Source organism: Rubricoccus marinus, from assembly GCF_002257665.1.
Classification (GTDB): Bacteria; Bacteroidota; Rhodothermia; order Rhodothermales; family Rubricoccaceae; genus Rubricoccus; species Rubricoccus marinus.
Genome location: NZ_MQWB01000001.1, coordinates 2044511 through 2101511, shown reverse-complemented (window position 1 = coordinate 2101511; position 57001 = coordinate 2044511). Strand labels below are relative to the sequence as shown.

The 57001-nt window shown below is 68.1% G+C and carries 50 protein-coding genes and 1 pseudogene (1 of these 51 only partly in view); 37 read left to right on the top strand and 14 right to left on the bottom strand.

Annotated features, from left to right (window positions below; genetic code table 11):
• Together BSZ36_RS08835 and BSZ36_RS08830 are read right to left on the bottom strand one after the other, a co-directional pair.
• Positions 1 to 525 carry the 5' portion of a histone deacetylase family protein gene (locus BSZ36_RS08835; protein WP_094548013.1) on the bottom strand. It extends 501 nt beyond the left edge of the window, so 525 of the gene's 1026 nt are visible here — the first part of the coding sequence; the start codon lies at positions 523 to 525; its stop codon lies off the left edge, out of view.
• Complete coding sequence (locus tag BSZ36_RS08830; protein WP_094548010.1) at positions 522 to 1841, bottom strand: HD domain-containing protein; 1320 nt, start codon at positions 1839 to 1841, stop codon at positions 522 to 524. The genes BSZ36_RS08835 and BSZ36_RS08830 overlap by 4 nt, the downstream gene beginning before the upstream one ends.
• 54 nt (positions 1842 to 1895) lie before the next feature.
• Between BSZ36_RS08830 and BSZ36_RS08825 the strand changes: the two genes are divergently transcribed.
• The 4 genes from BSZ36_RS08825 (at position 1896) to BSZ36_RS08810 (ending at position 7087) form a co-directional block, all read left to right on the top strand.
• Positions 1896 to 2426, top strand: a complete 531-nt coding sequence (locus BSZ36_RS08825) for an RDD family protein (protein WP_094548007.1) — start codon at positions 1896 to 1898, stop codon at positions 2424 to 2426.
• Entirely contained in the window at positions 2427 to 3812 is a 1386-nt protein-coding gene (locus BSZ36_RS08820; RefSeq protein ID WP_094548004.1) for a polysaccharide deacetylase family protein, read from the top strand.
• Positions 3813 to 3887: 75 nt separating this feature from the next.
• Positions 3888 to 6404, top strand: coding sequence for a PAS domain S-box protein (locus tag BSZ36_RS08815; protein WP_094548001.1), 2517 nt, complete (start codon positions 3888 to 3890; stop codon positions 6402 to 6404).
• Complete coding sequence (locus BSZ36_RS08810) at positions 6401 to 7087, top strand: TIGR04282 family arsenosugar biosynthesis glycosyltransferase (RefSeq protein WP_094547999.1); 687 nt, start codon at positions 6401 to 6403, stop codon at positions 7085 to 7087. Before BSZ36_RS08815 ends, BSZ36_RS08810 begins: the two co-directional genes overlap by 4 nt.
• Before the next feature lie 26 nt (positions 7088 to 7113).
• On the opposite strand, the gene BSZ36_RS08805 is transcribed toward BSZ36_RS08810, so the two are convergent.
• Complete coding sequence (locus BSZ36_RS08805) at positions 7114 to 8496, bottom strand: T9SS type A sorting domain-containing protein (RefSeq protein ID WP_179271102.1); 1383 nt, start codon at positions 8494 to 8496, stop codon at positions 7114 to 7116.
• A 379-nt stretch (positions 8497 to 8875) separates the two neighbouring features.
• Here BSZ36_RS08805 and fbp point away from each other — a divergent pair, with 379 nt between their 5' ends.
• Together fbp and BSZ36_RS08795 are read left to right on the top strand one after the other, a co-directional pair.
• The gene (gene fbp, locus BSZ36_RS08800) at positions 8876 to 9934 is read left to right on the top strand and encodes a class 1 fructose-bisphosphatase (protein WP_094547994.1); all 1059 of its coding nucleotides are present in this window, start codon (positions 8876 to 8878) and stop codon (positions 9932 to 9934) included.
• A 130-nt stretch (positions 9935 to 10064) separates the two neighbouring features.
• The gene (locus BSZ36_RS08795; protein WP_094547991.1) at positions 10065 to 10385 is read left to right on the top strand and encodes a DUF3467 domain-containing protein; all 321 of its coding nucleotides are present in this window, start codon (positions 10065 to 10067) and stop codon (positions 10383 to 10385) included.
• Positions 10386 to 10388: 3 nt separating this feature from the next.
• Here the strand turns inward: BSZ36_RS08795 and BSZ36_RS08790 are convergent, their stop codons facing one another.
• Together BSZ36_RS08790 and BSZ36_RS08785 are read right to left on the bottom strand one after the other, a co-directional pair.
• Positions 10389 to 11222 carry a lysophospholipid acyltransferase family protein gene (locus BSZ36_RS08790; RefSeq protein ID WP_094547988.1) on the bottom strand — a complete coding sequence of 278 codons (834 nt, stop codon included), beginning with the start codon at positions 11220 to 11222 and terminating at the stop codon, positions 10389 to 10391.
• Between the two features lie 112 nt (positions 11223 to 11334).
• On the bottom strand, positions 11335 to 12093 hold the full coding sequence (locus BSZ36_RS08785) for a polyprenol monophosphomannose synthase (protein ID WP_218827619.1): 759 nt from the start codon (positions 12091 to 12093) through the stop codon (positions 11335 to 11337).
• A gap of 114 nt (positions 12094 to 12207) precedes the next feature.
• Here BSZ36_RS08785 and pdhA point away from each other — a divergent pair, with 114 nt between their 5' ends.
• The 5 genes from pdhA to BSZ36_RS08760 all read left to right on the top strand — a co-directional run bounded on the left by pdhA (position 12208) and on the right by BSZ36_RS08760 (position 18253).
• Positions 12208 to 13332 carry a pyruvate dehydrogenase (acetyl-transferring) E1 component subunit alpha gene (gene pdhA / locus BSZ36_RS08780; RefSeq protein WP_094547983.1) on the top strand — a complete coding sequence of 375 codons (1125 nt, stop codon included), beginning with the start codon at positions 12208 to 12210 and terminating at the stop codon, positions 13330 to 13332.
• Positions 13333 to 13412: 80 nt separating this feature from the next.
• Positions 13413 to 14396 (top strand): pyruvate dehydrogenase complex E1 component subunit beta, encoded by a 984-nt coding sequence (locus BSZ36_RS08775; RefSeq protein WP_094547980.1) that lies wholly within the window; start codon positions 13413 to 13415, stop codon positions 14394 to 14396.
• An 86-nt stretch (positions 14397 to 14482) separates the two neighbouring features.
• A complete protein-coding gene (locus BSZ36_RS08770; protein ID WP_094547978.1) occupies positions 14483 to 15847 on the top strand; it encodes a pyruvate dehydrogenase complex dihydrolipoamide acetyltransferase in 1365 nt (454 codons plus the stop codon).
• Between the two features lies 1 nt (position 15848).
• Positions 15849 to 16730: a metallophosphoesterase family protein gene (locus BSZ36_RS08765; RefSeq protein ID WP_218827618.1), complete on the top strand. Its 882-nt coding sequence runs from the start codon at positions 15849 to 15851 to the stop codon at positions 16728 to 16730.
• Between the two features lie 44 nt (positions 16731 to 16774).
• Entirely contained in the window at positions 16775 to 18253 is a 1479-nt protein-coding gene (locus tag BSZ36_RS08760; protein WP_094547976.1) for a DUF3667 domain-containing protein, read from the top strand.
• 85 nt (positions 18254 to 18338) lie between these two features.
• Here BSZ36_RS08760 and pckA read toward each other — a convergent pair whose 3' ends face one another.
• A complete protein-coding gene (gene pckA, locus BSZ36_RS08755) occupies positions 18339 to 19952 on the bottom strand; it encodes a phosphoenolpyruvate carboxykinase (ATP) (RefSeq protein WP_094547974.1) in 1614 nt (537 codons plus the stop codon).
• 178 nt (positions 19953 to 20130) lie between these two features.
• On the opposite strand from pckA, the gene BSZ36_RS08750 reads away from it, so the two are divergent.
• The 6 genes from BSZ36_RS08750 to BSZ36_RS08725 all read left to right on the top strand — a co-directional run bounded on the left by BSZ36_RS08750 (position 20131) and on the right by BSZ36_RS08725 (position 25660).
• Positions 20131 to 21585, top strand: coding sequence for a GWxTD domain-containing protein (locus BSZ36_RS08750; protein ID WP_094547971.1), 1455 nt, complete (start codon positions 20131 to 20133; stop codon positions 21583 to 21585).
• 5 nt (positions 21586 to 21590) lie between these two features.
• Entirely contained in the window at positions 21591 to 22196 is a 606-nt protein-coding gene (locus BSZ36_RS08745) for an L-threonylcarbamoyladenylate synthase (protein WP_094547969.1), read from the top strand.
• Positions 22197 to 22244: 48 nt separating this feature from the next.
• A complete protein-coding gene (locus BSZ36_RS08740) occupies positions 22245 to 23747 on the top strand; it encodes an asparagine--tRNA ligase (RefSeq protein WP_094547966.1) in 1503 nt (500 codons plus the stop codon).
• A 126-nt stretch (positions 23748 to 23873) separates the two neighbouring features.
• On the top strand, positions 23874 to 24608 hold the full coding sequence (locus BSZ36_RS08735) for an SIMPL domain-containing protein (RefSeq protein ID WP_094547964.1): 735 nt from the start codon (positions 23874 to 23876) through the stop codon (positions 24606 to 24608).
• Positions 24605 to 25279: a nitroreductase family protein gene (locus BSZ36_RS08730; RefSeq protein ID WP_094547961.1), complete on the top strand. Its 675-nt coding sequence runs from the start codon at positions 24605 to 24607 to the stop codon at positions 25277 to 25279. Before BSZ36_RS08735 ends, BSZ36_RS08730 begins: the two co-directional genes overlap by 4 nt.
• 54 nt (positions 25280 to 25333) lie before the next feature.
• On the top strand, positions 25334 to 25660 hold the full coding sequence (locus BSZ36_RS08725) for a hypothetical protein (protein WP_094547958.1): 327 nt from the start codon (positions 25334 to 25336) through the stop codon (positions 25658 to 25660).
• Positions 25661 to 25776: 116 nt separating this feature from the next.
• On the opposite strand, the gene BSZ36_RS19350 is transcribed toward BSZ36_RS08725, so the two are convergent.
• Positions 25777 to 26616 carry an alpha/beta hydrolase gene (locus BSZ36_RS19350; RefSeq protein ID WP_179271101.1) on the bottom strand — a complete coding sequence of 280 codons (840 nt, stop codon included), beginning with the start codon at positions 26614 to 26616 and terminating at the stop codon, positions 25777 to 25779.
• Between the two features lie 50 nt (positions 26617 to 26666).
• On the opposite strand from BSZ36_RS19350, the gene BSZ36_RS19345 reads away from it, so the two are divergent.
• From BSZ36_RS19345 to BSZ36_RS08670, 11 genes are all read left to right on the top strand, one after another.
• On the top strand, positions 26667 to 26954 hold the full coding sequence (locus tag BSZ36_RS19345) for a family 4C encapsulin nanocompartment shell protein (RefSeq protein WP_179271100.1): 288 nt from the start codon (positions 26667 to 26669) through the stop codon (positions 26952 to 26954).
• A 167-nt stretch (positions 26955 to 27121) separates the two neighbouring features.
• Positions 27122 to 27403, top strand: a complete 282-nt coding sequence (locus BSZ36_RS08715; RefSeq protein ID WP_094547954.1) for a DUF427 domain-containing protein — start codon at positions 27122 to 27124, stop codon at positions 27401 to 27403.
• A 108-nt stretch (positions 27404 to 27511) separates the two neighbouring features.
• On the top strand, positions 27512 to 28885 hold the full coding sequence (locus tag BSZ36_RS08710) for a DUF4910 domain-containing protein (RefSeq protein WP_094547952.1): 1374 nt from the start codon (positions 27512 to 27514) through the stop codon (positions 28883 to 28885).
• Entirely contained in the window at positions 28872 to 30344 is a 1473-nt protein-coding gene (locus BSZ36_RS08705) for a glutamate-1-semialdehyde 2,1-aminomutase (RefSeq protein ID WP_094547950.1), read from the top strand. Before BSZ36_RS08710 ends, BSZ36_RS08705 begins: the two co-directional genes overlap by 14 nt.
• Complete coding sequence (locus tag BSZ36_RS08700; protein ID WP_179271099.1) at positions 30341 to 31201, top strand: sugar phosphate nucleotidyltransferase; 861 nt, start codon at positions 30341 to 30343, stop codon at positions 31199 to 31201. The genes BSZ36_RS08705 and BSZ36_RS08700 overlap by 4 nt, the downstream gene beginning before the upstream one ends.
• A complete protein-coding gene (locus BSZ36_RS08695; RefSeq protein ID WP_094547948.1) occupies positions 31202 to 31849 on the top strand; it encodes a PIG-L deacetylase family protein in 648 nt (215 codons plus the stop codon).
• Between the two features lie 44 nt (positions 31850 to 31893).
• Positions 31894 to 33594 (top strand): right-handed parallel beta-helix repeat-containing protein, encoded by a 1701-nt coding sequence (locus BSZ36_RS08690; protein ID WP_094547946.1) that lies wholly within the window; start codon positions 31894 to 31896, stop codon positions 33592 to 33594.
• 62 nt (positions 33595 to 33656) lie between these two features.
• Entirely contained in the window at positions 33657 to 34361 is a 705-nt protein-coding gene (locus tag BSZ36_RS08685) for a YggS family pyridoxal phosphate-dependent enzyme (RefSeq protein ID WP_094547944.1), read from the top strand.
• A 113-nt stretch (positions 34362 to 34474) separates the two neighbouring features.
• On the top strand, positions 34475 to 35617 hold the full coding sequence (locus BSZ36_RS08680) for a DivIVA domain-containing protein (RefSeq protein ID WP_094547942.1): 1143 nt from the start codon (positions 34475 to 34477) through the stop codon (positions 35615 to 35617).
• A 69-nt stretch (positions 35618 to 35686) separates the two neighbouring features.
• Positions 35687 to 36535: a purine-nucleoside phosphorylase gene (locus BSZ36_RS08675; protein ID WP_094547940.1), complete on the top strand. Its 849-nt coding sequence runs from the start codon at positions 35687 to 35689 to the stop codon at positions 36533 to 36535.
• Between the two features lie 96 nt (positions 36536 to 36631).
• The gene (locus BSZ36_RS08670; RefSeq protein WP_094547938.1) at positions 36632 to 37246 is read left to right on the top strand and encodes a superoxide dismutase; all 615 of its coding nucleotides are present in this window, start codon (positions 36632 to 36634) and stop codon (positions 37244 to 37246) included.
• Positions 37247 to 37324: 78 nt separating this feature from the next.
• On the opposite strand, the gene BSZ36_RS08665 is transcribed toward BSZ36_RS08670, so the two are convergent.
• The 3 genes from BSZ36_RS08665 to BSZ36_RS08655 are packed head-to-tail and all read right to left on the bottom strand — an operon-like array spanning position 37325 to position 41867.
• On the bottom strand, positions 37325 to 38236 hold the full coding sequence (locus BSZ36_RS08665; RefSeq protein ID WP_094547936.1) for a BadF/BadG/BcrA/BcrD ATPase family protein: 912 nt from the start codon (positions 38234 to 38236) through the stop codon (positions 37325 to 37327).
• Positions 38233 to 40170 carry a penicillin acylase family protein gene (locus tag BSZ36_RS08660; RefSeq protein ID WP_094547934.1) on the bottom strand — a complete coding sequence of 646 codons (1938 nt, stop codon included), beginning with the start codon at positions 40168 to 40170 and terminating at the stop codon, positions 38233 to 38235. Before BSZ36_RS08660 ends, BSZ36_RS08665 begins: the two co-directional genes overlap by 4 nt.
• Before the next feature lie 50 nt (positions 40171 to 40220).
• On the bottom strand, positions 40221 to 41867 hold the full coding sequence (locus BSZ36_RS08655) for a DNA polymerase/3'-5' exonuclease PolX (RefSeq protein WP_094547932.1): 1647 nt from the start codon (positions 41865 to 41867) through the stop codon (positions 40221 to 40223).
• Positions 41868 to 41974: 107 nt separating this feature from the next.
• Between BSZ36_RS08655 and BSZ36_RS08650 the strand changes: the two genes are divergently transcribed.
• The 9 genes from BSZ36_RS08650 to BSZ36_RS08610 all read left to right on the top strand — a co-directional run bounded on the left by BSZ36_RS08650 (position 41975) and on the right by BSZ36_RS08610 (position 50570).
• Positions 41975 to 42775 (top strand): glycosyltransferase, encoded by an 801-nt coding sequence (locus tag BSZ36_RS08650; protein WP_094547930.1) that lies wholly within the window; start codon positions 41975 to 41977, stop codon positions 42773 to 42775.
• Between the two features lie 193 nt (positions 42776 to 42968).
• On the top strand, positions 42969 to 44654 hold the full coding sequence (locus BSZ36_RS08645; protein WP_094547928.1) for a S41 family peptidase: 1686 nt from the start codon (positions 42969 to 42971) through the stop codon (positions 44652 to 44654).
• Between the two features lie 421 nt (positions 44655 to 45075).
• Complete coding sequence (locus BSZ36_RS08640) at positions 45076 to 45837, top strand: MotA/TolQ/ExbB proton channel family protein (RefSeq protein ID WP_094547925.1); 762 nt, start codon at positions 45076 to 45078, stop codon at positions 45835 to 45837.
• Between the two features lie 72 nt (positions 45838 to 45909).
• Complete coding sequence (locus tag BSZ36_RS08635; RefSeq protein WP_143536820.1) at positions 45910 to 46191, top strand: hypothetical protein; 282 nt, start codon at positions 45910 to 45912, stop codon at positions 46189 to 46191.
• Between the two features lie 7 nt (positions 46192 to 46198).
• On the top strand, positions 46199 to 46780 hold the full coding sequence (locus BSZ36_RS08630; protein WP_094547921.1) for an ExbD/TolR family protein: 582 nt from the start codon (positions 46199 to 46201) through the stop codon (positions 46778 to 46780).
• Positions 46781 to 46853: 73 nt separating this feature from the next.
• Positions 46854 to 47288, top strand: coding sequence for an ExbD/TolR family protein (locus BSZ36_RS08625; RefSeq protein ID WP_094547919.1), 435 nt, complete (start codon positions 46854 to 46856; stop codon positions 47286 to 47288).
• A gap of 70 nt (positions 47289 to 47358) precedes the next feature.
• On the top strand, positions 47359 to 48501 hold the full coding sequence (locus tag BSZ36_RS08620) for an aminotransferase class V-fold PLP-dependent enzyme (RefSeq protein ID WP_094547917.1): 1143 nt from the start codon (positions 47359 to 47361) through the stop codon (positions 48499 to 48501).
• An 81-nt stretch (positions 48502 to 48582) separates the two neighbouring features.
• A complete protein-coding gene (locus BSZ36_RS08615) occupies positions 48583 to 49722 on the top strand; it encodes an RluA family pseudouridine synthase (RefSeq protein WP_094547914.1) in 1140 nt (379 codons plus the stop codon).
• Between the two features lie 158 nt (positions 49723 to 49880).
• Entirely contained in the window at positions 49881 to 50570 is a 690-nt protein-coding gene (locus BSZ36_RS08610) for an esterase/lipase family protein (protein WP_094551253.1), read from the top strand.
• Positions 50571 to 50713: 143 nt separating this feature from the next.
• Here the strand turns inward: BSZ36_RS08610 and BSZ36_RS08605 are convergent, their stop codons facing one another.
• The 4 genes and pseudogenes from BSZ36_RS08605 to dnaE form a co-directional block, all read right to left on the bottom strand.
• On the bottom strand, positions 50714 to 51748 hold the full coding sequence (locus BSZ36_RS08605; RefSeq protein ID WP_094547912.1) for an SAM-dependent methyltransferase: 1035 nt from the start codon (positions 51746 to 51748) through the stop codon (positions 50714 to 50716).
• 25 nt (positions 51749 to 51773) lie between these two features.
• A pseudogene (locus BSZ36_RS19840) lies at positions 51774 to 52166 on the bottom strand (endonuclease domain-containing protein).
• Positions 52167 to 52452: 286 nt separating this feature from the next.
• Positions 52453 to 52974: a GreA/GreB family elongation factor gene (locus tag BSZ36_RS08595; protein WP_094547910.1), complete on the bottom strand. Its 522-nt coding sequence runs from the start codon at positions 52972 to 52974 to the stop codon at positions 52453 to 52455.
• A gap of 220 nt (positions 52975 to 53194) precedes the next feature.
• Positions 53195 to 56674 carry a DNA polymerase III subunit alpha gene (dnaE, locus tag BSZ36_RS08590; RefSeq protein WP_094547908.1) on the bottom strand — a complete coding sequence of 1160 codons (3480 nt, stop codon included), beginning with the start codon at positions 56672 to 56674 and terminating at the stop codon, positions 53195 to 53197.
• Between the last annotated feature and the right edge of the window lie 327 nt (positions 56675 to 57001).

Below are 57001 nucleotides of genomic sequence, written 5' to 3'. Positions count from 1 at the left end.
GGGATCGTCGTAGAAGGCCTCTTGCGTGCCGTTGCCGTGGTGCACGTCCGTGTCCACGATCATCACGCGCCCGGCGCCGAGGGCCTCTTGCGCGAAGCGCGCCGCGATGGCGGCGTTGGAGAGCAGGCAGAACCCCATCGCTTGCGCGGGCCGGGCGTGGTGCCCCGGCGGCCGGCCGAGCGCGAAACCGTTGTCTGCCTCGCCAGCGCACACGCGCCGCACGATCTCGATCACGTCCCCAGAGGCCCCGCGCACGAGCCGGAGGGACTCGCGCGTGGCGTAGGTGTCCACGTCCAGCATCCCGCCGCCGTTCTCGCAAAAGGCCTCCAAGGCGTCCAGGTATGCCGGATCGTGTACGCGCTCCAGATCCTCGCGGGAGGCGGGCGCGCCTTGAACCCGAACGAGGTCCACGAGCGCGCGGTTGGCCTCGATCCGCTCGCGGACGGCCTCTAGCCGCGCCGGGCGTTCCGGGTGGCCTCTGGCGCTGTGCAGCGCGTGGTCGTCGCGGAGCGAGTACAGGGTCATGCGGGAGACGAGATGAGGTCCAGCGCTTTGGGCGCAACGACGTAGGGCTTGATTACGGGCGTCGTCATGGCGTCCACGGCGCCGGAGTCCGACGCGAGGGAGAGCTCTCGGAGCGAGCCGTCGCGCTCCAAGATGGAGATGGGTTCGCCGGCGCTCTCGTACGCGCTGTTCCGCGAGGAGGCGGTCACGAGGTAATACGACGCGTCGTCCGCCGCGTCGGCGGGGGAGGACAGGCCTCTGGCGACGAGCCAGTCGGCCACGCGCTCGCGCCAGGCGTCCTGCTCGGCGCCAGAGGCCGGGGCGTTCATAAACGTAGTGCGGAACAGGTCGCGGTCCAGAAAGCGCCGCGAGAGGTCCGCGAGGACGCGGTCGTCGGAGCGCTTCCACTGCTTGAGCGAGGCCAGCACGTCGGTGTCGTCCAGTTCGCAGAACGCGTCCAAAACCTCTGGCGCGACGGCGTCGGGATCAGCGAAGTGGTCGGCGGTGATCTCGCCGCTCATGAACGTGGCGAGCGCGGGCGTGGTCGCTTCCAGCGCGGGGTCGCCAGAGGCCCACCGGGCGCGGGCGCGCGCGAAGGCGCCGCGCAGCACGCTGTCGGCGGCGAGGACCGTTTTGTGGAGGTACACCTGCCAGTACATCAGCCGCCGCGAGAGGAGCGCGTTTTCGACGGCGTAGCCGCCCTTGGCCTCGATCACCAGTTGTGCGTCCGCGCCGCGGCCGTGCACGCGGAGCGTTTTCAGGATGCGCTCCACGCCCACCACGCCCTCGGCGACGCCGGTGTAGAAGGAATCGCGCCGGAGGTAGTCCAGGCGGTCCATGTCCAACTGGCTCGCCAGAAGCGCCTGGAAAAAGGGCCGCTCGTAGCGCCCGTCGAAGATGGCGAGCGCCGTGGTCAGAGCGCCGCCCAGGCGCCGGTCGATGCGGCCGAGGATGGCGCGGCTCATGGCCTCGTGGCGGAACCGCTGGCCGCTGGCGCCGGGGGGGATCAGTTGCGTTTCGAGCGTGTGCGAAAACGGCCCGTGGCCCACATCGTGCAGAAGCGCGGCGACAAGCGCGCCTTCCACCTCGTCGGTCGTGAGGACGGTGCCTTTGCCCTGGATGGTGCTCAGCGCCTCGTACATGAGCGACATCGCGCCGAGCCCGTGCTCGAACCGGGTGTGGACGGCGCCCGGAAACACGAGGAACCCGAGGCCGAGCTGGCGGATGCGACGGAGGCGCTGAAACTCCGGCGTCTCCACCAGATCGAGGACGAGCCCCTTTGGAACGCTGACGAACCCGTGGACGGGGTCGTTGAAAAGTTTGAAGCGAGGTGTCACCTTGTTGGCGGGGGTCCGTTGAGACTACCCTCCGTCTACCGGCCTGAGTTCCCCATGCGCCCCTCCGACCCTACCCAATACAACCCCGGCTCCTACGACCACGAGTTCGACGACCCGATCGACCACTCCATCTTCGACGCGGAGGCGTTTCCTCTGGCGTCACCGTGGAAGCGGCTCGGCGCGGTGATCTTGGACTCGCTGATCGGGTTCGGCCTGGCGCTGCCCGGCCTGATGCTCATCGGCATCGGCGAAGAGACGAACGCGGATGTCTTCGAAGCCTTGGGCGCGCTCGTCTTCGTGGGCGCGTTGCTTGCGCTCATGGTTTACCAGGTCATCCTCCTGAGCCGCGACGGGCAGACGATCGGCAAGAGGGTTCTGAACCTCCGCATCGTGGACGCCCACGACGGGCACAACCCCGGATTCTTGCGGGCCTTCGTGGTGCGCAGCGTTCTCATGGGCGTGCTCTCGATCATCCCGCTCGTCAGCCTGATCGACGCGCTGATGGTCTTTACCGAGAACCACCAGACGCTCCACGACCGCCTCGCGACAACCGTCGTGGAGGACGAGTCGCCGGGTGCGCGGTAGGTGAGCCGCGTCCCGGTCGCGCTCTGCCTAGACACGCCAGAGGCCATCCGACCGGCGCTGCTCTACGCCGCCGAGGAACTCCTGAGGCCTCTGGCGTGCGCCCCGCACCTCGTCCCGCGCGAGGACGTGGGCAAGGCCGGGATCTACGTCGGCCCCGAGCCGGAAACCGTCGCCTCTGGCGCGATCCGGATTCGCCAGAGGCCCGAAACCGTAGACGCGCTGCTGCACGAACGCGCCGTCTCGCTAGAGGCCGTCTCGTGGTTGCGGCAGGGCGGGGGAGAGGTACCGCTCCCGTTCCCGCTCGGCGGCGGCACGCCAGAGGCCGATCCTACGTGGATCGTTGAGGCCGACGTTCTCGCCTCCGCGTTCTGGTGGCTCGCAGGGGTTCAGGAGCGGGCCAACCGCACGCGCGACCGATGGGGACGCGTCCCCTACGCCGCGTCGCTCCAGGCGGCGCTGGACGCGCCTCTGGCGACCCCGGTGGATGCCATCCGCGCGTGGTTCGCCTCGGCGCTCCGCGCCAGAGGCGTCGCCGTCCGGGAGATGCTGTGGGGAGGCCACGCGTGGGCGGTGGCACTCACGCACGACCTGGACGCGCTCCGCACGCCGCGCCTGCGCGCGTTCGCGGGAGACGCCGCCCGAGGCCGCCTCTGGCGCGCGGCACGGCGCGGGTTCGGCCCCGACGCTCGCGCCGTGAGCGCCCGCGCGTTGATCGATCTCGCGCGGCGACACGGTGCCCGGTCCACGCTGTTCGTCAAGACCGGCGCCAGCAGCCCTGAAGACCTCGCACCGCACGTCGACGCCGCCTGGCTCCGCGCCCTCGCGGCCGACGGCTTCGAGATCGGGCTGCACCCCAGCATGGAAGCCGCGACGGACTCCGCCCGCCTCTGGCGGGAGCGCCAGAGGCTCGGGCAGGTTCTCGGCGAGTCGCCCCAAGCCGTTCGCTCCCATTACCTCCGGTGGGACCCCGCCCTCACGCCCTCGCTCTACGCCGCCGAGGGCTTCGCGACCGACTCCACGCTGGGGTGGGCCGCCACGCCGGGATTCCGCCGCGGGACGGCGCACCCGTTCCGGCTGTGGGACGCCGCTCGCTCCGCCCCCTCGTCGCTCTGGGAAGCGCCTCTGGCGGTGATGGACACCACGCTGTTCGCCCACCGCGGGCTCTCGCCAGAGGCCGCGTCGGCGGCGCTCGCAGACGCGCTCGGCGCGGCGCGGGCCTCTGGCGGGCTGGCCGTCGTGCTCTGGCACAACGCGATGGGCGACCTCCAGCCATGGGCCTCTACATTGAGCGTCATCGACCACGCGATTGGCCGCGCTCGCGCAGAGGGCGCTGCGCTGCTGCCGCTCGAACGCGCTGTGCAGGCTGCGAAGGGCTATTCGCTGTAAAGAGCATGTGATCGTCGTAACGTGGCACGCCTATCGCCAGACGTGGCGTGCTCCCCTCTCTGCATTCCCCTCCGCATGCCTTTCTTCTCTCGCAGCATCGACGAGGTGCTCGCGCCCCAAGTGCTACGTGCGCTCCCGGTTGGGATCGCGGTTTACAAGCTCGAAAAGCCCGGCGATCCGGCATCGCTGCGTTTGGTCTACGCCAATGAGGCCAGCGAAGCCATCACGGGGCTCAAGAGCAGCAAGGAAGTGGGGCGGTTCATGCGCGAGATCACGCCAGAGGTGATGGACACAGATGTCCCCGCGGCCTACACGCGAGTCGCGATGTCTGGCAAGGCAGAGAACCTGGGAACGGTCACCTACGGCGATGATCGCATCCAGCGCTCGACGTTCCACCTCCGCGCGATCCCGCTGGAGGACCGCATGGTCGCCGTCGTGTTCGAGGACGTCTCGGACAGCGCGGACCTCGCCGAACTCCGCAAGGCCCAGGATTCCCTGGTGTCGAAAGAGCGGCGGTACCGTTCGCTTGTAGAGGCCACGGCGGCCATCGTGTGGCAGACCCCGCCTTCGGGCGAGTTCGAGAGCGATCAGCCGCACTGGCGGGCTTTTACCGGGCAGTCCGAGGAGGAACTGATGGGCTGGGGCTGGCTTGGCGCCATCCACCCCGATGACAACCAGAAAACCGCCGACGCGTGGAACGCTGCGGTAGCCGCTCGGGACACGTACAACGTCGTGCACCGGCTCCGCCGCCACGATGGGGAGTACCGCCACATGCTGGCCCGCGCTGTTCCCGTCTTGGACGCCTCTGGCGAGATCCTGGAGTGGGTGGGCGTCCACACCGACGTCCACGACCAAACGCTCGCCTCCGACGCTCTCGAAGCCAGCGAGTCCCGGTTCCGGACGCTGTTCGACGCCTTTGGCGACGTCGTGTTGGTGTACCCCGTGCGCGAAGACGGACCCGGGGAGCTTCTGGCGTTCAACCGTGCCGCCGTTCAGCGCTACGGCTACACCGAGGAGGAACTCCACGACCTCACGATCCAGGACCTCATCAAGCCCGGCTCGCTTTCCGTCCCCGACGCCATCGCGCGGCTCCGCCGCGAGACGCAGGCCACGTTCGACTCGGTGCACCTCACCAAGGAGGGGCAGCGCCTGCACATGTCTACCAACGCACGGCTCGTGGAGTACGATGGGGAGCTGTGCATCCTCGCCATCTGCCGCGACGATACCGAGCGCCGGGCGTTCCAGCGCCAGCTCTCGCGCGCGAACCTCCGCCTGGAGCGCACGGTCAACGAGCGGACGGCGGAGATCGAGGCATTCGCGGACGACCTGCGGATCCTCCACCGCATCATCACCGAGGAGCACGCCTCGCCAGAGGCCCGGTTCGATGCGTTCCTGCGCGCGGGCTGCGAGATGTTCGACCTCCCGCTCGGCATCCTTTCCTCGACGCCCAAAGACCCGGAAACGGGCGAAGCCCTCTACCGCCTGGAAGCAGTGGTCTCACCCGATCCCTCCATCGAGGCTGGCCTCACGATCCCGCTCTCCGAAGCGTTTTGCGACGCGGTGTACGAGACGGGCGAAACCGTCGTGTACGGGGACGCGGCGGACGAGGCGCCCTCGCATCCGGCCTGCGTTCAGCGCGGCCTCCGCGCCTTTATCGGCACGCCGATCCGGGTCGACGGCGAATTTTTCGGGACGCTCAACTTCGTCTCGCCAGAGGCCCGCGAGGACGGCTTCAAGACTACTGAGCTCGACCTGATCGAAATGATGGCCGGCGCCATCGGCCGGCAGATCTCGCTGGACCGCGTGACGCAGAAAAACGCCCGGGACCTCGCGTGGCACCGCGCCGTGGCCGAGGCCGTCAACGACGCCGTGGTCCACATCGACGCCGAGGGCCACGTGCTCGAACACAATGAAGCCGCCGAGGACGTGCTCGAAGGCGATCACCTGCCGCTTCAGCGCGTCGACCGCTACGGGGCGCCTCTGGCGCCAGAGGCCTTCCCGGAACGCGTCGCGATGCTAGACGAGCGCACGGTGCGCTCGCGGCTGCAAGGTCTGGGAGACGAGGAGATGCGCCAGTGGTACCTCGTCAACGCCTCGCCCGTGGATGAGGACCACGACGGGATGCTGGACGGCGCCGTGGTGGTGCTGCAAGACGTGACGGCGGTGCAGCAGATCGCGGAGCGCGCGATGCGCTCGCGCGATCTCTTGCGCTCGGTTCTCGCCGCCTCGCCAGAGGGCGTCATGGCGTTCCGGGCCATCCGCGAAGATGGCGAGATCGTCGACTTCGAGTGGATCCTCGCGAACCCGCGCGTGGAGACCATCATCGGGCGGAGCGAAGCGGACCTGATCGGAAACCGGCTGCTGGAGGTGTTTCCGGGCAACCGGGAAGCGGGCTTATTCGACGCCTACGTCGACGTGGTCGAAAGCCAGGAGCCGTATGAGACCGTGATCCCCTACAACCACGATGGGCTGAACACCTCGTTCCGGCTGGTGGCCGTCCCCATCCCGAGCGAGGACGGGTTTACCGTCACGTTCGTGGAGGTAATCGACGTGGTGGATCTCGACGACACGCTTCCCGCTGAGGACACATGATCTCCGGCTCTTGCTGCCTGCTCGTCTTTGCCAAGGTTCCCCGGCCGGGGCGCGTCAAAACCCGACTCACGCCGCCTCTGGCGCCAGAGGCCGCCGCTCGGCTGTACAACGCCTTTTTGCGCGATGCGCTGGACGTGTACGCGGCGCAGGCCACGGGCGAGGACCCGCTCGGACTGGGCGAGCCCGTGGCTGTGCGGCTGTACCTCAACGAGCCGGCGCCCCCTGGCCTGGCGCCAGAGGCGGTGCAGGTGTTCGAGCAGGCCGCAGGCGGCCTGGGCGAGAAGATGGCGGACGCGTTCGCCCACGCGTTCGCGGCCGGCTACGAGCGCGTCGTGGTGGTCGGCACGGACCACCCGACGCTGCCGGTTGAGTTGCTGGGTGAGGCGTTCCGGCAACTCCGCGAGCCTCTGGCGTGCGTCGTCGCGCCGAGCGACGACGGCGGCTACGTGTTCCTGGGGCTCAACGACTTGGTCCCGGACATCTTCGAGATGGATTACAGCCATCGGTACGTCTTCGTGGACACGTTGGACCGCGTCTCGCGCAACAGCATGACGCCCGTCGTCCTCCCCGGCCACTACGACGTGGACGACGGCGACGACCTGGACCGGCTCCTCGCCGAGTGGCACGGGGGCGCGCCGGTCGGGGAGCGAACGGCAGCGGTTCTGGCGACGCTGAAGACCTAGCGCCAGAGGCTGAATGGCCTCTGGCGTTAGCGCGCAACGGTGAGGTGCGCGGTGATGGCCTCCCCGCCGACCTCTGCGCGGACCACATACACGCCTGCCGCCCACCGCTCCGTGCGCACCTCCCACGCGTGCTCGCCTCGGGCGCCAGAGGCTTCGCAGTAGACCTCCCGGCCTCTGGCGTCGTAGACCGTCACGTTCGCCGCCTCTGGCGACACGAGGTCCAGCGCGACCCGTACGGTGCGCGATGCGGGGTTGGGCGTGATGCGCAGGCGCGCGCCAGAGGCCTCAGGCGACGCCTCCGACGCCACTGGCAGCGCGCCCGACGAGCGCCAGACCCCGTTCCGCGTCGCCACATAGAGCCGGCCGTCCCGGTCTAGCTCCATGTCCTCCACGCCGTCGCCCGCCCATCCCGAGGCCTCTGGCGTGAGTAGGGTCCACGTCCGGGCGCCATCGCCCGACCACACGACCCCGCCGATGTGGTTCGTGCCCGTGCCGTCAGGGTGCCGGGTGAACCCCGTGAGCCCTACCACGATGGAGCCATCGGGGAGAACGATGGGCGTGACTTTCACGATGGAGCCTACGTCCACTTCGGCTCCGAACACGTGCCGCTGCTCGTAAGTCTCCCCCCCGTCCTCGCTCGCTCGCACCGTCCGGGCGCCGATGGTGGAGTCTAAGAGAAACGCATAGACCGTCCCGCCGAAGGGGTGCGAGGCGTCGGCGGCGACCTCGACGCGCTCGATCCCGTAGCGGAAGCGTCCCTGGAAGGAGGAGCACGTGAAGGTGTCCCCATCGGAGGAGTAGCCCATCCCGTTGAACGCGCCGGCGACGAGGCGCCCGCTGGGGAGCGCGTTGGAGGGAGGAAGCTCGGCGATGTCTAAGATGCGGCCGGCCTCGCCGCAGAACCCCTCGCCGGACTCCGCGAGGCGGAGCGTGTCGCCGCCGTCGTCGGAGCGGCAGATGGAGCCGGTCGCGACGTAGACCGCCGGGGGCTCGCCCGCGACCGCGCCGATGGGCGGGGGGAGCGCGCTCTCGTGGACGTTGTTGAGGGTGTGCCGGCATTGCCCGTCGATGGCGGTGACGGTCTCCCACGTCCGCGCTCCGTCGTGGGAGACGCCGAGGGCGAGTTGGTTCGCCCGCGTGAGGAACGTGCCGTCACCGAGTTCTTCCAGGGCGTCGTAGGACCTGCCGTCGATCTGAGTCCACGTCCCGTCGGGCTCGAGCCTGTAGAGGCCCCCCTGCTGCGTGAACCGGTTGACGACGTAGAGGGTGTCGGTGTTCGAAGGACCCGGGCGCGTCACGATCTCGGACACGTAGAGCCCCTCGAAGCCGATGGGCTCCCACGTCACCTGCGCCTCCGGGGCGTGGCAGAGCGCGGCGAGCAGGAGGAGACAGGAGAGGCGGAAGGGCATGGCCGTGCTGCTGTAAGAACGGAGTAGAGTACGGCCCAGCCTCTCACGGAGGGGCACGGTGGATCCTGCGCGCGGGATCCGAGGACGACGGTCAACCGACCGAGAGCAAGCGTAGCCGGAGAACCAAGCGCGCGCCGGCATTATTCGCGGCGTGCTCCTTCGTCAGAAGCTGCAACCAGATTCCGCACGTACGCCAATCTGCAACCGTGGGTGTGTACAGATGCGGCTTCCACCGATAGTCAACCGTGCCGGGTACCTGTCCCCAGAGGCCCCTGGCGGCCCCAATGCGTGACAAGGGTACGGCTCTAGGATGGGCCTCTGGCGCCAGAGGCGGAAGGTCGGGGCGGTGTACCTTCACGGTCCCAACTCTCTGCGCCGTATGCCCTCCGCCACGCTCACCGCATCGACCCTCTCCGGGGGCTCCCTCAAAACCCTGGAGCAGTTCATCATCGAGCGCGAAAGCGACTCCCCCGGCTCCACGGGCCAGTTCTCGCGCCTCTTACGCGACTTGGCGCTCGCGGCGAAGGTGGTGGAGCGGGACGTACGGAAGGCCGGGCTGGTGGACATCTTCGGTGAGACCGGCGACGTGAACGTGCAGGGCGAGGTGCAGAAAAAGCTGGACCTACTCGCCCACGAGGAGTTCGTGCGCGCGCTCCGCCGTGGCGGTGAGGTGTGCCTGATCGGCTCCGAGGAGCACGCCGAGGCGATCCCGCTCCAGTTCGACGACTGCCAGGGCAAGTACATCGTGCTCTTCGACCCGCTGGACGGCTCCTCAAACGTGGACGTCAACGTGTCCATCGGCACCATCTTCTCGATATATAAGGTCCCGGAGGACCACGCCGGGCCGGTCTCGGTGGAGAACGCGTTGCAGCCGGGACGCGATCAGGTGGCGGCGGGGTACATCGTGTACGGCTCGTCTACGATCCTCGTCTACACGACGGGCAACGGCGTCAACGGCTTCACGCTGGACCCCAGCATCGGCGAGTTCTTGCTCTCGCATCCCAACATCCGCACGCCCGAGATGGGCGAGATGTACTCCATCAACGAGGGCAACTACAACTCGTGGGAGCCCGGCCTGAAGGAGTACATCAAGTGGATGCAGACCGAGGCGCCAGAGGACGACCCGCCGCGTCCGTTCACGACGCGTTACATCGGATCGTTCGTGGCGGACTTCCACCGCAACCTGATGAAGGGCGGCGTCTACATCTACCCCGCGAACGCGCGCAATCCCAGCGGCAAGCTCCGGCTGATGTACGAAGCCAACCCGATGGCGTTCATCATCGAGCAGGCCGGCGGAATCGCGTCCACGGGCAACGGACGCATTCTGGACGTGCCGCCAGAGGCCCTGCACCAGCGCTGCCCGGTCTACATCGGCAGTCCCAAGATGGTGGAGATGGCGAAGTCCTTTCTCGCCGGCGAGCGGACGGCGCGGGACTAGCCTCTGGCGCGGTTCCCGCACGCGATACGCCGGGCTCCGGCCTCTGGCGCCAGAGGCTGGTATGGCAACGCGGTCCCCGGACCCATCCCGCCAGCGGCCCGTAGCTTCGGCACCCCGATACCCCACACCGATGGAACCCGACCCGAACGCCCCGCAGCAGCAACTCCAGATCGAACTCACGCCCGACGTGGCCGAGGGGGAGTACTCCAACCTCGTGATGATCGCGCACAGCCCGGAGGAGTTCATCCTGGACTTTATCCGCGTGATGCCGGGCGTGCCCAAGGCTCGCGTCAAGAGCCGCGTCGTGGTCACGCCGAGCCACGCGAAGCGGCTTCTGGCGGCCCTTGCAGACAACATCCAGCGCTTCGAGGCGCAGTACGGAGAGATCGCGCAGAGCCAGCAGAACAACTTCCCCGGCGTGGCTTTTAGCGGCCCCGGCGGCGAAGCGTAGGGCTCAGCCTCTGGCGAGATCCTGCGTGGCGTCCTCGCGCCAGAGGCTCTGGAGCGCCGCGTCCATGCGCGCCTCCGAGCGCGCGGCGGCCTCTGGCGGCGCGACGGTCACGCCAGAGGCGGGCGGCAGCGCCACGATTCGCGCCACGACGGGCGTAGTGCGGGCGCCCAGCCGCCAGTAGGCGCGCACCAGGCTTTCGCGCTCCAGCCACGCGAACCGGCCACGCGGTAGGAAGTCGATCACCGCGAGGAGGATCTCGGCGTCGGCGTCGCGCGCGACCTCGAAGGCGCCATGCCGAAAGGGGGAGACGAGGGGGCCGTGGCGCACGCCGCCCTCGGGCGCGAGCGCGATGGGCGTGGGGCTCCGCGCGACGGCTGCTTTCATGCGCTCACGCGCTGCCTCGCGGCTGCTGCCCTCGCCGCGGTCTACGTACACCGTCCCCACCGCCGTCGCCATCCACCCGATTCCGGGGATCTTGCGCACGCCGGCGGTGGCGAGAAAGCGGACGGGCCGGATGGAGAGGAGCACCACGATGTCCATGTAGGAGACGTGGTTGAAGAACACGAAGCCGCTATGGGCTCGGAGCACCTCGGCGCCTCTGGCGTCCACCTTTAGGCCCGTTATTGCAAGGAAGATGCGGCTGATCCAGACCGACACCCACATCGCGAGGCGGGCGTCCTGGATCCGTCCCGGAATCAGCGCCGAGAGCAGCAGCACGACCGTGCCCACAGCGACCAAGAGGATCGTCGCCAGCAACCGGAGCACGCCGAGCAAGGCACCGGCAAACGTCGTCGGGGGGAGCGTGGCAGCGGCCTCGGGGTAGGGGAGCGGCGTCATGGCGCGGGGTGAACTGGCGAGCGCACGGAAGCGGCGGGGCTACGGCGTCCGTTCCGCCTCTGGCGCCAGAGGCGCGAGTGGCAGCCGGGTTCGCCAGAGGCCTCTGGCGGCATCAGAGGCGCCCGACGAGCGAGGCCAGGCGGAGGCGCCACACCTTTGTCGTGGCCTCGCGCACGATGGCGCTGTTCATCTTGCTCTGCCCCTCGGTCCGTTCCGTGAACACGATGGGCACCTCTACGAGACGGAAGCCGCGCTTCCATGCGCGGTACTTCATCTCGATCTGGAACGAGTACCCGTTCGAGGTCACGCGGTCGAAGTTGATCGCCTGGAGCACTTCGTGCGTGAAGCACGCGAAGCCTGCGGTCACGTCCATCACGGGCAGGCGCGTAATGGCGCGTGTGTACATCCCCGCGCCGTAGCTCAGGATCAGCCGCCCGAGCGGCCAGTTCATCACGCGCACGCCCCCCACGTACCGGCTCCCGACGGCGACATCGGCCTCGCCAGAGGCGCACGCGTCGAGCAGGTGCACCAGGTCGTCCGGGTTGTGTGAGAGGTCGGCGTCCATCTCGCAGATGTACGCGAAGCCGGCATCGCGCGCGGCGCGGAAGCCGGTGAGGTAAGCCGTGCCGAGCCCCATCTTGCCCGCGCGCTCGATAATGCCGACGCGGTTTGGCTCCTCACTCTGGAGCCGCCGCACGATCTGAGCCGTCCCGTCCGGCGAGCCGTCGTCTACGACGAGCGCGGCGAACCGCTCCAGCGCCAGCACGCGCCGCAGAACCGCCTCGATGTTGGCGGCTTCGTTGTAGGTCGGGATCACCACGACGGCGTCGTGCTCAGACCCCGGGGGCTGAGGGAAAGGAGTAGCGCTCACGCGAGAGAAGGGAAGGGCGGGAGGATACGCACCTCGCCAGAGGCTATTTTGCTCCGCACCCGGACCCGCGCCACGCGCGTCGGGTACGCCCACCCTGACTGCTCTTCTGCCCCCATGGCTTCGACCCAGGCCCCCGAGGCCCCTTCCCCGAACGGCACCGCGATTCCCGATGTGCCGACGCCGGACGTCCGGTTTTTCCGCAACAGCGGCCACACGCACGAAAGCCTCGGCCTGAGCGCCGACGACGTGACGGCGATGTACCGCAACATGCTGCTCCAGCGCCGCTTTGAGGAGCGCGCCGCGCAGATGTACGGGCGGCAGAAGATCTCCGGCTTCCTCCACCTTTACATCGGTCAGGAGGCCGTCTCGACGGGCGCCGTCTGGGGCACGCGCCCCGATGACCCGATCATCACCGCCTACCGCGATCACGGTCTCGCCCTCGCCAGAGGCATGGACACCGGCGCGGGCATGGCCGAACTGTTCGGCAAGATCGACGGGTGCAGCCGCGGCAAGGGCGGCTCGATGCACTTCTTCGACATCGACAAAAGCTTCTATGGCGGCCACGGCATCGTTGGCGGCCAGATCCCGGTCGGGGTGGGGCTGGGCTTCGCGTGCAAGTACAAAAAGACCGGCGGCGTCGCGATGGCGTTTTTCGGTGACGGCGCCATCAACCAGGGCGCGTTCCACGAGGCAGCAAACCTCGCGGCGCTCTACAAGGTGCCGGTCCTCCTCATCGTGGAGAACAACGAGTACGCGATGGGCACGAGCGTAGAGCGCTCGCGCGGAGACGCCAACCTCTGGAAAAGTGGCTACCCCTACGGCATGAAGTCCGTGGTTATCGACGGCATGGACCTTTTCGAGGTCTACCACGCCTTCAAGACGATTGCCGACGAGGCCCGCGGCGAGTCCGCCGGCGGCGACGGGGCTCCTGGCGAGACCCACCCCATCTTCGTGGAGGTGCAGACGTACCGCTACCGCGGCCACTCCATGTCCGATCCGCAGAAGTACCGGACCAAGGAGGAGATGGAGGGCAAGAAGAACGAGGACCCCATCGTGCGGATCAAGCAGTACATGCTGGAGCACGAGCTGTCCACGATCGAGGCGCTCGACGAGATCGACGAGTCGGTCAAGGCCGAGGTCATGCAGGCGGTCGAGTTCGCGGAGAACAGCCCGTTCCCGCCAGAGGAGACCATGTACGAAGACGTCTACGTCCAGAAGGACTACCCCTTTATCTCTTAGGTGTCGGTTGAAGCCCTGCCCGTCTGTCGACGGCGAGAGTGCTGAACCACTGACAACCGAACACCGAACACTGACGACCGATGCCAGAACTGCAATACCGTGAAGCCCTCCGCGACGCCATGAGCGAGGAGATGCGCCGCGACGAGAACGTTTTCCTCCTGGGCGAGGAGGTCGCCGAATACGACGGCGCGTACAAAGTCAGCCAAGGGATGCTGGACGAGTTCGGCGCCGACCGGATCATCGACACGCCGATCTCGGAGAACGGCTTTGCTGGGCTTGCTATCGGCGCGTCCATGCTCGGCCTGCGGCCGATCGTGGAATTCATGACGTGGAACTTCACGTTCGTGTGCTTTGACCAAATCGTGAGCAACGCGGCCAAGATGCGCTACATGAGCGGCGGCCAGCTCAACGTTCCTGTCGTCTTCCGCGGCGGCAACGGCGGCGCGGGCCAACTCGGCGCGACGCACTCCAACTCCGTGGAGGCCCTCTACTCCAACGTGCCGGGTCTGAAGATCGTGGCGCCGTCCAACCCGGACGACGCGAAGGGTCTGCTCAAGGCTGCTATCCGCGACGACGACCCTGTGCTCTTCCTGGAGTCCGAGCTCATGTTCGGCATGAAGGGTGAGGTCTCGGCCGACGACGACTACATCATCCCCATCGGCGAAGCCCGCACGGGCCGCGAGGGCGACGACGTAACGATCGTGGCGCACTCGAAGATGTACCACATCGCGATGGAGGCTGCGGAGGAGCTTGCCAAGCAAGGCGTCGAGGCGCACGTGATCGACCCACGCACGCTGCGGCCCTTCCCGATTACGCCGGTTGTGGAGAGCGTCAAAAAGACCAACCGGCTCGTGATCGTGGACGAGAGCCAGCCGTACGGCGGCATCGCGAGCGAGGTCGGCTTCCGCATCCAGCAGCGGTGCTTTGACCACCTCGACGCGCCCGTGGAGCGGGTGACCGCGCCCGACGTGCCCGCACCGTACGCGAAGAACCTCATCGAAGCCTGGATGCCGAGCGTGGACGACACGATCGCGGCCGTCAAGCGCACCCTGTACATGGACTAGCCTCTGGCGCCAGAGGCCTCACGCCCGGCCGCTCGCGGCCTCCCGTCTTTACCACTCCGCGCGACCGCGCACACGTATACCGACAGATGGCTATTCCCGTTGAAATGCCCAAAATGAGCGACACGATGGAGGAGGGAGTCCTCGTCGCGTGGCTCGCCGAAGAGGGCGACGCCGTTTCCGCTGGCGACGTGATCGCGCAGGTCGAGACCGACAAGGCCACGATGGACTTGGAGGTGTACGACGACGGCGTGCTCCTCAAAAAGGTCATCGGCGAGGGCGACGCGGTGCCCATCGGTGGGCTGATCGCGGTGCTCGGCAGCGAGGGCGAGAGCGCGGACAGCGTGCTGGCGTCGTACTCCGGCGACGGCGCGCCCGCCTCTGGCGACTCGGGCTCCGACTCCAGCAGCACGCCAGAGGCCGCGCCTTCGGAATCCGCGGACGCAGCGCCCGAGGGCTACGGCCACCGGCCCGACGAGTCCGCACCGCAAACGACCGCCGCCTCTGGCGCGGACGATGGTGGCCGCGTCAAGGCCAGCCCGCTCGCGCGGCGCATGGCGCAAGAGGCCGGCATCGAACTCTCTGGCGTGTCCGGTTCCGGACCCGAAGGCCGCGTGGTCAAGCGCGACGTAGAAGCCGCGATGAGCGGAAGCGGAGCGGCACAGGCCGCCCCTCAGCCGGTCGCTGTTCCGCAGCCTGTGGCCCCCGCGACGGCGCCAGAGGCTCCGAGCGCGCCCAAGCCGCAGGTCGCCTCTGGCGGCGTGACCGATGCCCGCATCAGCCAGATGCGCAAGACCATCGCGCGCCGTCTGGCGCAGAGCAAGTTCACCGCGCCGCACTTCTACCTCACGGTAGACGTGGACATGACGGAGGCGATGGACTTCCGCCAGCGGCTCAACGGCATGACCGCCGAGCGCGGGCTCGCCAAGATCTCGTTCAACGACCTCGTCACCAAGGCGTGCGCCAGCGCGCTGCGCCGCCACCCGGCCGTTAACTCGTCGTGGATGGAGGAGGAGGGCGTGATCCGCCAGCACGGCGACGTGAACGTGGCGATCGCGGTCGCGATGCCGGACGGGCTCATCACGCCCGTCGTGCGCAACGCCGACCAAAAAGGCTTGGCAGACATCGCGGCGGAAACGCGCGACCTCGCGACGCGCGCCAAGGACCGCAAGCTGGACCCCAGCGAGTGGGAGGGGAGCACCTTCACCACGTCCAACCTCGGGATGTTCGGCATCCGCGAGTTCACGGCCATCATCAACCCGCCCAACGCGTGCATCCTCGCCATCGGCGGGATCCAGGACGTTCCGGTCGTCAAAGACGGCGCGGTCGTGCCGGGCAAGCAGATGACGATCACGCTCTCCTGCGACCACCGCGTCGTGGATGGGGCCTCTGGCGCCGAGTTCCTGGGCGATGTCAAGGCGTTTCTGGAGACGCCGTCCATGATGCTCCTGTAGCGTGGCCGAGGCACACGAGTCTGACGCCAGAGGCGCTGCCGACGAGGCGGCCTCTGGCGCTGCGCCCGTGCGGCGCATCGCGCACCTCTCGGACGTCCACTTTGGCAAGATCTCGCACCCGGGCGTCGTGGACGCCTTGGTGGAGGAGGTCAACGCCGAGCCGTTCGATCTCGTCGTCGTCTCCGGCGACCTCACGCAGCGCGCGACGCGGCAGCAGTTCACCGACGCGCGCGCGATGCTGGACCGATTCACCGCGCCGGTCCTCGTCGTGCCCGGCAACCACGACGTCCGCGCGTGGTGGCACGACCCGTTCGACCGGGTGTTTCGCTCGGCGAAGCGGTTCAAGAAGTACATCACGGAGGACGTCACGCCGCAGTTCACCACCGGCGGCCTCGCGGTCTTCGGCCTCAACTCCGCGCACGGCCTGACCATCAAGGGAGGCAAGATTCGTCCGCACCACCTGGAGGAAATGGCGGCCTTTTTCGCCCGGCAGGCCGCTGGCGACTTCCGCGTGCTCGTGCTGCACCACCACCTGCTGCGGCTCAACGAACTCGGCGACCACGACATCGCCAGAGGCGCGCGCAACGCGATCGCGGTTGCCGAGGCCTCTGGCGTGGATCTGGTGCTGTGCGGACACCTGCACAGAAGCCACGTCGCGCACGTCGAACTGGCGCCGGACCTGGTCGGCACGCCTGGTCATCGCCTCGTGATCGCGAGCGCGGGGACGGCGACCTCCAGCCGCGGCCGCGGCGACGACCGGCAGACAAACGTGTACAACTGGATCGACGTGAGCCCGGAAGGCTTTACCGTCCAAGAGCGGAAGTACGACGTGCAAACGGGCGGCTTTGAGGAGGCCGAGGTCACGCGGTTTGATCGGACGTAACGGATCAGGAGGGGACCCGTAGGTTCCACTTTCCCCGCGCTCCGATGTCCGACTTCTCGCCCGACGCCGACCGGCCTACACCCGACGCCTCGCCGTCTGGCCTGACGACGCCTCTGGCGCCAGAGGCCAGCGCCTCCGATGGGTTCGACCAAAGCGAGCAAAACAGGAGCAAAGAGACGCCAGCCGTCCCCGCCGAAGTTGTAGAGCCTGCGGTGGTAGAGGCACCCCCGGAGCTCATCGGTGCGCCAGAGGCTCGCGATGCGGATACTGCAACGCCGGAAGACGCTCAACGCGCGGCCGAGCGCCCGGTCGATCCCGAGTCGCCCGAGCGGAGAGAGTTGGAGGCCTCGCCGTCCTCGCGATGCTTGAACTGCCAGGCGGAGTTGCCGGGGGCGTACTGCCCAGCCTGCGGCCAGAAAGATCAGCCGCTTCGGCAGCCAGTCCATCGGTACATGGTGGAGGCGCTCTCGGAATACCTCGGCCTCGACGGCCGTGTGTGGCCTACGCTGGGCGCGTTGCTGTTTAGGCCGGGGCGCTTAACCAAGGCGTACGTCCTCGGCCGGAGGCAGCAGTACGTGCGCCCGCTGCGCATCTACATCACCGCCAGCCTGTTCTTCTTCTTCCTGCTCGCCCTTATCGACCCGATCGGCAAGCTGAGAAACAACGTCGACAGCCCGTCCTCGGCGGATTCCACCATGACTGCGGCGGCGTATCTGGTATCTCTTGATCAGGCGATCGAAGAGGAAGAGGACGACATCGCCAGGCAGAGAGCCGTGGTCGACTCGCTACGTGGACTCATTCTCCTCAGCAACGGGCAGGATTCCATTGCGACGGCAAGTTCTGGAATGGTGAGCGTCGAGTCGCTTCAGAGTGACGTCGAGGACGAGGAGGACGAGTTGGCCGCGATGTCGAGCTCCACGTTCGACCGGAGGCTGCAGACGCAGAAGGCGATGGTCGCCTCCATGAATCCGGACAGCTTGGTTCGTCCGAGCGATGTGCAGCAGGCGGCTGAGATTATCGTCCCCCGCGAGACGAACATCAGGCTCGGGCCAGACTGGATGGTCGGGAGCGAGAGCGTGCGGCGACTCAAAAACGCCCGGACCTCTCAGCAGCAACAGGATGCAGGATGGGCATTCGGCCGCGAAGCCATCGGTCGCCTTCCGACCGTCGTGTTTTTGCTCCTGCCGTTTTTCGCGCTGTTCATGAAGTTGCTGTACGCGCGCCGCGGCTGGTACTACGCCGAGCACCTCGTCTTTGCGCTACACGTCCACGCGTTCGCGTTCGTCGTATTCAGCGTCTACGCCGTCATGATCTGGGCCTCTGGCGGAGCGGCGGCCGTCTCGCTGATCGGCTCCATCTTACTCCTCGCCATCCCCGTGTATTTCCTCGTCGCGCAAAAGCGCGTGTACGCTCAGGGCTGGGTGAAGACGCTCGTCAAGGCGTATCTGCTGAGCTGGCTGTACGGCTTCGCTCTGTTTGGCGGGGCCATCCTGGCGGTCGTTCTCGCGGCCGTCGTCGGGTAAGCCTCTGGCGCCAGAGGCCGGAGTTCAAACATAAACGGGGCGCCCCCCGGAGGAGGCGCCCCGCAGCGCCAAACGCCGGAGGCGCTTAGGCGGTGGCTGTCACGCGCGGGCCCGCTTCGCGGACCGCCTCGGAGACGTTGGCGGCGTACTTCTCGAAGTTGTCCGCGAACATCTGCGCGAGCTGTCCCGCCTTCTCGTCGTAGTCCTCGCCAGAGGCCCACGTGTTGCGAGGCACGAGCACATCGCTGGGGACGCCTTCGATGGCGTTGGGGATGGCCAGGCCGAAAACGGGGTCCTCGGTGGTCGGCACGTTGTCCAGCTCGCCGGAAAGGGCGGCGTCCAGCATGCGGCGCGTGAGGGCCAACTTCATGCGTGAGCCCGTCCCGTACGGTCCGCCGGTCCAACCCGTGTTGACGAGGAAGACGCGGGCGTCGTGCTCGCGGATCTTCTCGCCGAGCATCTCGGCGTACGCGCTGGGCGGACGCACCATGAACGGCTCGCCGAAGCACGCCGAGAACGTCGCCTTGGGCTCCGTCACACCGCGCTCGGTCCCGGCGACCTTCGCGGTGTAACCACTCAGGAAGTGGTACATCGCCTGCTCCGGCGTCAGCTTCGAGATGGGGGGCAACACGCCGAACGCGTCGGCCGTGAGGAAGACGACGGTTTCAGGCTGGCCACCCTGGCCGTTCTCGCTCGCGTTCGGGATCCGGTAGATCGGGTAGGAGATGCGGGTGTTCTCCGTGATCGTGCCGTCATCGAAGTCGATGGAGCGGTCCTCGCGAAGGATCACGTTTTCGACGAGCGTGCCGAACTGCTTGGTGGTGTTGTAGATCTCGGGCTCGCCCTCTGGCGAGAGCCGGATGGCCTTGGCATAGCATCCGCCCTCGAAGTTGAACACGCCGTGGTCGCTCCAGCCGTGCTCGTCGTCGCCGATGAGCGTGCGGGACGCGTCGGCGGAGAGGGTCGTCTTGCCCGTCCCAGAGAGGCCGAAGAAGACTGCCGTGTTGGAGCCGTCTGTGGCTTCGTTGGCCGAGCAGTGCATGGGGAGCACGCCCTTGGCCGGAAGCACGAAGTTGAGCGCCGAGAAGATGGACTTCTTGATCTCGCCCGCGTAGTGCGTGCCTCCGATGAGCACGAGGCCGCGGGAGAGGTGCAGCGTGACGAACGTGGAGGAGTTCAACTCCTGCACCTTGTCCGGCTTCGCGTTGAAGTCGCACAGGTCGACCACGGTGTAATCCGGGTCGAAGTCCTCCGTGCTCTCGCCGTCGGCGGGGCGGAGAAACATGTTGTAGGCGAACAGGCTGTGCCATGCCTCTTCGGTAATCACGCGGACCTTGACGCGGTAGCGCGGATCGGCGCCGGCGTAGCAATCGCGCACGAAGAGCGTGCGGCCTCTGGCGTACCGGCCCATCTCCTTGAGGAGGTGGTCAAAGGAGTCCTCAGAGATCGGGACGTTGGTTTTGCCCCAGCCGACCTCGCTTTCCGTGCCGGGCTCCCGGACGACGAAGCGGTCGTTGGGCGAGCGGCCGGTGTGGGGGTCCGTCCGGGTCGCCAGAGGCCCGTCGGCGACGAGCCGACCTTCGCCGCGGCGGACGGCGAGCTCGACGAGCCGGGCGGGCGGGAGGTTATAGTAAAGGGTTTCGGAGCCACCGAGGCCGAGGGAGTCAAGGTGGCGGAGGAGCGAGTCGGGCGCGTGCATAGCCGCTGGGACGTGCGAAAAAAGAGGAGTTCGGAAGCGCTTCCGAACTGACGGAAATCAGCTCCGCCAGAGGCCGCAGAAGATACGTCGGGTACGTGAAAGGACCCGGAAGAGGCGGTGAGGGACACGGTATCTTGATTCGACACGTTTCACCGGCGTCCCGCCCTCCACTCGGTCTATGTCTGTTCGCTTCTCCTCGGCCCTCGCGGCGCTCCTCTTCCTCGCTGCGCCTCTGGCGAGCGCGCAATCGCTCCCCATCCAACTCGACCTCGACACGGCGAGCTACCTCTACGGCGACGGCGAGTCCATCCTGGAGATCTACGTCTCGGTGGGGGTCCATACGCTGACGTTTGTACAAGAGGGGGATGGGTACGCCGCGCAGGTGCCCGTCGCGCTGTCCGTCTTGCCTGCCGCCAGCGGCGCGCCCGGCGGCGCCTCTCGCGCCCCCGTGTTCGAGCAGATGCTCGACCTCCGGTTCCAGGTGGCGGACACGTTGCTGCTTCAGAGCGGCCGCGAGTACGTGGAGCAGGTCCGCACGACGCTGCCTCCGGGCGAGTACGACGTGGTCGCCCGCGTCGCTCCCAACGCTCAGGCCGAGCGCGCCGAGCTCGAACTCCGCGCCAACGACGTTGTAGTGCCGAACTACGAGGACACCCGGTCTCCGTCGGTGTCTACGGTTCAGCTCGCGTCCTCTATCTCTCGCGCGGAAGAGGGTGCCACGAACTTCGTGAAGAGCGGCCTGGAGGTGCAGCCCAACCCGACGGGCGTGTTCGCGATGAACGCCGAGGGCGTGGGAATGCGCAGCGTGCCGTACTACGCTGAGATCTACGGTGTGGACTCATCCGTGAGCGACGAGAATTACACGGTGCTCGCGTACCTCTCGCAGTCGGACCGCGCGAACCCGCTCGACGGCTACCAGCAGCGGAGCCAGCGTCCCGTTCGCCCGGTGGACGTGATCGTCGGTCGCTTCGACATCTCCAAGCTGCCGACCGGGGCGTACTACCTCCGCATCGCGGCACTTAACGCGTCCAACGAGCCGGTGGCCGAGCGTAGCCAGAAGCTGTACATCGTCAACCCGACGGTTGAGCAGCCGAACCTGTACACCAGCGGGCAGGACTTCGAGATGGTGCTCTTCGCGGGCATGAGCCAGGAGGAGGTGGACCTCGAACTCAAGCAGGTCTCGATCCTCGCCAACGGACGCGAGCAGTCCACTGCGCGCAGCCTGACGGACCTAGACGCCAAGCGGAACTTCCTCGCCGCGTTCTGGAGGGACCGGGACGAGGACGCCAACCCGAACATCAACAGCGCGCGGCGCACCTTCCTTCAGCGCTTGAACGTCGCGCGGGACCGCTACAGCGAGCCGCTGGTCACCGAGGGCGAGGTCAGCGAGCGCGGCCGCGTGTTCGTCAAGTACGGCCCGCCGACGTCGGTTGACTCGCAGCCGTTCGGGCAGGACACCGTGCCGTACGTCGTGTGGCGCTACGAGAACGTGCCGGGCAACGGGCAGTCCGTCTTCGTGTTCGCGGACAGCTACTCCAGTGGCCGGTTCGAGCTTATCCACTCCGACGTGACCGGAGAGGTCAGCCAGCCGGATTGGCAGGAAGAGCTGACGCGGATGTCGATCCGCAACTAGGACGCATGGAGGACCAGGCCTCAGGCGTCGCCCGCGTGCTTCTCGCGGGCGGCGTCGCGCTCGTTCCGGCCGAGGGCGTCTACGGCTTGGTCGCCGACGCCCGTCGCCCCGATGCCGTCGCACGGATTCGGACGCTCAAGGGCCGCGACGCCGCTAAGCCCATGCTGGGATTGATCCGCCTCTGGCGAGACGCCGAGGCTTGGGCCGAGTCGATACCCACGTGGGCGGCCCAACTGGAGGAAGACGCGTTGCCCGTCACGCTCCTGCTCCGCGCCACGAACGGGGCGCCAGAGGCGCTCGTCGGCCCCGAGGGCCTGATCGGTCTCCGCGTACCCGCCGACCCGTTCGGGCGCGCCCTCGTTGATGCGCTGGGCGCTCCGGTGGTGTCGACGTCGGCTAACCTCTCGGGCGAGCCTGCGGCGACGCGCGTTGAGGACGTGCCGCTGGCGGTGCGCCAGAGGCTGGACGCTACCGTCGACGGCGGGCCTCTGGCGGGGGCGCCGAGTTCCATCGTGCGGTGGGAAGGCCGCGAGGCGGACGGCGCCCGCGCCGAGATCGTCCGCGAAGGCGCCGTGGATCGCGCGACGCTCGAACGCCTGATGGGGAGGTAGCCCGCCCCTAGCGGGTATCTTCGCGGCTCTCTTTCCAGATCCGCCACTATGGCTACCGCTCGCATCGCCTCCCTCGCCGACCACGTCGGCCAGACCGTTACGCTCCAGGGGTGGCTCTACAATCAGCGCGGCTCCAAAGCCCTGGCGTTTCTCGAAGTCCGCGACGGCAGCGGCATCGTGCAGGTCGTCGTGAGCGAGGAGGAGGTCTCGCCAGAGGCCTGGCAGGCTGTGCAGGACGCGACGCAGGAAAGCGGCATCGAGATCACGGGCGAGGTCGTGGAGGACGCGCGCCAGACCGGCGGCGTCGAGGTGCGGGCCTCTGGCGTGACGCTCGTGAGCCAAGCCGAGCCGTACCCGATCACGCCGAAGGAGCACGGCGTCGAGTTCCTCATGGACCGCCGGCACCTGTGGTTGCGCAGCAAGCGGCAGTGGGCCATCGCACGCGTGCGCAACCGCGTCATCATGGCCATCCACGGCTACTTCCAGGAGGATGGGTTCATCCAGATGGACGCGCCGATCCTGACCGGCAACGCCGTGGAGGGGACCAGCACGCTGTTCGAGTTGGACTACTTCGAGGAGCCGGCCTACCTCACGCAGTCTGGCCAACTCCACGGCGAGGCCATGGCGATGGCGCACGGTAAGGTGTACACCTTTGGCCCGACGTTCCGCGCCGAGAAGTCCAAGACCCGCCGCCACCTGACCGAGTTCTGGATGATTGAGCCCGAGATGGCCTTCCACGACCTCGCGATGAACATGGAGGTCGCCGAGGGCCTCTTGCGCCACATCACGCAAGAGGTCATCGACACGTGCGCCGAGGAACTCGAGATCCTGGAGCGCGATGTGAAGGCGCTGCGACCCAGCCTGGATGGGCCGTACCCGCGCCTCTCGTACTCCGAGGCCGTGGACCTGCTCACGTCGGACGAGACGCAGACGATGCTCCAGGCCGAACTGGATGCTCGGACGGAGGAGAAGTCGGCGCTGGACGCTGAGCGCGATGCCGATCAGGCCGCCTACGGGCAGGCGAAAAAAGGCGAGAAGCGCCGCATCGACTCGCGCCGCATCGAGATCGACAAGCGCCTCGCGCAGGTGGAAGAGGACCTCCGCAACCTGCCCAAGTGGATGGAGAGCGCTAGGTCGTTCGAGTGGGGCGCCGACTTCGGCGGCTCCGACGAGACCGTGATCACCAAGCACTTCCGCACCCCGATCATCGTCCACCGCTACCCGGCGGTCGTCAAGGCGTTCTACATGAAGCGCGATCCCGAAGACAACCGCTTGGCGCTGGGCATGGACGTGCTCGCGCCCGAGGGCTACGGCGAGATCATCGGCGGCGGCGAGCGCGCGACGGACCTGCAGTTCCTGCGCGATCAGATCGCGCTCCACGGGCTGCCGGAGAGCGCGTTCGATTGGTACCTCGACCTCCGCCGCTACGGCTCGGTCCCGCACGCGGGCTTCGGGCTCGGGCTGGAGCGGACCGTCTCGTGGATGTGCGGCTTGCACCACCTCCGCGAGGCCATCCCGTTCCCGCGCCTGATCGGTCGCCTGCACCCGTAGCGCCACCTCTGCGCCAGAGGCCTCAACCCGGGAGGCCTCTGGCGCGTGGCTAAGGAACGCGTCGCGCGGCGGCCTCCGCCTCTGGCGCGGCGGCCGGGGTAGCTTGGGGCACACTCCGGTACAGGTATGCCTCGCTCTCTCTGGATCGCGCTGTTCGCGCTGCTCCTCGCGGCCCCCGCCCGCGCCCAGTTCACGCTCTCGGTCCCCGATACCGCCCGCGTGCTAACCGTCTCCGGCCTCGGCCGCGCGTCCGCCGACGCCGACCGCGCGGTCCTGCGCATCGCCTTCGAGACCGAAGGCGAGACCATCGACGAGGCGATCCAAAAGCACGAGCAGGAGGTCGACCGCGTGCAGGCGCTCCTGAAAGCCTCTGGCATCGCAGACGACGACATCAAGCTGGAACGGGCATCAGTCGGCCCAGCGGGTGGCGGGATGCGCTACGAGTCTCTACGCCCTGGTGACAGCGAGCAGACGTTTACCGCGAGCCGCATCCTCGTCGTCGGCGTTGACGACTTGGACAGCGTGCCGCGTCTCATGGGTGAGATCGTGCGCAACGACGACGACGACCTCCTGGACATCCAGCGCCGAAACGTGGACGTCCGCTACACCCTTCAGGCGCCAGAGGCCTTGGAGGCGGAGGCGCTCCGCATGGCCGTCGCGAAGGCGCGCGAGCGCGCGGAGATGATCGCCGAGATGGCGGGCGTCCGACTCGGTGACGTGACGAGCGTGTCCGAAGGCGGCGGCTCGCTTTTCGGCATGGACCCGCGCGCGGCGGCGATGATGAACGATAACGGCTCGGGCCTGACCGATGGCGAGTACGTGGTCACGTCGGCCGTAGTCGTCACGTTTCGGATCCGATGAGCGACGCACGCCGGACGCGACCTTATGCGTCTCTGGCGGTGCCGGACGAGGACCGCGTGGACCGCGCCAGAGGCTTTTTCGAGCAGATGGACGCGCGGCGCTCGGTCCGCGAGTTCTCGGATCGTCCGGTCCCGCGCGAGTTGATCGAGTGGGCGATCCGCACGGCCAGCACGGCGCCTAGTGGCGCGCACAAGCAGCCGTGGACGTGGGCCGTCATCTCCAGCGCGGAGCTCAAGGCGAAGATCCGCGAGGCCGCCGAGCAGGAAGAAAAGGCCTTCTACAATGGCCGCGCCAGCGACGAGTGGCTAGAGGCCCTCGCGCCGCTCGGGACCGACTGGGAAAAGCCGTTCCTGACAACCGCGCCGTGGATCGTGGTCTTGTTCGCGCAACGCTTCGGCGTGAAGGAGGACGGCTCGCGGGAGAAGTTCTACTACGTGCAGGAAAGCGTGGGCATCGCGGCGGGCCTGTTCATCGCGGCGCTCCACCAGATGGGCCTCGCCACGCTCACGCACACGCCGAGCCCGATGGGCTTCTTGCGCGACGTGCTCGGCCGTCCCTCCAACGAGGCGGCCACGATCCTTTTTCCCGTCGGTTTCCCGGCCGAGAGCGCCGAGGTACCCGTCCTGGAGCGCAAGCCTCTGGCGGACGTCTCGGTCTGGTTCGAGGACTGAGCCTCTGGCGCCAGAGGCCTATCCTGCCGTGTACTTTGGGGCACCACGCCTCAAGTGGACCCGTTCCCGCTCTGCCGCTGCGACCTCGCCGCCGTTTTGACGCTTCCTGATTTTGCCCGGCCGGCCCTGAAGTGGTCCGGATTCGCGCTGTACGCCGCTGCGCTCCTGATGCTGGCAACCGGCGTCGTGGTGGCGGTTCTCTATGGCGCGGAGGTCATCCTCGACGCGCTCTTTCCTGCGCTCGGTCTTGCCATTGCCGGAACAGCTCTGATTGGGTTGTCGAGCCTCCTGTCTGAAATCGCCCATTTACGCGAGGACATCGCAGCGATGGGGCGCCGCGAGGTGGCGGATGGACACGACGAGCCGCTGCCTGCGGAGTAGGGAACTCGCCGCAACGACGAGCCGCTCTAGAGGTCCGGCATGGCTCTGATGCTGTACCCCTGAGCGTTTCCGACCTGCTCTGTGAGAGCGCTTTGAGTCGCCACAGGCCTCTGGCGTTATACCCGCGCCAGCACCCAGTCCGCGACCGCGTCGATCACTTCGTCGCGCTCCGGCTCGTTCATCGTCTCGTGCCGTAGCCCGCGCCAGAGGCGCAGCGTGGCGTCCGACGCCGGGCATGCTTCCACGAGGCGCGAGCTTCCAGAGGGAAGCGTGATCGTGTCGTCGGTCCCGTGGAACGCGTAGAGCGGAGCGGTAAAGGCCTCCGGCGTCGCTGCCAGTTGTTTGGCCGCGTGGAGGAGTTCGTAGCCCGTCCGCGCTTGCACGCCCGCGTTGGTCACGAGCGGGTCGGCGGCGTACCGCTCGCCTACCTGCGGGTCTCGCGAGAGCGCGCTGCGGTCCAGCTTCGTCACGCGCATGCGCGGGAACCGTTTGGCGACGAACGGCGCCGCGACCGAGAGGACCGCGTTGACTGGGGGGAGCGCCAGTGCAGGCGAGGAGAGGATCAGCCCCGCAAACGCGCTGTGGTCGCGAGAGGCCCACCACGAGGCGGCGACGAGGCCACCCATCGAGTGACCCATCAGAAACGCGGGCACGTCGAGGCCTCTGGCGGAGACGACTCCCATCAGTCGGTCCAGATCGGTCCGGTACTCCTCGAACGCGTCGATCTCACCGCGGCCGCCTTCGGACTGCCCGTGCCCCCGGAGGTCGAGCGCGAACACCTCGATGCCTTTCAGCATCAGCCGCGAGGCCACGTACGCGTATCGACCGCTATGCTCGTGAATGCCGTGGACGAGCACGATCCGCGCGCGGACCTCGGAGCCGGGCGCGTCGGGGCGCCAGTGGCGCCAGAACAGGGCGGGGGAGGCGTCGGCGAGGGTGCCGGTCGTGTGCGTCATGGGAACGGGTGGGGGGCGCGAGGATACCACGGTCCCCGCCTCTCCACGCCATGCTGATCCTCGAAGCGTCGCCAGAAACCTCGGACCTTCTCGCCTTTGTAGACGAGAGTGTCCGCAACCTCCAGCAGTCGGGCGCCGAGCCCAGGACCATCCTCGTGGGGCCGCTGGCGTACGAACGGTTGCGCGAGGCCGTCGCGGCGCGGTTCGGGCGCGAGAACCAGCACGTGGAGCAGGTGCAGTGGTTGAGCGTCGTGATCGACCCCGGCCGCGAGGACCGCATCTGTGTTCTCCCCACCGTCCGCGAGACGGCCGACGGCGCCCGACTTGAAACGGTGTGAGGAGGCGCGCGACCTGATTTGTTCCGCCAGAGGCCCGTTCTCCCACCTCGGCCTCTGGCGTGCCGACTGACCGCGCATTCATCTCCCGCGCCCAGCCCCCGCCACTCCACCCCGCCTGAAGCACGCGCCGCCGATCTTCCAGTCCCCAGTCCCCAGTCCCCAGTCCCATGAAAGCCACCTGGAACGGAGTCACGCTCGCAGAGAGCGACGAAACCGTCGTCGTCGAAGGCAACCACTACTTCCCCCCGCAGTCGCTGAACGAGGAGTACTTCCACCCGAGCGACCACCAGACGACGTGCCCCTGGAAGGGCGTCGCGAGCTACAAGAGCCTGCTCGTAGACGGGCAGCGCAACGAGAACGCGGCGTGGTACTACCCCGAGCCGAAAGAGGCCGCGTCCGAGATCAAGGACCACGTCGCCTTCTGGAAGGGCGTCGACGTGACGGCCTGACGCCAGAGGCGGTGAAAGCCTCTGGCGCGCAACCGCTTGCGGCGGCGCCAGAGGCGCGGCGTGCGATCTCCACTTGAGACCCGGCGGGGGGGAGCCGATACTGCGGACATGAACGGGCCCCGCATCTACACTCTGCCTGCTCCCGTCCGGGACCAGAAGCGCGGCGACGCGCTCCTGTCGTTCGTGCGCGAGATCCTGCCGCACCGGCGCTCCCTCACCGGCGAGGGCCTGCGCCAAACGCTGGACGCCATCGGCGAGCGCGTACCGCTCCAGATCCGGGAGGTGTTCAGCGGCACGCCCATTCTGGACTGGGAGGCTCCCGCCGAGTGGCAGGTCCACACCGCGCGCCTCAGCTTGCCGGACGGACGCTGCGTCGTGGATTGGGCGGACAACCCGCTCCATCTGGTCCAGTACTCCGGGCCGCGTCAGGCGCGGATGCCTCTGGCGGAACTCAAGCCGCACCTCCACACGATCCCCGAGCGCCCCGACTGGATCCCGTACCGCACCGCGTACTGGACCGACGACTGGGGCTTCTGCCTGCGCCAGAGGACGCTGGACGCCCTCGAAGCCGAGATCGGCCCAGACGGCGAGGTGGACGTGTTTATCGACTCGCGCCTCACGGACGGCGCGATGAGCATCGCCGAGTGCCGCATCGAAGGGCGAAGCGACCGGGAGATCCTGGTCTCGGCGCACGCCTGCCACCCGGCGCTCGCCAACGACAACGCGAGCGCGCTCGCCGTCGCCACATTCGCCGCCGAAGCGCTCGCGCAAGCCGACGGGCTGCGGCACTCCATCCGGTTCATCTTTGGGCCGGGAACGGTCGGCGCGCTGGCGTGGCTGGCGGCCAACCCCAGCGCGCGCAAAACCGTCGCGGCCGGGCTCGTGCTCGCCAACCTCGGCGACCGCGGTGACTTCGTGTACAAGCGCACGCGCGCGGGCACGCTCGGCGAGCCTCTGGCGGTGGACCGCGCCGTCGAGGCCGTGCTGCCTGATGCGGAGATTCGCCCGTTTGAACCGTTCGGCTACGACGAGCGGCAGTTCAACAGCCCTGGCTTCAACCTCCCGGTCGGGCGCCTCACGCGCACGCCGCACGGCGAGTACCCCGAGTACCACACCTCCGCCGACGACCTCTCGTTGCTCACGCCGGAGTCCCTCGAAGGCTCGCTCGACGCCGTTCTCGCCATTATCCACGCGCTCGACGGCAATGAGCGCTACCTCGCGACGCGCCCCTACGGCGAGCCCATGCTGGGCCGCTACGGCCTCTACGACCCCGTCGGTGGCAAAGCGCTCGCGCCAGAGGCCCAGCGTGCCGCCCTGTGGCTACTCAATCTCTCGGACGGCTACCACGACCTTCTGGACGTGACCGCCAAGAGCGGCCTGCCGTTCGCCGCCGTCCGCGAAGCCGCCGACCGGCTCCTAGCGGCGCACCTTCTCGCGCCCGCTCCCCACGACCCCGCCTCTGGCGCCGATGACGCCTCCTGACCTCCGCCGCTACACCCGCTCGCGCGCGCATCAAGTCCGCGCCCACGCCCTCATCCCGGGTGGCGCGCACACGTATGCCAAAGGCGACGACCAGATGCCTGAGCACATGCCGGTCGTGGTCGCCAGAGGCGAGGGCTGCCGCGTGTGGGACGTGGACGGCAACGAGTACATCGAGTACGGCATGGGCCTGCGCGCCGTCACGCTGGGCCACGCCGAGCCGCGCGTCAATAAAGCGGCCCGCCGCGCGATGGACGACGGCCTCAACTTTACGCGCCCGGCCGCTATCGAACTGGAGGCTGCGGAGATCCTGGCCGACCTGATCCCGAGTGCCGAGCGCGTCAAGTTCTGCAAGGACGGATCCTCGGCGACGACCGCCGCGGTTAAGCTCGCGCGAGCGGCCACAGGCCGAGACCTCGTCGCGGTCTGTGACGCGCACCCGTTCCTCTCGCAAGACGACTGGTTTATCGGCACCACGCCCATGGACGCGGGGATTCCGCAGGCCGTGAAAGACCTCACGGTCTCGTTCCCCTATGGAGACGCCAGCGCCCTCCAGGCGCTTTTCGACGCGCACCCTGGCCAGATCGCTTGCGTGATCATGGAGGCCACGCGCGACGAATTGGACCCGACGGCGTACCTCCGTGAGGTTCGCGAGGTCTGTTCCCGCGAAGGCGCCGTGTTCGTGCTCGACGAGATGATCACGGGCTTCCGCTGGCACGCCAGAGGCGCCGGGTGCCTGTTCGACGTGCAGCCCGACCTCGCGACGTTCGGCAAGGCGCTCGCCAACGGCTTCTCCGCCTCGGCGCTTGTCGGCCGCGCCGAGATCATGGACCTGGGCGGCTTCCAGGCCTCTGGCGACCGCGTGTTCCTGCTCTCCGCCACGCACGGCGCCGAGACCGTCGCGCTGGGTGCGGCCATCGAGACGCTCCGCATCTGCCGCGACGAAGACGTGGCGGGCCAGCTTCACCGCCAGGGCGCGCGTCTGCGCGAAGGCGTGGCTCAGGTCGTGGACCACATGAAGCTGCAGGGCCACTTCGGGACCGCCGGGCGCGACTGCAACCTCGTCTTCTACACCCGCGATGGAGCGGGCGAAGGCAGCCAACCGTTCCGAACGCTGTTCCTCCAGGAGTGCATCCGGCGCGGGCTTCTGGCGCCCAGCTTCGTGGTCTCCACCGCCCACACCGACAGCGCCATCGATCGCACGGTCGAGATCGTGGCCGAAGCGCTCGTGCCCTACGCTCAAGCCCTCGACGCCGGCTCCGTTGACGGTTTCCTCGTCGGCCGCCCGGTCCAGCCCGTTTTCAGAAAGAGAGTCGGCACGGTCTGGACCTCCGGCGCGCCGTCCCCGATCGCGCCAGAGGCCCCTGGCGCCGAACACCCGGCCTCTGGCGCTGGCGCCCCCACACCAGGCACGCCTGCCCCTCCGACGCCCGTTTCCGACTCGACACCCACGCACTCATGAAAGTCGTCCTCTTCTGCGGCGGTGAAGGCATGCGCATCCGCGACCACTCCGGTCCGCTGCCCAAACCGATGGTCTGCATCGGCTACCGACCGATCCTCTGGCACGTGATGAAGTACTACGCCCACTACGGGCATAAGGACTTCATCCTCTGCCTGGGCCACGGCGCCGACCACATCAAGCGCTACTTCGTGGACTACGACGAGACGGTGAGCAACGACTTCGTGATGGAGGCCGGCGGCAAGGTGGACCTGCTCCAATCCGACATCCACGACTGGCGCATCACGTTCGTGGACACCGGCATGAAGTCCAACGTCGGCGAGCGGCTGCAAGCTGTGCGCCCGTTCCTGAAAGGGGAGGAGTGGTTTCTCGCCAACTACGCCGACGGCGTGACCTCGGCGCCGCTGGGCGAGATGATCGACTTCGCGAAGGCGAGCGGCCGCGCCGCCACGTTTTTGGGCGTGCAGCCCAACTACACCAGCCACGTCGTCCGCAGTGACGCCGACGGCAACGTGCTGGGAATCGAGCACGTGACCGAGATCGGGCTCCGCATCAACGGCGGGTTTTTCGTGCTCAACGAGCGCGTCTTCGACTACATGCAGCCCGGCGACGACTTGATGGGCGACCCCGCGCACCGCATGACGGCTGCTGGGGAGCTGGGCACGTTCATGCACAACGGCTTCTGGGCCTGCATGGACACGTTCAAGGAAAAGCAGCTCCTCGAAGACATCCACAGTGGAGGCGGCGCCCCGTGGGAGGTCTGGAGCCACGACCCGCCCTACACCGGCGATGGCGCGTCTCCCGCAGTGTCCGCCTCTGGCGCCGCGCCACAGGCGCCCATCCCCGCGCCAGAGGCTTAGATGTTCGACCTCGCCCCCGGACTCGGTCGCGACGAGCCGCTCCGCCTCCTCGCTCTCGGCGCCCACGCCGACGACATCGAGATCGGGGCGGGGGGGACCGTGATGCGGCTCCTGGCTGAACGGCCGCGAACCGAAGTGACGTGGGCCGTGCTGACGGGCAACGAACTCCGTGACCGCGAGGCCGCCGAGAGCGCGCAGGCTTTGCTCAAGGACGCCTCTGGCGTGACGATCGAGAACGGCCGGTTCCGCGACGGGCACCTGCCCGCGTCGCTAACCGAGGTCAAGGAATGGGCGCAGGCGAGGCTCGGCGCCGTCAAGCCGCATCTTGTCCTGACCACGGGGTTGTTCGACCGGCATCAGGATCATCGGCTTACGGCTGAACTGGCTTGGCAAACATTCCGGGGGGCGACCATCACAGAAGTAGAGATCCCCAAATGGGACGGCGACACGTTGCGCCCCAACGCATTTGTTCGGTTGTCTGACGTTCAGGCAGAAGCGAAGGTGGCGCACTTGATGTCGCACTTTCCCTCGCAACAGTCCAAAGGCTGGTACGACGCCGACACGTTCCGCGCGACGCTTCGCCTGCGCGGGATCGAGGCTGGGTGCCGGTGGGCGGAGGCGTTCACGTGCCGCAAACTCGCGTGGTAACGCGAGCTACACGAACAGCCCGGAGCCTCTGGCGCCAGAAACTGGTGGCTCTCGTCGCGTTCCTGCTGATTGCGATGCTCGGCGGCTGCGGGGAACCCGAGCCCGTCCAGATCATCCGGTCGGCGTCGTTCAGCGCGGAACCCACGGCGCCTCAGGCCGAGGTTTCCGGGCGGGTGTTCGTCGTGGATCAGGCGCACCCGCGTGCCAGCGACCGCAACCCCGGGTCGGCGGACCTGCCGTGGCTCACGATCTCGCGTGCGACCGTTCCGGGCACTCTCGCGCCGGGCGATACGGTGGAGATCCACGAGGGCGTATATCGCGAGAGTATTGAGCCGCGCGAGGGCGGACGCCGCGGCGCCCGCATCACGTTCCGCGCCGCCAGAGGCGAGACGGTCGTCGTCACTGGCGCCGATCCATCGGCCGACGGGTGGGCGGACCTCGGAGGCGGCCTCTGGCGACGCGCGTGGACAGGGCCGGGCCTGCCGAGCTACAACGAAAGCCGTGTGTTCCGCCGCGAACTGGTCGTGGCCTCTGGCGAGGTGCTTCGTCCTGCGTCATCCCGGGACGACATCCCAGCCGGCACGTTCTGGGCCGAAGGCCCGCCCGAGGCTCCTGTCGCGATCGTCGCGCGCTTTCCAGCAGGGCGCGCGCCAGAGGCCTCAGGCGTGGAGATCGCGACGCGCTCGCGTCTGTTCTGGCCGACGGGTGCCGACCCGTACGTGGAGTGCGGCGATTCGACGACGCCCGGGTACTTCCACCTTCAGGGCCTCACGTTCCGGCACGCCTCCAACCTCGCGCAGAAGGGCGCCGTGTGTGCTGGCAGCCGCGGCTCCATCATGGACCGGGTGCGGGTGGAGTGGACCAACGGGCGCGGGATCGACGGCTCCGGCGTAGACCACGTGTTCCGCCGCTCCACCGCCGATTACAACGGCCAGATGGGGTGGGGCGCCTCGTGCACGAACTGCCTTTGGGTGGACACCCAGGCGGTCGGCAACAACTGGAAGGGCTACGACATGTTCTGGGAGGCTGGGGGCGGCAAGTGGACGCGCACGCGCGGCACAGTTATCCGCCGCCACACCTCTCGCGACAACGACGGCCCCGGCATCTGGCTCGATATCGACAACGCCGACAACACCGTCGAGGCGAGCACCTCTACGGGAGATCTGGGTGCGGGCATCATGCTAGAGTTCGAGACGGTCCGCACGCTCGTGCAGCACAACGTCGTTCGCGGTACGCGATGGAGCGTGTGGACCGGGACTGGCATTCTGAGCCAGGCCGCGAGCCACAACGTGCTGCTCCACAACTCGATCACAGGCAACGAGGGAAGCGGCATCTGGCTCCGCTTGGACCCGCTCCGCCGCGCGCCCGACGGCGACACGTGGGTGATCGGCAACGTGGTCCGTGGCAACCTCACCCGAGGCGACGTGGAAGCCCGCGAGATCTCCACCGAGGGCCTGGACGCCGCGAACGTGCGCTCCTACCGCTTCGCCGCCAACGCGATCGGGCGTGTGGCCTCTGGCGACCCCGTGTTGCGCGCCACGTTTTTCGTGCACCCGACCGCCAGAGGCGACTACCGCGGCTCGGACCTTGCCGACTGGCGGCGATGGGTACGCGACGATGGGAGCGCGTTGGGCGAGGCGCGCGTGGCCGTTACCCCTCTGGCGCTCCCGGCTGCAGGCGCACGCGAAGCCCCCGCACGGTGGGCGGAGTCGTCGGGCGCCGCGCCAGAGGCGGTCGGCCTGTAGCCTCTGGCGCCAGAGGCCGCGGCGGTTGGGAACCACGACGGAGCGCGAGGCGAACTTGCGGCATGTCCGATCCCCACACGCTTTCTGACCGCCTCGCCTTCATCCGTGACCGGATCGGGGACGCCTGCGCCCGCGCTGGACGCGATCCCAGCGAGGTGACGCTTATCGCCGTCACCAAAACGCACGGCCTGGACGTGCTTCGCGACGCGCTCGGCGCCGGCCTTACGGATCTCGGCGAGAACCGCGTAGGGGAGTTGGTCGAAAAGGCCGATGCGCTAGCGGACGCCTCGGGCGGTGCGCCGACGTGGCACTTTATCGGCAGCCTGCAGCGCAACAAGGCCCGCGACGTGGCCGAGCGCGCCGACCTCTTCCACGCGCTCGACAGCCCCCGCCTCGCGAAAGAACTCAACAAGCGCGCCTCTGGCGCGGGCCGCGTGCTCCGCTGCCTCGTGCAGGTCAACATCTCGGGCGAGGACTCCAAGCACGGCGTCGCGCCTGAGGCGTTGCCCGAACTGCTGGAGCGCGCTCAGGCATTCGAGTCGCTCAACGTGTGCGGCCTGATGGGGATGGCCGAGCCCGCCGCGCCAGAGGACCTGGACCGGATCGTGCGGCCCCAGTTTGCGCGCCTGCGGCACCTCGCAGAAACCGGCCTCTGGCGCGAGGCACCGCTGCTCTCGATGGGCATGAGCGGCGACTTCGAAACGGCCATCGAGGAGGGCGCCACGCACGTCCGGTTAGGCCGCGTTCTCTTCGGCGCCAGAGGCTGAGCCCAGCGCGCCTGCGCCTACCGTAGCTTGTCCTCCACCGGTCCCGCCTCACTCGGTACCCATCCGGCCGTGCCCGTGCCCGATGGTTTCGTCGTCAACAGAAGCCTTTCGCCATGCTTTCGCCTCGCGACATCCGCAACCTCAAGAACTCGTTCAAGAAGAAGAGCTTTGGGGGTGGTTACGACACCCAGGACGTGGACCAGCACCTCGCCTCGCTTGCCGAGCGGTGGGAGTCCGTCCTGGACGACCGGCGCCACGCCGAGGAGAAGGTCGAGGAACTGGAGGGCAAGCTCCAACACTACGAAAAGGTGGAATTGGCCCTGCAGGAGGCCTTGGAGACCGCTCGCGACACCGCTCGCCGGACCGAGGAATCCGCCGACCGCAAGGCCCGGCTGATCGTGGAAGAGGCTGAGCTCCGCGCGCAACGCATTATCCAGGAAGCCGAAAACGAGCGCTACGGGCTCCGGCAAGACCTCGCGACGTTGACCAACCGGCAGACCGAAGTGGCGGCGCGGCTGCGTGGCTTCCTAATGTCGGAGCTGGAGATCCTGGCGCAGTTCCAGGGCGAGGACCCCGTCGGCTTTATAAAGCTCGTGGCGCCCGAGCGCTCCCAGAGCGAGCGCAGCCTGGAGGCGCCCATCGACTCGCACCGACTCGCGGCAGCCATCGGGGACGATGAGCCCGCAACTCCCCCGACGTCTGCGCAGCCAGATCAGGACGACGACGCCTCGCCAGAGGCCGACTACCCCAGCGACTTCGCCTCTGGCGCCGACGACTTCGACTTCGATGCCGGCTTCGACGTGGAGGACGCCGAGGAGCCGACCACCGTGGACCTCTCCGAGTTCGACGCCGCCGACGAGGCGACTATCGCGATGTCGGGCGGCGCGCCCGAGGACGTGGAGGAGACCACGCCCAAGCCGTCGGTCCCGAGCAGCCCGTGGCCCGACACCGAAACGGCCGTACCCCCGCCGAACCCGTGGGGTATCACACCGGCCGATCCTGCCTCTGGCGACGACAGCCCGCCGCCCGCGCCCGGCCCCGACCTCTCGACGCCGCCCGCGGCTCCCGGCTGGTCCTCGCCCGTTGCGTCGTTCCCGCCCACCTCGGGCTCCGACGCGCCAGAGGCGCCTACCTCCAGCGACGCCCCCAACGGGTGGAGCCTCCGCTCGCTCGTGACCGGCGAGAGCGACGCGACGGCCTCCGGCTCCCAAGCCGAGCGCGACAAGATCCGCCGCATCCTCGACGACCTCGACTGAGCCGGCCCTCTCCGCCTGCCTCGCGAGCCTCTGGCGACAGGGGCTCGCTCTGTTTCCCGCTTATCCCGCATGTCTGTGCTCTCCTCCGACGATCTCACCCGCCCCGTCCACACCGCTACCGAGTCCCTGCGCCAGACGCTCGGTGATCACTCCGCGCGCATCGGCCTGATTCTGGGGACCGGCCTGGGCCGGTTGGCGGAGGAGATCGAGGTGAGCCACAGCATCGGCTACGAGGAGATTCCAGATATGCCGGTTTCGACGGTGGAGAGCCATCACGGCAAGCTCCTGGCGGGCACGCTGCGCGGCGTCCCGGTTCTCGCGATGCAGGGCCGGTTCCACCTGTACGAAGGCTACAGCGCGCACGAGATCACGCGGCCGGTCCGCATCCTCAAAGAGCTGGGCGTGGACACTCTGCTGATCTCGAACGCGGCCGGCGGCATGAACCCGCTCTATCGCCGCGCCGACCTGATGCTGCTGACCGACCACATCAACCTGCAGGGCGTCAATCCGCTGACGGGCCCGAATGTGGACACGTGGGGCCCGCGCTTCCCGGACATGAGCGAGCCGTACGACCTTGACCTGCGCGACATGGCGGAGGCCGCCGCTCTCGCTAGGGGCATCCGGCTTCAGCAAGGCGTGTACGTCGCCGTGGAGGGGCCGAACCTGGAAACCCGCGCCGAGTACCGTTTTCTCCGCACGATCGGCGCCGACGCTGTCGGCATGAGCACGGTCCCAGAGGTCATCGTCGCGAAGCACATGGGGCTCCGCTGCATGGCGATCTCGGTCATCACCGACGAGTGCTTCCCGGACGCCCTGGAGCCGGTCAGCATCGCGGACGTGCTCAAGGCCGCTGGCGAAGCGGAGCCCCGGCTCACGCAGCTCATCGGCGACGTGGTGGAGAAGATCGGCGCCGAGTAAAGCGCGTTGGCCTCTGGCGCCCCTGAATGCGCCCGGCGTGAAACGCCTCGCGAGGGAGGAAGTAGGACAGGGACCTCATCTCCAACCCCTCTCCCTATGGCTTTCGAGCTTCCCGACCTCCCCTACAGCTACGACGCCCTGGAACCCCACATCGACGAGCAGACGATGCGGATTCACCACGGCAAGCACCACGCGGGCTACACCACCAAGCTGAACGCGGCGCTGGAAGGCACCGAGTGGGCCGATCAGCCCATCGAAGAGACCCTCGCCAACCTCGACGCGCTTCCCGAGGACAAGCAGACCGCGGTCCGCAACAACGGCGGCGGCTTTCTCAACCACGGCATCTTCTGGACCACGATGAGCCCGAGTGGTGGCGGCGAGCCAACCGGCGACCTCGCGAAGGCCATCGACGAGGCCTTTGGCTCGTTCGACGCCTTCAAGGAGAAGTTCTCCGAGGCCGCTAAGGGCCAGTTCGGCTCCGGCTGGGCGTGGCTCGAACTCGCCTCCGATGGCTCGCTCCAGGTCCACGGACATGCGAACCAGAACAACCCGGTGATGCACGGCGCCAAGCCGATCATCGGCCTCGACGTGTGGGAGCACGCGTACTACCTCAAGTACCAGAACAAGCGCCCCGACTACGTCTCGGCGTGGTGGAACGTCGTCAACTGGGACGAAGCCGACCGCCGCTACCGCAGCTACAACGCGCAGTAGCTCGCCGGCCTCTGGCGCCAGAGGCGCGCGCGACGCATTGGGCGGTCTCTCCAGAGGCCGCCCTTTTTTGTGCGCCGGCTAGGCGGCGACGAGCGCTTCGGCCATCCAGAGCGCGCCGCGGACGGGCGGCGGCGGATCGGCCTCGATGGCCCAGCCAGGTAGGTGGCGGTCCAGCGCGCTGGTAAGCGCCGCACGGTAGACGGGCTCGCCGGAGAGGCCGCCTACAAGCGCGAGGCGGTGCGTGAGCGTATCCGCCACGCGCGTCGCGAGCCACCCGGCCTGTTGCCCGAGTGCGTTGGTCTCGCGCATAAGCGCCTGCTCGGCCACCCAGTCGCCGGCCTCGCACGCCGCCAGCAGAACGGGCGCGAACGACGCCAGAGGCCTGTTGGCTTCGTAGACGACATGGACCACGTCGGCGGCGGAATGGAGGTCTTCGCTTTCGGCGAACCGTTCGGTTAGCGCGGTGGGAGGGCCCCCGTCGAACGCCGCAAGCGTGGCGCGAACGGCGGCGCGGCCAAGCGCGGTCCCGCTCCCGTCGTCGCCCAGGCGCGAGCCCCAGCCCCCGGCGCGGACCATCTCGCCTTCTTCGGTACGCCCGAACAGCACCGAACCGGTCCCGACGACGAGCACAGCGCCGCTGCCGCCTTCCCACGCCGCGTCCAGGGCGATGTGCGCGTCGTGGACCACGCGAACGGTGACGTCGGTCCCCAGCGAAGCCGCCAGGGAGAACTCCAACTGCGACCGCTCGGGCTCGCGCCCGGCTCCGGCCACGCCGGCACAGACCGACGAGACGGCGGCGCCCCCGGCTTCGCCAGAGGCTTCGCGGACGATTTCCGCGAGGGTGCGGGCCGCCGCGTCCGTCCCGTCGCGGAGGACGTTCGTTCCCGGCCCGGTGAGCGTGAACTCGCGAGAGCCCAGGCGCGCGTGGGCCGCCGTTTTGGTGCCACCGGCGTCGAGGCCGATAACGAGAGAAGGATCAGCAGTCATCATCGAGCGGGAACGAGCCGGAGAACGGGGGCCTCTGGCGAAGACCGACGCCAGAGGCGGCGCAAAACGGGGTCCCGGCCATCGCGCGGAGCGCCGCGGCTGACCGAGGGGCGAAGCGTGACGACATCGTCGCCAGAGGCCCACATAGAGAACACGGCGGGTCCGGGCGGGCCTTCCAGCACGAGCGACCCGGCAGGCACGAGCGCGCTGGGATGCCCGCCGGTCCGTGACGCCAGAGGCGCGTACGTCCCGGTGGAACTGCCGAGGATGGGGTACCGGAGGTCGCCGACGAGGCGGTCCCAGTTCCAGGTGCCCGCACGTGGGCCGAGCGAGTCCCGCAGCGTGGCGAGGCCGAGGCGCAGCGTCTGCTTGATGAGGATGGAGTCCGCCCGCTGGCGGAGGTCGGCGTCGCGGCCGAAGACCTTTCGCTGCGCGTCGATCCACGCCTCCGCGATGGTGGGGGCGACGGCCTCTGGCGTGTACTGGCCGTCCCAGCCGCGTAGGAACGCGTAGGCGTCTTGGAGATCGAGGCTCAGCGAGTCGCGGTTGCCGAGCGCGCGCACGAGGCGCCGCGCGTCGAGAGCAGCCCAGGGACTGCCGAGGTCTGTCGCGAAGGCCTCTGGCGAGAGCGCCGGGCGCTGCTCGGCGAGTGTGGCGAGCCGCGGCGCTGCAAGGGCCGACGTGGGGTGCGCGCCGGCGAACGTCCAGCCAGAATCCCGGGAGGAGACGACCGGCGAGCCTAGAACGCTCGCGCGGCCGCCTGAGACCGTGAGGCCGTCGCCGCGGAACAGGCGGAACGCGGGGGCGCGGCTAGCGAGAAGCGCGCGGAACGCGCCCACATCCGAGACCGGCTGGAAGCCGGTCCAGCGGAGCCTCAGGCCGGCGTCTTCCAGTTCCGGCTCGGCCAGGACCGGCTGGCCGCTGTCCGCGTCGATGGCGAGCGTGTCGCGCGGCGCATTGGTCGGCGCGCGGAGGACGAGCCCCTGGCGGTTGCGGAGGATCTCGATAAGGCGCTCGTCGCCGTCGCGGTCCACGAGGCGGCTAAAGACGGGTGGCGGCGTGGCGCTCGTGTCGGGCGAGATCGTGGCGTCCGAGGTGAGGAAGACGGACCAGGCGTTTGCGCCAGAGGCCAGGATCAGCGTGCCCGGGACGGTTCCGACGGTGCGAGCCCGCCCGCCCAGGCTCAGCCTCGCGCCGACGAGCAGGGGAAGGGCGGAGGCGCCGTACGGTTGGTGCGAGACCAGCGTGAGTCCCTCAGAGGTGTTCGCGGTGTAAGCCCGTGCATGCTCCAGGCCGCCCAGCGCGAGGGCATCGCGGAACAGGGAGTCCGCATGCGCGAAGTCCCGCTGCGCGGTGCTTTCGCCAGAGGCTCCGGCGGCGCGCGCCTCGGGCGAGGTGCCCAGCCACGCCACCATGCGCTCGATGGCAAGCGCGTGCCACGGCTCCCACGACGCGATGTCAACGCCCAGGCGCACGAACTCGTCGCGCTCTGCTACGGCGGCGTCGTCGAACGCGAGGCGGACGCCTCTGGCATAGGCATCGACCGCCGCGCGGTCCTCGTCGGGAAGGGCAGCGTAGGCCTCTCGCGCGAGCGCGCCGAAGCCGAGCTGGCGGGCGTGCCGGTCCACCTCCAGCGCTTCGGTTCCAACCCACGCGGAGAGCGAACCCAGGGCCGCCTGGCGCCAGAGCGCCACCGACCATCCGTAATCGGCGGTGTGGGCGTATCCGAGCCCGGTCCAGAGCGCCGTCTCGCTATCGGCGTCCACCGCAACCCCGGCGTCGGGCGACCAACTCACGCGCGATTCCGCGTCCAGGCCGGCCACCTCGACCGTTCCGTCTCGCTGCGCCTCAGGCCCGTACGCGAGCAGCGCCAGCGCCCCGACAAGGAGGAGAACGCCGAGGAGGGCGACGCCGAGGAAAAGAAAAACGCGCGACACGAAGGCGGAGGAAGGAGAGGGAAGCTAGCCAGTGAGGCGAAGCGAGGCCGTCAGGAAACCGTGGCGCCGGTCCACTCCAGAAGCGCTTCGCGAGAGCGAGCGTTGAGCACGTCGGCGGCTTCCAGCCCCGCCTTCTGCGCCGCCGCCACGCCCCAGCGCGTGTCGTCCAGCCCGTCCGTCACGTGGGCGTCCGGGTTGATGGAGACCGGGATGCCCCGCTCGCGCGCCGCGCGGAGGTGCTGCCAGTCCAAGTCCAGGCGCCACGGGTTGGCGTTGAGCTCGATGGCGGTATGGTGCTCCGCGCAGGCGTCCAGGACCGCGTCCACGTTGATGGGGTAGCCCTCGCGGCGGAGAAGCAGCCGCCCGGTAGCGTGGCCCAGGATGTCGACGTGTGGGTTCGCGACGGCTCGGAGGATCCGCTCCGTCGCCTCGGCCTCAGTCATCGAAAGGTTGATGTGCACGCTGGCCACGACGACGTCGAGTTCCGCGAGGGCACTGTCCGGGAAGTCCATCGTGCCGTCCTGGAGGATGTCGCACTCCGAGCCCGTGAGGATGCGGAAGTCCTCGCCTCTGGCGGCGTACGCCTCGTTCAACTCGGCGGCTTCTTTCTGCTGCGCCGCGAGCTCTTCTAGTGAAAGGCCGTGCGCGATGTGCAGGCTTCGGCTGTGATCGCCAATGCCGTAATACGTGAGGCCTCTGGCGCGGGCTGCCTCCGCCATCTCGTGGAGCGTGTCGGCGCCGTCGCTCCACGTGCTGTGGTTGTGGAGCGTGCCGCGCAGATCCTCCAGCGTCACGAGCGTGGGGAGCGTCCCGCCTCTGGCGGCCTGCACCTCCCACGTACCCTCTCGGATCGGCGGCGGGATGAACCCGACGCCCGCGGCCTCGAAAATCTCGGACTCCTCGGCCACGTCGTCGGGCTCGCCGAACGCCTCGCGCCAGAGGCCGAGGTGGGCCTCGCTGCCGGTCGTGCGCCAGAGGACGGTTCCAAAGGCCTCTGGCGAGGCGGTATGGAGGTGGAGCGGCTGACCGTTGGGGAGCGTGCCCATGCCGTCGGTCACGCGGTACGCGCTCAGCGCAGCGGCGGCGGCCTCTGGCGACGCGTCGGTCACGATCTCGGCGCGGTCGATGATGATGCACTGGCGGCGGATGGCGCCCGTGATTTCGGCGCGATGGCCTGCGGCTCGGAGCGCATCGCGGGCGGCTTCGGCCTCGGGAAGCGCCTTGGCGTAGTGGGACTTGCCGCGGTACACCTTGAGTTGCTCGATGCTCGCGAGGACGTTCTGGACGGTTTTGGCGCCGAAGCCGGGGAGCGAGGCGAGCGCGCCAGAGGCCGCGGCCTGCTCTAGGTCTTCCAGGCTGGCCACGTCCAGTTCCTGCCACATCGCGCGGACCTTTTTGGGGCCGAGGCCCTTCACGCGGAGCACCTCGGGGAGGCCCGGCGGGAGGCTCTGCAAAAGCGACTCGTTGAGCGAAAGCGTGCCGGTCTCGACGATCTCGCGGATATCGGCGGCGATGCCTTTGCCGATGCCGCGGACGGTCGTCAGCTCCTGCACGTCGTACTGGGCGGCGGGCTCGTCCATGCGGTCCACGGTCCGGGAGGCGGAGGCGAAGGCCCGCGCGCGAAACGCGTTGCCGCCTGTGAGTTCGAGCAGTTCGCCAGCGGTGCGCAGCTGGCGGGCGATGAGTTTGTTCGTCATGATCTCTGGGAAAGCACCGCGTACACCGCACGGCCCGACGGGTTCGCCCGCGCCGAGATCTGCCGACTCGTGCAGCCTCTGGCGTGGCGGCGGGCCTACCTTCGCGCATGCCGTCTTCCGCGACCACGATCGCCGCGCCCGACGCGGCCCGCTCTGCCTCGCCGCCCGCCCCGCGGGTCAGCGTCGTCGTGCCGACGCTCAACGAGGAGACCACGCTCGCCACGCTTCTGCGCCCGCTCCGCGAGCACGCCAGCGGCCTGGACGTGGAGATCATCGTCAGCGACGGCGGCTCCACCGACGGCACGCTCGCCATCGCGCTCAGCCTCGCCGACCGCGTCGTGGTGCACGATGCCGCGCACCGGCAGACTATCGCGGCCGGGCGCAACGCCGGCGCCCACGAGGCTCTAGCGGAAGCGGGCGACGTGCTCCTCTTCTTGAACGCCGACATCGGGTTGCCGGAGGACCTGCCCCTGTTTATTCGCGAGGTGACAGCCGCCGCGCGGACCCACGGCGCCGCCACGTGCCGCGTGATTGTGGACCCGCAAGAGGCCCGGCCGATGGAGCGCGTCGTGCTCGGCGCGTGCAACGCTCTGTATTGGGGCATCAACACGCTGCGCATCGTCGGCATGGGCAGGGGAGAGGTTCACGCCGTCCGCCGCGACGTGTTCGAGGCCGTCGGGGGCTACCGCGAGCACCTCGCAGCGGGCGAGGACTTCGACCTGTTTAAGCGCGTGCTGCGCCACCCGGGCGCGCGCGTGGCATTCCTCTGGCGTCACATCGTCCACGAGAGCCCGCGGCGGTACCGTCAGCGCGGCCTGTTCCGCACGATGGGCGCCTGGGCGCTCAACGCCACCTGGGTGGCCCTCGGCGACCGCTCGCGGTCGACCGAGTGGGAAGTCGTGCGCTAAATGGCAGCCTCTGGCGCCAGAGGCGAAGGCATTTGAAACGCCGGGGTGACCGCGGCAGACGACCGCCAGAGGCCCGCGTGCAACCGCTCGGACTCGCCTAGCGTCCACCCACATATCTTGACGCGTGTGCCGCCTCTGGCGGGCACGAACGGCTTTCGGGGCCGCGTTCGGCCTCTATCCATCCCCGCACTCCATGACCCGCTCTCGTCTCCGCCCGGCGCTTGCCACCGGTGCCCTTGCCCTCGCACTCGCCCTCGTCTTTCAGGTGGGCGGCGCGTTCTCCTCCTCGGAAGGCGTGCAGCAGTCGATGAAGGTGCAAGAGGCGTACAACCTCATCATCGAGTCCTACGTCGAGGACGTGGACTCAGCAAAGCTGGCCGAGAGCGCCATCGAGGGCATGTTGGCCGACCTCGACCCGCACTCCATTTACATCTCGCCAGAGGAGATGCGCGCCGTCCGCGAGAGCTTTAACGCGACGTTCGACGGCATCGGGATCTACTACGAGTTCGTTGAGGGCGAGGCCGATCAGGACACGCTCGTTGTCCTGATGCCCATCGCGGGTGGCCCCAGCGAGGAGGCTGGCTTGGAGGCCGGAGACCGGATCGTCATGATCGACGACACCAGCTCGGTCGGCTTCGATACCGAGCTCGTGCAGAAGTACCTCAAGGGCCCGCGCGGTACGCGAGTGGACCTCGTGGTGAAGCGGCCCGGCTTCCGCCAGCCGCTGGAGTTCACGATCACCCGCGACCGGATCCCGCTCGAAACCGTCGTCTCCACCTACATGCTGGACGATGAGACGGGCTACATCAAGCTCCAGCGCTTTGCGCGCACCAGCCACGAGGAGGTCAAGCAGTCCATCCGCGAACTCCGCGCTCAGGGCATGGAGCGCCTCGTGCTGGACCTGCGTGACAACGCTGGCGGCCTGCTCGATCAGGCGTACGCCATCTCCGACGAGTTCTTGGAGGCTGGCGAGATGATCGTCTACACCGATAGCCGTCACCCACGCAACCGCCGTCAGTACGTCGCCACCTCTGGCGGGATGTTCGAGGATGACCCGCTGATCGTGCTCGTCAACGAGAACAGCGCGAGCGCGAGCGAGATCGTCGCAGGCGCCGTGCAGGACCACGACCGCGGCCTGCTCGTCGGGCGCCAGACCTTTGGCAAGGGGCTCGTGCAGCAGCAGTTCCCGCTTTCCGATGGCTCGGTGATGCAGATGACCGTCTCGCGCTATTACACCCCAACCGGGCGCCTTATTCAGACCCCCTATGAGGTCGGCGAAAGTGACGACGATTACTTCTCGCACAAGCGCGAGCTCCGCGACGCCATCGCCGAGAAGATCGAGGCCGGTGGCATGATGGACGGCGACGCGTTCGCGTCCCTGCTCCCGGATTCGCTCAAGTACCAAACCGATGGCGGCCGGACCGTCTACGGCGGTGGCGGCATCTTCCCCGACTACGTCGTGGGGATCGACACGCTCTCGCGGACGGGCCAGATCGTAATCGGCAAGGCGCTGGACAGCCAGTTTGCGCGCGAGTTCGTCGCGTCTCATCCGGGGATCGCAGCGGAGTGGGAGGGACGCCAGCGCGCCTTCGCCAGAGGCTATGAGCTTCCGGCAGGCACGATGGAGGAGTTCCTCGCCTTTGCCGAGCGCACCGGCACGCGCGTCGTGGACGAGCGCTCCGGAGAGGACGACGCCGACGCGATCTCGCGCGCCGAACTCGACGAGGCGCGCACCACGATCGAGACGCGCATCCGGGCCTTTATCGCCCGCCGCACGTTCGGCATCGACGCCTTCTTCCCGGTCGTCGGGCAGATCGACCCGACGCTGACGCAGGCGACCCGTCTCTGGGATACCGCCTCGCGCCTCGCGTCGCTGTAGCGACTGCCATTCAGTCCGCCTCTGGTGGGGACGACGCCTCTGGCGCGGAGCACATGACCCGCCAGAGGCGTCTTTCTCTGTGAACGTATCGGGTAGAAACGCGCCTCTGGCGCGTCCGTGATCTTTCGCGCGGTGCGGGGGCACGAACGAGAAGGGCGTGAGCGTCTTTCTATGGCGAGCGAGCAACTCTGCGCAGACCCGCCGGTCTGGGGAGGGTGCAGGGCGCGGCCCGCAAACGTGGGACCTTCACCCAGCGCTTCGCGTTGCGTTGACATTCCTGGGCACCATGGGGATATTGATCCTCCACTCGGATCCGCGCCGACTGACGCCAGAGGCGATCTCCTGACGCGAGCCCACCCCTTTCCCGACCCCCTCCCCATAGCGGCTCCGGCTGCCATCACCTGCCCCACCTAGAGGTTCCATGAAGCTCACCCTCCTCTTCCTGCTCCAGGACGCCGAGTCCGGGTACGTCAACGATCTCGTATACCGTTTTAACGAGGGTGGCGAATGGATGTGGCCCATCCTTATCGCCCTCATCATCGGCCTCGCGATCGCCTTCGAGCGCATCCTGTCTCTCAACCGGTCCGACATCAACGCGCCGAAGTTCATGGCCCGCGTCAAGGAGGCGCTGGACAACGGCGGCGTCAGCGCGGCCGAGGACGTCTGCGCCAACACGCGCGGCCCCGTCGCCTCCGTCGTTCAGGCAGGCCTGCTCCGCTACGACGAGGGCATGGACGCGGTCGAGAAGGCCGTCGTCTCCTACGGCTCCATCGAGATGAGCTTCCTCGAGCGCGGTCTCGTCTGGCTCTCGCTCTTCATCACCATCGCCCCGATGCTCGGCTTCCTCGGAACCGTTATCGGCATGGTCGCGGCGTTCGACGCCATCCAGCAGGCCGGTGACATCTCGCCGACCCTCGTTGCCGGTGGTATCAAGATCGCCCTCCTGACCACGGTCTTCGGCCTCATCGCGGCCATGATCCTGCAGGTGTTCTACAACTACTGCGTTTCCAAGATCGACCGCATCACGGCCGACATGGAGGAGGCATCGGTTGAGCTCATCGACTCGCTGGCGCTGATGAACATGGGCCGCCCTGTCGCCCTCGGCGCCGGCAACCGTCGGACGCTGCCGAACCCGAAGCGCGAGCTCGGCACCGGTGACGACGTGACCAAGGTCGACCTCTAGGTCGCCCCGAACTCGCCTCTGGCGGGGCGCACGCCGCCCCGCCACTTGTTGTCACCGCTTGCCTGAATTCCCATGCTTACACCGCTTATCTGGGTGACTATCGCCCTCATCGCCGTTTGTGCCCTGATGATGGTCATCTTCGGCGTGAAGAACGGCGCAGCCCGCCTCAAGGGGCAGGGACCCGTCGCGATCATCGCGTTCGTGATGCCCCTCGCCATCTTCGGCATCATCTACGCCGTCAATGCTGGCAACGAGGATGGGCTGGCCACGGCGTTCATCATGACCGCCGTTGTGCTCATCTTCTCTGGCCTCGCTGCGCTCGTCTTTGCGGGCGTCCGCGGCCTCCTCAAGTAACCACCCCATGCCGCTCCTCAAACGACGTACGAAGCGAGACGCGGAGATCGGTACGGCCTCCATGGCCGACATCGCGTTCCTGCTGCTCATCTTCTTCCTGCTGGTCACCACGATCAACACGGAGAAGGGCATCTACATGCAGCTCCCTCCGAAGCTCGACTCCACGGTCGATCCCCCGGAGATCAAGGACCGCAACCTCCTCGTCATCCTCGTCAACAACAACGGCGACGTGTTGGTGGAAGGTGAGTTCATGAACGTCGCCGCGATCCGCGACGAGGTCAAGAAGCACATCACCAACTTCGGCCAGCTTCCGGGCTACTCCGAGAACGCCGAGAAGGCGGTCGTGTCCTTCAAGACCGAGCGCGCGCTCCCATACGAGCGCTATGTGGAGGTCCTGGACGAGATCAAGGGCGCCTACAACGACGTGCGCAACTCGTACGCCAACAGCGAGTTCGGCGCGCCGGACTACGCGACCTACAGGAGCCGTCTCCCCGAGGACAACCCGGATACGCCAGAGGACGAGGGCCAGGACATGGTCTCCGACCGGTTCCCGCTCAAGATCTCTCTCGCCGAGCCCGACCAGGGCTGATCCCGCGCGACTGCATCTCGCCAGAGGCCGACCTGAGCGGCCTCTGGCGCCACCCCGCAACCCCCCTCCCTGAATGGGCAAGTTCACAAAGAAGAGCAACGCGAAGCAGGAGATCCCGACAGCCTCGCTGCCGGACATCATCTTCATGCTGCTGATCTTCTTCATGGTGACGACGGTGCTCCGCGAGACGGAACTCCTCGTCGTCAACCGTCTGCCGCAGGCATCGGCGGTGGAGAAGATCGACCAGAAGCGCCTTATCAAGTACCTCTACGTCGGCGCCAACAAGGAGACCGGCGAGGAGGCCGTGCAGGTCGACGACGCCATCGTTGACGACCTGACCGACATCCGCGACCTGATGTACATCCGCCTCCGCGAGGAGCCGCGGACCATCGTGTCGATGAACGTCGACAAGGAGATTGAGACGGGTACGCTGTACGACGTGCAGCAGGAGCTCCGCGAAGCGGAGGCCCTCCGGATCAACTACTCGACGGCAGCCGAGGCGGAGTAATCCAGCCTCTGGCGCTCGAACCCGACGGGGGCGGTCACTGCGGCCGTCCCCGTTTTTCTTTGGTGCTGACATGATTCCAAGCCTCCGAAACGCCACCGCATACCCCGCCGAGGGCATCGTATACCTCGACCACGCCGCGACCGGGCCTCTGGCGACGCCGACCGTTGAGGCGATGACGGCATATTTACTGGAGCGAAGCCGTACGAGCCCGAACAACTTTGAGACGGTCTTGCCGCGCCTGGAAGCGGGGCGCGCTGCGATCGCGCAGCTGATCGGCACGGGCGCTGAGAATGTGGAGTACGTGCCCAACACGTCGTACGGGATCAACGTGCTCGCCAGAGGCCTGGCGTGGAAAGCGGGCGACCGCGTGGCCGTCCCCGAGAGCGAGTTCCCTGCCAACCTTCTGCCGTGGCTCGCGTTGGAGCCGCTCGGCGTCACGGTGGATCGCATTCCGTGCACCGACGGTTGCTTCTCGCTCCAAGACGCAGAGGCGGCGCTCACGCCCCAGACGCGCGTGCTCGCCGTTTCGTGGGTGCAGTTCCTTTCCGGCTTCCGGGCGCCTCTGGCGGAGTTGGGCGCGATGTGCCGCGCCAGAGGCGTGCTTCTCGCCGTCGACGGCATCCAGGGCGTCGGCGCGCTGGAGATGCGGTTTGACGAACTCGGCCTGGACTTCCTGGCCTCTGGCGGGCAGAAATGGATGTTGGGGCCGCAGGGCTCCGCCTTCGTGGCCGTTGCGCCCGCGCTCCAAACTCAGTTGGAGCCGATGCGCGGTTGGCTGAATGGGCCCGTGGACTGGGAGGACTTCGGCTCCACCGGCCTGGACGTGCACCCAGACGCGACGCGCTTCCGCGTCGGTACGCTGGCGACGGCGCCCATCTTGGGGCTTCTGGCGAGCGTGGAGCAGTTCCTCGATGCGGGCACCGCCGAGGTGGAGTCCTCGGTCCTGCGCGCCAGCGGCCGGCTGGGAGCCGCGCTGGACGCGCTCGGCCTCTCGCGGTGGGGAGCCTCTGGCGAGCCGCGCTCCGGCATCGTCACGTACGAGCACGGCGCCCCCGACGCGCTCCGTGAGCACCTCCTCGCCAGAGGCGTCTGGATCAGCGTCCGAGACCGGAAGCTCCGCTTTGCCCCCCACGCGACGACAAGCGACGACGACCTCGACCGGACGGCCGAAGCGGTCCGAGACTTCGCGCGCACGTCCGTGCCGGTGGCGTAGCCTCTGGCGAGCGAGGCGACCTCGCCTCCCGTCCCGAATCCCGCATCCCTCCGGGCGCCGCTGGCGCCAGAGGCCGCCGCTATGTCCCAGAAGCCCGCCCCGACCAAGTCCGCTGCCGCCCTCGCGAGCAACGAGCCCGACAAGATTGAGACCATCGTCGAGATCGACGTGCCGCCGGGGCAGGAGGGGGGCGTGCGCCTGGACGTGTACCTCGCGGGCAAGATCGCGAACGCGACGCGGGCGAAGGTGCAGCGCGGCATCAAGGACGGCAACGTGGACGTGAACGGCAAGACGCGCGAAAAGACCTCGTGGAGCGTGCAGCCTGGCGATCACATCGTGTGCCGCATCATGCGCCCCCCGCCCATCGTGGTGACGCCAGAGGACATCCCGCTGGACGTGGTCTACGAAGATGAGTACCTGCTGGTCGTTAACAAGCCGGCCGGGATGGTGGTGCACCCTGCGTTCGGGCATAGGACCGGGACGCTTATCAACGCGTTGCTGCACCACGTCGGCGCGGGGCCTCTGGCGGCGGAGGACCTGGACGAGGAGACCGACGAGGACGTGGGCCTCGCGATGGACGACGTGGGGCCGCGCTTCGAGGGCGACGTGACCGTGCGGCCCGGCCTCGTGCACCGTCTGGACAAGGACACGAGCGGCCTCATGGTCGTCGCGAAGTCCGACACGGTCGCGGCGCAGCTCGGCAAGCAGTTCGCCGAGCGCACCATCGACCGGGAATACATCGCGCTACTCTGGGGACGCCCCGATCCCGAGGAAGGCCGCATCGAGACGTGGCTGGGACGCGACCCGCGCAACCGCAAGCTGATCGCGGTCCGGCCCGAAGACGAAGGCAAGTGGGCCGCGACGAACTACTGGATGGAGCAGGACCTCGGCTTCCTCTCGCTCGTGCGGTTCAAGCTCGAAACCGGGCGCACGCACCAGATCCGCGTCCATGCCAAGCACATCGGGCGGCCCATCTTCGGCGACACAACGTACGGCGGTGAGACGATCCGCTTTGGCCCATCGGTAGGGAGCCGAAAGGCGTTCTTCCACAACCAGTTTGCCACGCTCCCGCACCAGGCGCTCCACGCCCGCACGCTCGGCTTCACGCACCCGGCCTCTGGCGAGCAGGTGTTCTTCGAGACGCCCATGCACCCCGCGATGCAGCAGGTCGTGGACCGCATCCGTGAGGTGGAAGGCGGAGGGCAGTGGGACGGGAAGTAAGCCGTTCGGCGGTGACGCCTCGGCGCCGGGGCTCGCGCGGCGTCCTCGCCAGAGGCTCCGCCCGCGACGCCTCTGGCGAAGCGCAGATGCAGCGCGGCACGATCTCGCGCGCGAAGAGGTTCTATCGCGCACCGCCTGCCTGTACGCGTTCACCTGCCATGCGACCGCCGCTTTTCCTCGTTCTCGTTGCTCTCATCGCGTCCGGGTGCGCCGGCGCCCGTCCAGATCCGCGCGAGCGCAACCCCATCGTGTTCGTTCACGGGTGGTCCGCCAGCGGCTCGGTTTGGGAGACGATGACGCAGCGCTTTCGGGACGACGGTTGGCCAGAGGCGTACCTCGTGGCGTGGTCGTACGACACCAACCGCTCGAACGTGGAAACGGCTCAGGCGCTCGCCTCCGTGGTCGACTCCGTCCTAGCCGAGACCGGGGCCTCTCGCGTCGACCTCGTCTCGCACTCCATGGGCGCTCTGGCGTCGCGGTACTACGTCGGTCCGCTGCGTGGGGGCCCGCGCGTGGACGCGTGGGTCTCTCTCGGAGGCCCCAGCCACGGCACCATCACGGCGCTGACCTGCCGCTCGCCCGCGTGCCGCGAGATGCGCCCGGGGTCCGACTTCCTCCGCGCGCTCAACGAGGAGGACGAGACGCCCGGGACTCCTCGCTACGCGACGTGGCGCTCGCCCTGCGACCTCGTCATCATCCCGCAGGACAGCCCTTCCCTGGAGGGCGCCGTCAACACCGCGACCAATTGCCTGCTCCACCTCGAACTCCCCACCAATGAGGTGATCTACAAGCAGGTACGGGATTGGGTGGCTGCCAACGAGGAGGGAGCCGCTGCGGCGAATTGGTAGGCACGGCTACCCGCTAGAGGCCTCTGGCGGGACCGAGAACCCGGGCGCGAGAAGCGGTGCGCCGGAGTCCGCGCCATTCGGTCGTTCGCCAGGTGCCGAGTCTTCTTCGCGCTGCGTGCCGAAGCGGTGGACAACGGCCGCGCCTACGCGGGCCGCACCCAGTCTGAGAACCGCTGCCGAAGCCTCGCGAGGCCCCGAAGAGGAGGGAGCCGCCGCACCACCATTCCGGGCGCCGCGCCGAGCGCGTAGGCGAACGCGAGCCGCGATCCTGTCGCCAGAGGCGCCCGAAGCGGGATCGCCTTGGGCTGGGTGAGGCTGGACTGGTAGGGATGGATCCAGTGCTCCCCGTACGTCTGGATGCGGGTCGAAAGCACCAGCCGCGCCTCTGGCGGAAGCGGCTCGGAGAGCGTGACGAAACCGCCGACGAGGAGATCTGCTTCGGCCGGGTCCCATGACGCAACGGCCTCGCGGCTCAGCACAAACGCGGAGCCCAGCCTGGGCACGTCGTCGGGAGCCGAGACCTCGGCGGAGAGGTCGACGTGGATCTCGGCGGGCACGAGACGGGCCTCTGGCGCTTGGGCGAGGAGGTGGCGGGTAACGGCTACCTGCGGCTCGCGGTCGAGCGCGCGCTGAAGAACCTCGGTGACGATGATGTCGGGGCGCTCGCCTTCGGCGAACCGAACGTCCAGAATGTCTCCCGTCTGGTAGGCCTGAACGGACGCCTCGAACCCCAGGCTGCATACGATCCGGCGCGCGGACTCGACCGACGCCGCGTGGAGATCGAGAAGCGTGAACACGGCGTCCTCTGGCGGGACGACGGCCATGAGCGGGACGGCGAGCGTCGCGTACGGGCCGCACCCGGCATAGAAGACGCGCGCGGGGCGCGAGGGGTGCTCGCCTCTGGCGTCCTGCACCGCCGTGTACAGGCCCCGGAGAAAAACGACCGTGCGGACGTAGTGACTCGCGCACATCGCGGCGTTGACGGGCGAGAGCGCCAGGCCGCCCGGCGTCAGGGACTCGCCTGCCGCGATGCCGCCCTGGTTCACGAACTGGCCCTCGGTCGCGGCCTCGAACAGCGCGACGATTTCCATGACCTCGGGCCGAAGCGTGACCGGGTCTCGCGTGGGGTCGAGCACCGTTCGGACAATGCGCGCGAGGTCGGGGGCGGGTAGCGTCATGCTCAAAGCTACCCGCCAGCCAGACTTAGGGCGGGCCGGCACCAGCGGCAGCGGGTTCAGGCCTCTGGCGCAGACAGGCCGCGTCCCGTATCGCGTCCAGCACGCTTTCTGGTTGCTCGAACACCACCCGGTTCTCGAACCGGAGCACGCGGACGCCAGAGGCCGCGAGGTGCCGAGTCCGGGCGTCGTCGTAGTCCTAGGCCTCTGGCGAGGCATGAACGGCGCCATCCAGTTCGATGGCGAGCTTCGCGCTCGGGCAGTAGAAGTCCACGATGTACGGACCGATGCCGAACTGGCGGCGCCAGCGCAGGCCTGCCACTTGTTTGTTCTTCAGCGCGAGCCAGAGCGTGGACTCCGCCGATGTGCTCGCGTTGCGCAGCCTCTTGCGTCGGGACTTCTGCCACTTCGGGTTGAACATCGCCTCTGGCGTTTCGGGCTGTAGACACGCCAGAGTCCAGACCGTGACACGATGCTCGGCTGGAACCCCCCGGTTTGCTCCCGTTCGGTCACAAACCTGTCCCCCTGACTCAGGGGGACAATTCCGTCGGAGCCTCTGGCGCGAGGCGGCAACAAGCCGGAATCGAGCTCCATCTGGATTGTCCCCCTTGACAAGGGGGACAGCTTCGCGACCAACGGGCGAGCGAAGCGGGGGGTAGCCACGCCGCGCCTCACTGCCACAAGCTTCTCACGCAAAAGCCCCGCCCCTACGCCTCTGGCGCCTCGCCGTACGCCACGCTCATCACCACCAGATGCTCCTCGGTGCCGCCCGCCTTCAGCACCACCGCATCCCCGACCGACTTCCCCGAGACCGCCCGCGCAATGGGCGACGTAAACGCCACCAAGCCTCTGGCGGCATCCGCCTCGTCCACGCCCACGATCTGGACCGACCGCGTGTTCCCGTCCGCCGCGCTCAGGGTCACGTGCGCGCCGAACCGCGCCACGCCCGGCTTCTGGCGCTCCGGGTCCACCACCTGCGTTTGGGCGAGCCTCTGGCGCAAGAGGCGGATCTTCTCGCCTACGGCCGTGATCTCGCGTTTGCGCTGGGTCTCCTCGCCTCCGCCAGAGGACAGCGCCGACCGCTCGGCGTCCAGCGCCGCGAGTTCGTCGCGCAAAAGGCCCTCGCCGCGTGGGGTGACGTAGTTGGGGACGCCCGCCGGCAGCGGCGCGCGCGGGGGGACCACAATGGGGTCCTCGGGGGCTTCCTCCTTTTTGAATCCTCGGCTCATGGGAGGACTACGCGTGGGAGGGAGATGCGTTCGCCTCTGGCGCCAGAGGCATGGCCCGCCTCCGGTCCCCCCATCGTGTCATCCCGACAGAGCGAAGCGACGAGGGATCTCAACGCCGCCGCCAGTGGACTCTGGTGCCATGGCCGACGACTGCTTGACTGCGTTGAGATCCCTTGGTTCTGCCCTGGGTGAGCACCGCGTCCACCTCTGGCGCCAGAGGCTAAACCGCCTCCGTCTCTAGAACGACCGACTCTCGCCCAACGAGCTTGTTGAGCCCCTTCATCAGGTCCGGCGTCAAATCCACCACCGCCGTCCGCGCGTGGAGCCGGACGGGGCGGGGGAGACCCGGGTGCTCCAACTCGATGTAGAGCTTCTTCGCCCCCTTGTGCTCTGCGCACAACGCCGCCAACTCCTCGATGGCCTCTGGCGTCGTGCCCGAGGCGTCGATCTTGAGCGTGATGGCCTGCACCAGTTGCTCGCGGACGCGCCACATAGGCAGCACCTCCTTGGCGATCAGCTTGAGGTCTCCGCGCGAGGTCTCCGCCTTGCCGCGCACCAGCATCGGCATGTCGGCCTCCAGCAGGTGCCCGAAACGCTCCAGGGTTTGCGCGAAGCAGACCACCTCACACGCGCCACCCGTGTCCTCCACGGTGAGGAACGCGATGGGCCGCCCGCTCTTGGTCGTCTTGCGCTCGATAGAGGTCAGGATCCCGCAGATCGTCTGGTCGCTCTCGTGCGGCACGCGCTCCGTGTCGTTCAGCGCCACGCTCGCAAACGCCTTCGCCTCCGCCGCGTAGTCGTCCAGCGGGTGGCCCGAGACGTAGAAACCCATCAGGTCGCGCTCGTGGCGCAGCGCCTCGCCCTTGCCCCAAGGCTCTTTGTGCGGAAGCTGCGGCACGAACTGGCTCACGCCGCCCATGTCGCCGCCGAACAGGCTGTTCTGGCCCGCGGCCGTATCGGCCTGGTGCTTTTGCGCGTACTGCCACGCCAGAGGCACGGCCTCCGCGAGCTGCGCCCGGTGCCCCTCGAACATGTCCAGCGCGCCCGCGCACGCCAGCGCCTCGATCGTCTTCTTGCCGACCGTCCGGAGGTCCAGGTCTCGCACCATCTCGAACAGGTCCTCAAACGCGCCCCCTGCCTTTTCGCGCGCCTCCAGCATCTTCTCGATCGCGCCCAGCCCGACGCCCTTGATCGCGCCCAGGCCAAACCGGACCGCGCCGTTCTCCACGTTGAAGTACGCGCTGCTCCGGTTCACACACGGCGGCAGGATGTCGATGCCCGCCTGCCGCGTCGCCTCCAGCGCGATCGCCATCTTGGACGAGTCCGACATTTCCGTCGTCATCACGGCCGCCATGAACTCCGCCGGGTAGTGCGCCTTGAGGTACGCCGTCTGATAGGCCACCACGGAGTAGGCCGCCGAGTGGCTCTTGTTGAAACCGTAGCCCGCGAACTTCGCCATCATGTCGAAGACCTCGTTGGCCTTCTGCTCGCTCACGCCTTTCTCGGCCGCGCCCGCCACGAACGTCACGCGCTGCTTGTCCATCTCGGACTGCTTCTTCTTGCCCATCGCGCGGCGCAAGAGGTCGGCGCCGCCCAGGCTATAGCCGCCCATGACCTGAGCCATCTGCATCACCTGCTCCTGGTAGACGGGAATTCCGAACGTCGGCTCCAGGATGCTCCGGAGCATCTCGTGCGGGTACTCGACGGTCTCCTTGCCGTGCTTGCGGTCGATGTACGTCGGGATGAGGTCCATCGGGCCGGGCCGGTAGAGCGCGTTCATCGCGATCAGGTCGTCCAGCGTCGTCGGCTTCAGCTTGCGCATCCACTCGCGCATGCCTGAAGACTCGAACTGGAAGATGGCCACCGTGTCGCCGCGCTGGAACAGCCGGTACGTCGCCGGGTCGTCCAGAGGGATCGCGTCCAGGTCGATCTCCACGCCATGGTTCTCCTTGATGAGCCCCAGCGCGTCGTTCAGGATCGTGAGCGTCTTCAGGCCCAGGAAGTCCATCTTCAGCAGCCCAAACTCCTCGATCCACTTCCCGTCGTACTGCGTCACGACGGCATCGGGCGCGCCGGATTTGCCCTTCTGCACGGCCACCGGCACGTAATCGCTCACGTTGCCGGGCGCGATGATGACGCCAGCGGCGTGGATCCCCGTGTGCCGCGCCGAGCCCTCCAGGACCGTCGCGTAGTGCATCAGCTTGCGGATCTGCGGGTCGTCGTGCCGGTAGAGGTCCGCGAACTCCTTGACCTGCCCCTTGGCGTCCTCCAGCGACACCTTTACGCCGTCCGGCACCAGCTTCGAAATCCGGTCGGCCTCCGCCAGAGGCACGCCCAAGACGCGGCTCACGTCGCGGATGACGCTCTTGGAGCCCATCGTCCCAAACGTCACGATCTGGCAGACCGACTCGCGCCCGTATTTCTCGACCACGTAGTCGATCACCTTGCCGCGCCCCCGGTCGTCGAAGTCGATGTCGATATCCGGCATCGAGACGCGCTCCGGGTTCAGGAATCGCTCGAACAGCAGGTCGTACGCCAGAGGATCGATGTTCGTGATCCCCAGCGCGTAGGCCACCAGGCTGCCCGCCGCCGAGCCACGGCCCGGCCCCACGCTCACGCCCATGTCGCGCGCCGCCGTCGTGAAGTCCTGCGTGATGAGGAAGTAGCCGGCGTAGCCCATCGTCTGGATCACGCCCAGCTCGAAGTCCAGCCTCTCGCGGACGGGCTCCGGGACGACGCCGCCGTATCGGCCTCTGGCGCCCTCGTAGCTCAGGAACTTCAGGAACGCGTCTGGCCCGTCGTGCTCGCTCGGGATGGGGAAGTGCGGCATGAGAAGCTCGCCCATGGGCAGCTCCAGCTTGCACTTGTCCGCGATCTCCTTCGTGCCCGTGAGCGCGCTGTCGATCAGCATCTCGCTCTCGAACACGCCTTCGCCGAGGCTGGGCATGAACGCGTGCCGCATCTCGGCCTCGCTCTTGAGGTAGAACTGGTCGTTCTCGAACCGCATCCGGTTCGGGTCGTGGAGGTCCTTGCCTGTCTGCAAGCAGAGCAGCACGTCCTGCGCCTCGGCGTCCTCCTGGTAGACGTAGTGCACGTCGTTCGTCGCCACGACGGTTACGCCGTACTCCTTGGCCCAGCGCTGCAAGACCGCGTTGCACTGCCGCTGCTCCGGGATCGCGTGGTCCTGGACCTCGATGTAGTAGTCGTCCCCGAAGATGTCGAGGTAGTCCTCGAAAACGGCCCGCGCCTCGGCCTCGCTCTTCTTCAGGATCGCCTGCAGCACCTCGCCCTGAAGGCAGCACGTCGTGGCGACAAGCCCGTTGCTGTACTTCCTAAGCGTCTCCCGGTCGATGCGCGGCTTGTAATAGTAGCCCTCGGTGTTGGCGAGCGACGCCAGCTTGATGAGGTTGCGGTACCCCTCCAGGTTTTTCGCCAGCAGCACCTGGTGGTAGCGCGTCCGGTCGCTCTTGTCCGCCATCCCGCTCGGCGTGAGGTAGAACTCGCACCCGATGATCGGCTGCACGCCCGCATCCCGCGCCTTGGTGTAAAACTCCGGGACGCCGTACAGATTCCCATGGTCCGTGATAGCCAGGGCCGATACCTCCATCTCGGCCGCCCGCGTGATCAGCGATCCGATCTTTGCCGCGCCGTCGAGAAGGCTGTACTGGGTGTGGCAGTGGAGGTGGCAGAACTCGGACATCAGCAGGGGGGAAGGCGCCCTGCAAGATCCATGTTTGACACACGTCTCGCCAGAGGCGGTTATCCACAGCCTCTTGCGCGAATCTGCGCGCGCCGGCCTCTGGCGCAAGAGGGGTGGGCACTGCGGCATCCTGAGCGGACCCCCTGAAAAACGCGCCTGGGACGGCGGTTTTTCTGTCCCCCTCAAAGAGGGACAGTTTGGTCCGCGGCTGGTTCGTAGAGCGAAATAGACCGGACAGGGTCCACGCCGCAACTCAGCGTGCGGGACGAGCACACTCTGAACTGTCCCCCTATCGAGGGGGACAGCTTTGCGACCGCAGAGGAGCAA

Coding starts and splice junctions, on each gene's coding strand:
- BSZ36_RS08825 (WP_094548007.1), top strand. CDS start 1,896: ATGCGCCCCTCCGACCCTACCCAATACAACCCCGGCTCCTACGACCAC.
- BSZ36_RS08815 (WP_094548001.1), top strand. CDS start 3,888: ATGCCTTTCTTCTCTCGCAGCATCGACGAGGTGCTCGCGCCCCAAGTG.
- BSZ36_RS08810 (WP_094547999.1), top strand. CDS start 6,401: ATGATCTCCGGCTCTTGCTGCCTGCTCGTCTTTGCCAAGGTTCCCCGG.
- BSZ36_RS08805 (WP_179271102.1), bottom strand. CDS start 8,496: ATGCCCTTCCGCCTCTCCTGTCTCCTCCTGCTCGCCGCGCTCTGCCAC.
- fbp (WP_094547994.1), top strand. CDS start 8,876: ATGCCCTCCGCCACGCTCACCGCATCGACCCTCTCCGGGGGCTCCCTC.
- BSZ36_RS08795 (WP_094547991.1), top strand. CDS start 10,065: ATGGAACCCGACCCGAACGCCCCGCAGCAGCAACTCCAGATCGAACTC.
- BSZ36_RS08790 (WP_094547988.1), bottom strand. CDS start 11,222: ATGACGCCGCTCCCCTACCCCGAGGCCGCTGCCACGCTCCCCCCGACG.
- pdhA (WP_094547983.1), top strand. CDS start 12,208: ATGGCTTCGACCCAGGCCCCCGAGGCCCCTTCCCCGAACGGCACCGCG.
- BSZ36_RS08775 (WP_094547980.1), top strand. CDS start 13,413: ATGCCAGAACTGCAATACCGTGAAGCCCTCCGCGACGCCATGAGCGAG.
- BSZ36_RS08770 (WP_094547978.1), top strand. CDS start 14,483: ATGGCTATTCCCGTTGAAATGCCCAAAATGAGCGACACGATGGAGGAG.
- BSZ36_RS08760 (WP_094547976.1), top strand. CDS start 16,775: ATGTCCGACTTCTCGCCCGACGCCGACCGGCCTACACCCGACGCCTCG.
- pckA (WP_094547974.1), bottom strand. CDS start 19,952: ATGCACGCGCCCGACTCGCTCCTCCGCCACCTTGACTCCCTCGGCCTC.
- BSZ36_RS08750 (WP_094547971.1), top strand. CDS start 20,131: ATGTCTGTTCGCTTCTCCTCGGCCCTCGCGGCGCTCCTCTTCCTCGCT.
- BSZ36_RS08745 (WP_094547969.1), top strand. CDS start 21,591: ATGGAGGACCAGGCCTCAGGCGTCGCCCGCGTGCTTCTCGCGGGCGGC.
- BSZ36_RS08740 (WP_094547966.1), top strand. CDS start 22,245: ATGGCTACCGCTCGCATCGCCTCCCTCGCCGACCACGTCGGCCAGACC.
- BSZ36_RS08735 (WP_094547964.1), top strand. CDS start 23,874: ATGCCTCGCTCTCTCTGGATCGCGCTGTTCGCGCTGCTCCTCGCGGCC.
- BSZ36_RS08730 (WP_094547961.1), top strand. CDS start 24,605: ATGAGCGACGCACGCCGGACGCGACCTTATGCGTCTCTGGCGGTGCCG.
- BSZ36_RS19350 (WP_179271101.1), bottom strand. CDS start 26,616: ATGACGCACACGACCGGCACCCTCGCCGACGCCTCCCCCGCCCTGTTC.
- BSZ36_RS19345 (WP_179271100.1), top strand. CDS start 26,667: ATGCTGATCCTCGAAGCGTCGCCAGAAACCTCGGACCTTCTCGCCTTT.
- BSZ36_RS08715 (WP_094547954.1), top strand. CDS start 27,122: ATGAAAGCCACCTGGAACGGAGTCACGCTCGCAGAGAGCGACGAAACC.
- BSZ36_RS08710 (WP_094547952.1), top strand. CDS start 27,512: ATGAACGGGCCCCGCATCTACACTCTGCCTGCTCCCGTCCGGGACCAG.
- BSZ36_RS08705 (WP_094547950.1), top strand. CDS start 28,872: ATGACGCCTCCTGACCTCCGCCGCTACACCCGCTCGCGCGCGCATCAA.
- BSZ36_RS08700 (WP_179271099.1), top strand. CDS start 30,341: ATGAAAGTCGTCCTCTTCTGCGGCGGTGAAGGCATGCGCATCCGCGAC.
- BSZ36_RS08695 (WP_094547948.1), top strand. CDS start 31,202: ATGTTCGACCTCGCCCCCGGACTCGGTCGCGACGAGCCGCTCCGCCTC.
- BSZ36_RS08685 (WP_094547944.1), top strand. CDS start 33,657: ATGTCCGATCCCCACACGCTTTCTGACCGCCTCGCCTTCATCCGTGAC.
- BSZ36_RS08680 (WP_094547942.1), top strand. CDS start 34,475: ATGCTTTCGCCTCGCGACATCCGCAACCTCAAGAACTCGTTCAAGAAG.
- BSZ36_RS08675 (WP_094547940.1), top strand. CDS start 35,687: ATGTCTGTGCTCTCCTCCGACGATCTCACCCGCCCCGTCCACACCGCT.
- BSZ36_RS08670 (WP_094547938.1), top strand. CDS start 36,632: ATGGCTTTCGAGCTTCCCGACCTCCCCTACAGCTACGACGCCCTGGAA.
- BSZ36_RS08665 (WP_094547936.1), bottom strand. CDS start 38,236: ATGATGACTGCTGATCCTTCTCTCGTTATCGGCCTCGACGCCGGTGGC.
- BSZ36_RS08655 (WP_094547932.1), bottom strand. CDS start 41,867: ATGACGAACAAACTCATCGCCCGCCAGCTGCGCACCGCTGGCGAACTG.
- BSZ36_RS08650 (WP_094547930.1), top strand. CDS start 41,975: ATGCCGTCTTCCGCGACCACGATCGCCGCGCCCGACGCGGCCCGCTCT.
- BSZ36_RS08645 (WP_094547928.1), top strand. CDS start 42,969: ATGACCCGCTCTCGTCTCCGCCCGGCGCTTGCCACCGGTGCCCTTGCC.
- BSZ36_RS08640 (WP_094547925.1), top strand. CDS start 45,076: ATGAAGCTCACCCTCCTCTTCCTGCTCCAGGACGCCGAGTCCGGGTAC.
- BSZ36_RS08635 (WP_143536820.1), top strand. CDS start 45,910: ATGCTTACACCGCTTATCTGGGTGACTATCGCCCTCATCGCCGTTTGT.
- BSZ36_RS08630 (WP_094547921.1), top strand. CDS start 46,199: ATGCCGCTCCTCAAACGACGTACGAAGCGAGACGCGGAGATCGGTACG.
- BSZ36_RS08625 (WP_094547919.1), top strand. CDS start 46,854: ATGGGCAAGTTCACAAAGAAGAGCAACGCGAAGCAGGAGATCCCGACA.
- BSZ36_RS08620 (WP_094547917.1), top strand. CDS start 47,359: ATGATTCCAAGCCTCCGAAACGCCACCGCATACCCCGCCGAGGGCATC.
- BSZ36_RS08615 (WP_094547914.1), top strand. CDS start 48,583: ATGTCCCAGAAGCCCGCCCCGACCAAGTCCGCTGCCGCCCTCGCGAGC.
- BSZ36_RS08610 (WP_094551253.1), top strand. CDS start 49,881: ATGCGACCGCCGCTTTTCCTCGTTCTCGTTGCTCTCATCGCGTCCGGG.
- BSZ36_RS08605 (WP_094547912.1), bottom strand. CDS start 51,748: ATGACGCTACCCGCCCCCGACCTCGCGCGCATTGTCCGAACGGTGCTC.
- BSZ36_RS08595 (WP_094547910.1), bottom strand. CDS start 52,974: ATGAGCCGAGGATTCAAAAAGGAGGAAGCCCCCGAGGACCCCATTGTG.
- dnaE (WP_094547908.1), bottom strand. CDS start 56,674: ATGTCCGAGTTCTGCCACCTCCACTGCCACACCCAGTACAGCCTTCTC.